Source organism: Streptomyces sp. NPDC058697 (assembly GCF_042715345.1).
Classification (GTDB): Bacteria; Actinomycetota; Actinomycetes; order Streptomycetales; family Streptomycetaceae; genus Streptomyces; species Streptomyces liliifuscus.
Genome location: NZ_JBHXSU010000029.1, coordinates 56,484 through 113,478, shown reverse-complemented (window position 1 = coordinate 113,478; position 56,995 = coordinate 56,484). Strand labels below are relative to the sequence as shown.

Below are 56,995 nucleotides of genomic sequence, written 5' to 3'. Positions count from 1 at the left end.
TCTTCAAAAACCCGCACTGGACATCAGTGGGCCTAGTGGCTACACTGACCCTTTGCGCTGCCTGTTAGCTGCCTCCTGCCCGTCACCAGGGGCATGCCCTCGCTTCAGCACTGTGGATTGAACCGATCCTGACCTGGCCTTTTGGCTGATTCAGGAAACGGCTGTCCCGGTGTCCGGCTTGGGACCGGTACGCGCGTAGTGAGTCCGAGCCCTCGGAAGGACCCCCTCTTGGCCGCCTCGCGCACTGCCTCCGCGAATACGAACAACGGCGCCAGCACCGCCCCGCTGCGCATCTCTTTTGCAAAGATCAAGGAGCCCCTCGAGGTTCCGAACCTTCTTGCGCTGCAAACCGAGAGCTTCGACTGGCTGCTCGGAAACGACGCGTGGAAGGCTCGTGTCGAGGCGGCTCTGGACAGCGGACAGGACGTCCCCACCAAGTCCGGTCTGGAGGAGATCTTCGAGGAGATCTCCCCGATCGAGGACTTCTCCGGGTCGATGTCCCTGACATTCCGCGACCACCGCTTCGAGCCTCCCAAGAACTCGATCGACGAGTGCAAGGAGCGCGACTTCACGTACGCCGCCCCGCTCTTCGTCACGGCCGAGTTCACCAACAACGAGACCGGCGAGATCAAGTCCCAGACGGTCTTCATGGGTGATTTCCCGCTCATGACCAACAAGGGCACCTTCGTCATCAACGGCACCGAGCGTGTCGTCGTGACGCAGCTGGTCCGTTCGCCGGGTGTCTACTTCGACTCCTCCATCGACAAGACGTCCGACAAGGACATCTTCTCGGTCAAGGTCATCCCCTCCCGGGGTGCCTGGCTGGAGATGGAGATCGACAAGCGCGACATGGTCGGTGTCCGCATCGACCGCAAGCGCAAGCAGTCCGTCACCGTTCTCCTGAAGGCTCTCGGCTGGACGACCGAGCAGATCCTCGAGGAGTTCGGCGAGTACGAGTCCATGCGCGCCACCCTGGAGAAGGACCACACCCAGGGCCAGGACGACGCACTGCTCGACATCTACCGCAAGCTGCGTCCGGGCGAGCCCCCGACCCGTGAGGCCGCGCAGACGCTGCTCGAGAACCTCTACTTCAACCCGAAGCGCTACGACCTCGCCAACGTCGGCCGTTACAAGGTCAACAAGAAGCTGGGCAGCGAGGCCCCGCTGGACGCCGGGATCCTGACCGTCGAAGACATCATCGAGACGATCAAGTACCTGGTGAAGCTGCACGCCGGTGAGACCGAGACCGTTGGTCCCAACGGTGCCTCGATCGTCGTCGAGACCGACGACATCGACCACTTCGGCAACCGTCGTCTGCGCAACGTCGGCGAGCTCATCCAGAACCAGGTCCGTACGGGTCTGGCGCGTATGGAGCGTGTCGTCCGCGAGCGGATGACGACCCAGGACGTCGAGGCGATCACGCCGCAGACCCTGATCAACATCCGGCCGGTCGTCGCCTCCATCAAGGAGTTCTTCGGCACCAGCCAGCTGTCGCAGTTCATGGACCAGAACAACCCGCTGTCGGGCCTGACGCACAAGCGTCGTCTCAACGCGCTCGGCCCGGGTGGTCTGTCCCGTGAGCGGGCCGGCTTCGAAGTCCGTGACGTGCACCCCTCGCACTACGGCCGCATGTGTCCGATCGAGACCCCCGAAGGCCCGAACATCGGCCTGATCGGCTCGCTCGCCTCCTACGGCCGGATCAACGCGTTCGGTTTCGTCGAGACGCCGTACCGCAAGGTCGTCGAGGGTCAGGTCAGCGACGACGTCGACTACCTCACCGCCGACGAGGAGGACCGGTTCGTCATCGCGCAGGCCAACGCCTCGCTCAATGACGACATGCGCTTCGACGAGGCCCGTGTCCTGGTCCGCCGCCGTGGCGGAGAGGTCGACTACGTCCCCGGTGACGACGTCGACTACATGGACGTCTCGCCGCGCCAGATGGTGTCCGTCGCGACCGCGATGATCCCCTTCCTGGAGCACGACGACGCCAACCGTGCCCTCATGGGCGCGAACATGATGCGCCAGGCCGTGCCGCTGATCACCGCCGAGGCCCCCCTCGTCGGTACGGGCATGGAGTACCGCTGCGCCGTCGACGCCGGTGACGTCATCAAGGCCGAGAAGGCGGGTGTCGTCCAGGAGGTCTCCGCGGACTACATCACCGTCGCCAACGACGACGGCACGTACACCACGTACCGCGTCGCGAAGTTCTCGCGCTCCAACCAGGGCACCTCGGTCAACCAGAAGGTGATCGTCGACGAGGGCGACCGGGTCGTCGAGAACCAGGTTCTCGCCGACGGTCCGGCCACCCAGGAAGGCGAGATGGCGCTGGGCAAGAACCTGCTCGTCGCCTTCATGCCGTGGGAGGGTCACAACTACGAGGACGCGATCATCCTGTCGCAGCGCCTCGTCCAGGACGACGTCCTCTCCTCGATCCACATCGAGGAGCACGAGGTCGACGCCCGTGACACCAAGCTCGGCCCCGAGGAGATCACCCGGGACATCCCGAACGTCTCCGAGGAGGTCCTGGCCGACCTCGACGAGCGCGGCATCATCCGCATCGGTGCCGAGGTCGTCGCCGGCGACATCCTGGTCGGCAAGGTCACGCCCAAGGGTGAGACCGAGCTGACCCCGGAGGAGCGCCTGCTCCGCGCGATCTTCGGTGAGAAGGCGCGCGAGGTGCGCGACACCTCGCTGAAGGTGCCGCACGGCGAGATCGGCAAGGTCATCGGCGTCCGCGTCTTCGACCGTGAAGAGGGCGACGAGCTGCCGCCGGGCGTGAACCAGCTGGTTCGTGTCTACGTGGCGCAGAAGCGCAAGATCACGGACGGTGACAAGCTCGCCGGCCGGCACGGAAACAAGGGCGTCATCTCCAAGATCCTTCCGATCGAGGACATGCCCTTCCTCGAGGACGGCACGCCCGTCGACATCATCCTCAACCCGCTGGGTGTCCCGTCCCGAATGAACCCGGGACAGGTCCTGGAGATCCACCTCGGCTGGCTCGCCAGCCGCGGCTGGGACGTCTCCGGTCTGGCGGACGACTGGGCGCAGCGCCTTCAGGCCATCGAGGCCGACAAGGTCGACCCGGGCACGAACGTCGCCACCCCCGTCTTCGACGGTGCGCGTGAGGACGAGCTGGCCGGTCTGCTGCAGCACACGATTCCGAACCGCGACGGCGAGCGCATGGTGCTCCCCACCGGTAAGGCGCCTCTGTTCGACGGCCGCTCCGGCGAGCCGTTCCCGGAGCCGATCTCGGTCGGCTACATGTACATCCTCAAGCTCCACCACCTGGTCGACGACAAGCTCCACGCGCGCTCGACCGGTCCGTACTCGATGATCACCCAGCAGCCGCTGGGTGGTAAGGCCCAGTTCGGTGGCCAGCGCTTCGGTGAGATGGAGGTGTGGGCGCTGGAGGCTTATGGCGCCGCTTACGCCCTCCAGGAACTGCTGACCATCAAGTCCGACGACGTGACCGGCCGCGTGAAGGTCTACGAGGCCATCGTCAAGGGCGAGAACATCCCCGAGCCCGGCATTCCCGAGTCCTTCAAGGTGCTCATCAAGGAAATGCAGTCGCTCTGCCTCAACGTGGAGGTGCTGTCCTCGGACGGCATGTCCATCGAGATGCGCGACACGGACGAGGACGTCTTCCGCGCCGCGGAGGAGCTCGGTATCGACCTGTCCCGGCGCGAGCCGAGCAGCGTCGAAGAGGTCTGACGGGTCTGGCCGGGGCTCCCTGAACAAGAGCCCCGGCTAACCCCGGACCCCAGTCAGACCAGTGAAGAATCGACCCCGAAAGAGGGATTGACGACAAGTGCTCGACGTCAACTTCTTCGACGAGCTGCGGATCGGCCTTGCTACCGCTGACGACATTCGTCAGTGGTCACACGGTGAGGTCAAGAAGCCGGAGACCATCAACTACCGCACCCTCAAGCCCGAAAAGGACGGACTCTTCTGCGAGAAGATCTTCGGTCCGACCCGGGACTGGGAGTGCTACTGCGGCAAGTACAAGCGTGTCCGCTTCAAGGGCATCATCTGCGAGCGCTGCGGCGTCGAGGTCACTCGCGCCAAGGTGCGTCGTGAGCGGATGGGCCACATCGAACTGGCCGCGCCTGTTACCCACATCTGGTACTTCAAGGGCGTTCCGTCGCGGCTGGGCTACCTGCTCGACCTCGCCCCGAAGGACCTCGAGAAGGTCATCTACTTCGCCGCGTACATGATCACGTACGTGGACGACGAGCGTCGTACCCGCGACCTGCCGTCGCTGGAGGCCCACGTCTCCGTCGAGCGTCAGCAGATCGAGAACCGCCGCGACGCCGACCTCGAGACCCGCGCCAAGAAGCTCGAGACCGACCTGGCCGAGCTTGAGGCCGAGGGCGCCAAGGCCGACGTACGCCGCAAGGTGCGCGAAGGTGCCGAGCGTGAGATGAAGCAGCTGCGCGACCGTTCGCAGCGCGAGATCGACCGTCTCGACGAGGTGTGGACCCGATTCAAGAACCTCAAGGTCCAGGACCTGGAGGGTGACGAGCTCCTCTACCGCGAGCTGCGTGACCGCTTCGGGACCTACTTCGACGGCTCCATGGGTGCGGCTGCCCTGCAGAAGCGCCTGGAGTCCTTCGACCTGGACGAGGAGGCCGAGCGCCTCCGCGAGATCATCCGTACCGGCAAGGGCCAGAAGAAGACCCGTGCGCTGAAGCGGCTGAAGGTCGTGTCTGCGTTCCTGCAGACCTCCAACAGCCCCAAGGGCATGGTCCTCGACTGCGTCCCGGTCATCCCGCCGGACCTTCGCCCGATGGTGCAGCTGGACGGTGGCCGCTTCGCGACCTCCGACCTGAACGACCTGTACCGCCGTGTGATCAACCGCAACAACCGCCTGAAGCGGCTTCTCGACCTCGGCGCGCCCGAGATCATCGTGAACAACGAGAAGCGCATGCTCCAGGAGGCCGTCGACGCGCTCTTCGACAACGGCCGTCGTGGTCGCCCGGTCACGGGCCCCGGCAACCGTCCGCTGAAGTCGCTGTCCGACATGCTCAAGGGCAAGCAGGGCCGCTTCCGTCAGAACCTGCTCGGCAAGCGTGTGGACTACTCCGCGCGTTCCGTGATCGTCGTCGGTCCGCAGCTGAAGCTGCACCAGTGCGGTCTGCCGAAGGCCATGGCGCTGGAGCTCTTCAAGCCGTTCGTGATGAAGCGCCTGGTCGACCTGAACCACGCGCAGAACATCAAGAGCGCCAAGCGGATGGTCGAGCGCGGCCGCACGGTCGTGTACGACGTCCTGGAAGAGGTCATCGCCGAGCACCCGGTTCTGCTGAACCGTGCGCCGACGCTGCACCGCCTCGGCATCCAGGCCTTCGAGCCGCAGCTGGTCGAGGGCAAGGCCATCCAGATCCACCCGCTCGTCTGCACCGCGTTCAACGCGGACTTCGACGGTGACCAGATGGCCGTGCACCTGCCGCTCTCCGCGGAGGCGCAGGCCGAGGCCCGCATCCTGATGCTGTCCTCGAACAACATCCTCAAGCCCGCCGACGGCCGTCCGGTGACGATGCCGACCCAGGACATGGTCCTCGGTCTGTTCTTCCTCACCACCGACGGCGAGCTGCGGGACGTCAAGGGCGAGGGCCGGTCCTTCGGCTCCGCGGCCGAGGCGATCATGGCGTTCGACGCCGGCGACCTCTCGCTGCAGTCGCGCGTGGACATCCGCTTCCCGGTGGGCACCATCCCGCCGCGCGGCTGGACCCCGCCGGCTCAGGAGGAGGGCGACCCGGAGTGGCAGCAGGGTGACACCTTCCGCCTGAACACCACGCTGGGCCGCGCGCTCTTCAACGAGCTGCTGCCCGAGGACTACCCGTTCGTCGACTACGAGGTCGGCAAGAAGCAGCTCTCCGAGATCGTCAACGACCTCGCCGAGCGCTACCCCAAGGTCATCGTGGCGGCGACGCTCGACAACCTGAAGGCGGCCGGCTTCTACTGGGCGACCCGTTCCGGCGTCACCGTGGCCATCTCCGACATCGTCGTTCCCGACGCGAAGCGCGCGATCGTCAAGGGCTACGAGGACCAGGACGAGAAGGTCCAGAAGCAGTACGAGCGTGGTCTGATCACCAAGGACGAGCGCACGCAGGAGCTCATCGCGATCTGGACCAAGGCGACCAACGAGGTCGCCGAGGCGATGAACGCGAACTTCCCGAAGACCAACCCGGTCTCGATGATGGTCAACTCGGGCGCTCGCGGAAACATGATGCAGATGCGTCAGATCGCCGGTATGCGTGGTCTGGTGTCGAACGCCAAGAACGAGACGATCCCGCGTCCCATCAAGGCGTCCTTCCGTGAAGGCCTGTCCGTGCTGGAGTACTTCATCTCCACGCACGGTGCCCGTAAGGGTCTGGCCGACACCGCCCTGCGTACCGCCGACTCGGGTTACCTCACCCGTCGTCTGGTGGACGTCTCGCAGGACGTCATCATCCGCGAGGAGGACTGCGGCACCGACCGCGGCCTGCGTCTGGCGATCGCCGAGCGGGGCGCCGACGGCGTCCTGCGCAAGACGGAGAACGTCGAGACCAGCGTGTACGCACGTGCGCTGGCCGAGGACATCACCGTCGACGGCAAGGTGCTGGCCCCGGCCAACACCGACCTGGGCGACGTCCTCATCGACGAGCTCGTCAAGTACGGCATCGAGGAGGTCAAGACCCGTTCGGTCCTGACCTGCGAGTCCGCCGTCGGTACCTGCGCCATGTGCTACGGCCGTTCGCTGGCCACCGGCAAGCTGGTCGACATCGGTGAGGCGGTCGGCATCATCGCCGCCCAGTCCATCGGTGAGCCCGGCACGCAGCTGACGATGCGTACCTTCCACACCGGTGGTGTGGCCGGTGACGACATCACCCAGGGTCTGCCCCGTGTCGTCGAGCTCTTCGAGGCTCGTACGCCGAAGGGTGTCGCCCCGATCTCCGAGGCCTCCGGCCGCGTGCGGATCGAGGAGACCGAGAAGACCAAGAAGCTCGTCGTCACTCCGGACGACGGCAGCGACGAGACGGCGTTCCCGATCTCGAAGCGTGCCCGTCTGCTGGTGGGCGAGGGCGACCACGTCGAGGTGGGCCAGAAGCTCACCGTGGGTGCCACCAACCCGCACGACGTGCTGCGCATCCTCGGTCAGCGGGCCGTCCAGGTCCACCTGGTCGGCGAAGTCCAGCGGGTCTACAACTCGCAGGGCGTGTCGATCCACGACAAGCACATCGAGATCATCATCCGGCAGATGCTCCGCCGTGTGACGATCATCGAGTCGGGCGACGCGGAGCTGCTGCCCGGCGAGCTCGTCGAGCGGTCGAAGTTCGAGACCGAGAACCGTCGTGTGGTCCAGGAAGGCGGCCACCCGGCCTCCGGCCGTCCGCAGCTGATGGGTATCACCAAGGCATCGCTGGCCACCGAGTCGTGGCTGTCGGCGGCGTCCTTCCAGGAGACGACCAGGGTTCTGACGGACGCGGCGATCAACGCCAAGTCCGACTCCCTGATCGGCCTCAAGGAGAACGTCATCATCGGTAAGCTCATCCCGGCCGGTACGGGCCTGTCCCGCTACCGCAACATCCGGGTCGAGCCGACCGAGGAGGCCAAGGCCGCGATGTACTCGGCCGTCGGCTACGACGACATCGACTACTCGCCGTTCGGCACGGGCTCCGGCCAGGCCGTTCCGCTGGAGGACTACGACTACGGTCCGTACAACCAGTAAGCGGGTTGCTTGAGTTGAAGGGCGGTCACCCTGAGGGGTGGCCGCCCTTCGGCTTTTCCCGTGACGGGAACCTATGCCGGAAATGCCGCGTTGGAGCATGATGGAAGCCCAGTCTTTCGGGGGGAGGTGCTCCCGTGTCGTACCCGTCGTGGCAGCCCGGGGAGGGGCCGAAGGATGCGCAGGCCCGGCCGGGGCCGGGTGGTGTGCCGTCCTGGCGCGGGCAGGGGGGTCAGCAGCCCGTCTGGTACGGGCAGGGCGGCCCTCCGCAGCCCGGGTACGGGGACAGTGGGCATTCCATGCTCGCCTCGCACGCGGACCGGGAGCGGGCCGTCGACGTGCTCAGAGCCGGCTTCGGCGAGGGGCGCATGGAGCAGGCCGAGTTCGAGAAGCGCGTGGCGCGGGCCTACGCGGCCCGTACGGTGGGCGAGCTGGCCCTTCTGGTGGCCGACCTGCCCCAGGGGCCCGTACCGCTGCCGGCGGCCGTAGCGGCCGTGCCACGGACGTTCCTGCCCCTTCCCGTGCCGAAGACGAACGAGAAGGCGATCGGCTCGGCGATCTGCGGCGGGCTGTGCCTGGTGACCTTCGGGCTCACCGGTCTTCCCGCGGTGATTCTCGGCCATTCCGCGCGCTCCGAGATCCGTCGCAGAGGCGAGGGCGGTGACGGTCTCGCGCTCACCGGACTGGTCATCGGATGGCTGGCCACGGCCAGCTGGACCCTTGTGGTGACGCTGCTGCTCATCGCCGCGCTGACGACCGGATGAAGATCACGGACGGCGTGGCGGGTTGGCATGGTCCGCTCAGAGATGTTAGTGCGGCCCATTTGTTTTGACCGCAGCCTATGAGGTAGGTACGCTCAGACCTTGTGCCTGGGGTGTGCCCTGGCTCCCGTGCGTGCCTTCAAACCGCAAGGGGAGTCGTAAGCGGCCACCGTAAATCTGCGCTCTTCTCGCTTCACGGCGAGAGTCTGCAGGATTCGACACACCCGACCGCGTGGGTCGGCGATGTTCCAGGTTAGCTTCACCATTCGGCACACAGAAACCGGAGAAGTAGTGCCTACGATCCAGCAGCTGGTCCGGAAGGGCCGGCAGGACAAGGTCGAGAAGAACAAGACGCCCGCACTCGAGGGTTCGCCCCAGCGTCGCGGCGTCTGCACGCGTGTGTTCACGACCACCCCGAAGAAGCCGAACTCGGCCCTGCGTAAGGTCGCGCGTGTGCGTCTGACCAGCGGGATCGAAGTCACCGCTTACATTCCGGGTGAGGGACACAACCTGCAGGAGCACTCCATCGTGCTCGTGCGTGGTGGCCGTGTGAAGGACCTGCCGGGTGTTCGCTACAAGATCATCCGAGGTTCCCTGGACACCCAGGGTGTCAAGAACCGCAAGCAGGCCCGCAGCCGCTACGGCGCCAAGAAGGAGAAGTAGAAATGCCTCGTAAGGGCCCCGCCCCGAAGCGCCCGGTCATCATCGACCCGGTCTACGGTTCTCCTCTTGTCACGTCGCTCATCAACAAGGTGCTGCTGAACGGCAAGCGCTCCACCGCCGAGCGCATCGTCTACGGCGCCATGGAGGGCCTGCGCGAGAAGACCGGCAACGACCCGGTCATCACGCTCAAGCGCGCTCTTGAGAACATCAAGCCGACCCTCGAGGTCAAGTCCCGCCGTGTCGGTGGCGCCACCTACCAGGTGCCGGTCGAGGTCAAGCCCGGCCGCGCGAGCACCCTGGCGCTGCGCTGGCTGGTCGGTTACTCCCGCGCCCGTCGCGAGAAGACCATGACCGAGCGTCTGCTCAACGAGCTTCTCGACGCCTCCAACGGCCTCGGTGCCGCTGTGAAGAAGCGCGAGGACACCCACAAGATGGCCGAGTCCAACAAGGCCTTCGCGCACTACCGCTGGTAGTCGCTACCCCCATCGAGACCGAGAGAAGACCGAAGCCTTATGGCTACCACTTCACTTGACCTGGCCAGGGTCCGCAACATCGGGATCATGGCCCACATCGACGCGGGCAAGACGACCACCACCGAGCGGATCCTCTTCTACACCGGCGTCAGCTACAAGATCGGTGAAGTCCACGACGGCGCTGCCACCATGGACTGGATGGAGCAGGAGCAGGAGCGTGGCATCACGATCACCTCTGCTGCTACCACCTGTCATTGGCCGCTTGAGGACAACGACTACACGATCAACATCATCGACACCCCGGGTCACGTCGACTTCACGGTCGAGGTGGAGCGTTCGCTCCGCGTCCTCGACGGTGCCGTCACCGTGTTCGACGGCGTCGCGGGTGTCGAGCCGCAGTCCGAGACGGTGTGGCGTCAGGCCGACCGTTACGGCGTGCCGCGCATCTGCTTCGTCAACAAGCTCGACCGGACCGGCGCGGAGTTCCACCGCTGCGTCGACATGATCAGCGGCCGCCTCGGCGCGCAGCCGATCGTCATGCAGCTCCCGATCGGTGCCGAGGCCGACTTCAAGGGCGTCGTCGACCTGGTCACGATGAAGGCTCTCGTGTGGTCCGCCGAGGCGGAGAAGGGCGAGATGTACGACGTCGTCGACATCCCGGCCACCCACACCGAGGCTGCCGAGGAGTACCGCGGCAAGCTCGTCGAGACGGTCGCCGAGAACGACGACGAGATCATGGAGCTGTACCTGGAGGGCAAGGAGCCTTCCGTGGAGCAGCTGTACGCCGCGATCCGCCGCATCACCATCGCGTCCGGCAAGTCCGAGGGCACCACGGTCACCCCGGTGTTCTGTGGCACCGCGTTCAAGAACAAGGGCGTCCAGCCCCTGCTCGACGCGGTCGTGCGCTACCTGCCGACCCCGCTTGACGTCGAGGCCATCGAGGGCCACGACGTGAAGGACCCCGAGGTCGTCATCCAGCGCAAGCCGTCCGTGGACGAGCCGCTGTCCGCCCTCGCGTTCAAGATCATGAGCGACCCGCACCTGGGCAAGCTCACCTTCGTCCGGGTCTACTCGGGCCGCCTGGTGTCCGGCACTGCCGTGCTGAACTCCGTCAAGGGCAAGAAGGAGCGCATCGGCAAGATCTACCGCATGCACGCGAACAAGCGTGAGGAGATCGAGGCGGTGGGCGCCGGCGACATCGTCGCCGTGATGGGCCTGAAGCAGACCACCACCGGTGAGACGCTCTCCGACGACAAGAACCCGGTCATCCTGGAGTCCATGGACTTCCCGGCGCCGGTCATTCAGGTCGCCATCGAGCCCAAGTCCAAGGGTGACCAGGAGAAGCTGGGTGTAGCCATCCAGCGTCTCGCGGAGGAGGACCCCTCCTTCCAGGTTCACTCGGACGAGGAGACCGGCCAGACCATCATCGGCGGTATGGGCGAGCTGCACCTCGAGGTGCTGGTCGACCGTATGCGCCGTGAGTTCAAGGTCGAGGCCAACGTCGGTAAGCCGCAGGTCGCGTACCGTGAGACGATCCGCAAGACCGTCGAGCGTCACGACTACACCCACAAGAAGCAGACCGGTGGTACCGGTCAGTTCGCCAAGGTGCAGATCGCGATCGAGCCCATCACCGAGACCGATGGTCCGGCGTACGAGTTCGTGAACAAGGTCACCGGTGGCCGTATCCCGCGGGAGTACATCCCGTCGGTGGACGCCGGTGCGCAGGAGGCCATGCAGTTCGGCATCCTGGCCGGCTACGAGATGACGGGCGTCCGCGTCATTCTTCTCGACGGTGGCTACCACGAGGTCGACTCCTCCGAGCTCGCCTTCAAGATCGCCGGCTCGCAGGCCTTCAAGGAGGCCGCCCGCAAGGCCAGCCCCGTGCTGCTCGAGCCGATGATGGCCGTCGAGGTCACCACGCCCGAGGAGTCGATGGGCGATGTCATCGGCGACCTCAACTCCCGCCGTGGCCAGATCCAGGCCATGGAGGAGCGCAGCGGCGCCCGCGTCGTGAAGGGCCTCGTGCCCCTCTCGGAGATGTTCGGCTACGTCGGCGACCTCCGCAGCAAGACCTCGGGTCGCGCAAGCTACTCGATGCAGTTCGACTCCTACGCCGAGGTTCCCCGGAACGTCGCCGAGGAGATCATCGCGAAGGCCAAGGGCGAGTAACGCACACCGTTTGCACGCTTTAGGCTTGACACCGACCGACGGGATTCATCCGGAAACGGGAATCCCGGCGGGCGGCATCCCAGCAAAGATCACCCTGGCGCCGATGAGTAAGGCGTACCAGAACCACTCCACAGGAGGACCCAGTGGCGAAGGCGAAGTTCGAGCGGACTAAGCCGCACGTCAACATCGGCACCATCGGTCACATCGACCACGGTAAGACGACCCTCACGGCCGCCATTACCAAGGTGCTGCATGACGCGTACCCGGACCTGAACGAGGCCTCGGCCTTCGACCAGATCGACAAGGCTCCTGAGGAGCGCCAGCGCGGTATCACGATCTCCATCGCGCACGTCGAGTACCAGACGGAGACGCGTCACTACGCGCACGTCGACTGCCCGGGTCACGCGGACTACATCAAGAACATGATCACCGGTGCTGCCCAGATGGACGGCGCCATCCTCGTGGTTGCCGCCACCGACGGCCCGATGCCGCAGACCAAGGAGCACGTGCTCCTGGCCCGCCAGGTCGGCGTTCCGTACATCGTTGTCGCGCTGAACAAGGCCGACATGGTGGACGACGAGGAGATCCTGGAGCTCGTCGAGCTCGAGGTCCGTGAGCTGCTCTCCGAGTACGAGTTCCCGGGCGACGACCTTCCGGTCGTCAAGGTCTCGGCGCTCAAGGCCCTTGAGGGCGACAAGGAGTGGGGCCAGTCCGTCCTCGACCTGATGAAGGCCGTCGACGAGTCGATCCCGCAGCCCGAGCGTGACGTCGACAAGCCGTTCCTCATGCCGATCGAGGACGTCTTCACGATCACCGGTCGTGGCACCGTCGTCACCGGTCGTATCGAGCGTGGTGTCCTCAAGGTCAACGAGACCGTCGACATCGTCGGCATCAAGACCGAGAAGACCACCACCACGGTCACGGGCATCGAGATGTTCCGCAAGCTGCTCGACGAGGGCCAGGCCGGTGAGAACGTCGGTCTGCTTCTTCGTGGCATCAAGCGCGAGGACGTCGAGCGCGGCCAGGTCATCATCAAGCCGGGCTCTGTCACCCCGCACACCGAGTTCGAGGCGCAGGCGTACATCCTGTCCAAGGACGAGGGTGGCCGTCACACGCCGTTCTTCAACAACTACCGTCCCCAGTTCTACTTCCGCACGACGGACGTGACTGGTGTGGTGACCCTCCCCGAGGGCACCGAGATGGTCATGCCGGGCGACAACACCGAGATGACCGTTGAGCTCATCCAGCCCGTCGCCATGGAGGAGGGCCTGAAGTTCGCCATCCGTGAGGGTGGCCGGACCGTGGGCGCCGGCCAGGTCACCAAGATCAACAAGTAAGCCTCGCTTACCTGTTGGGCTTGAACGCCTGGTAGCTCCAGCATCGCTGAGCTCCTTGAAGGGGCCCGTACGACTTCGGTCGTGCGGGCCCCTTTGCTGTAACGAAACTATTCGGCGCCGACGACCCATTCCCCTCGTGGGCCCCTCCCTCCACCATTTGTCATGCCGCTGAGCAAATTCGCGATGACATGTTCGAGGGGTGAGGTATGTCTGGGGGCGTCAGCCGTAGAGCCGTTCTGGGGGCGGGAGTGGGGGCGGGGATCGGCGCGGGGGCCGGGCCGGCCGCGCTGTCCGCGTTGTCGGGTGCTGCGTGGGGGGCGGATGGGGGGCCGGGGTCCACGGATCCCGGCGCGTACATCTCCTTCTCGCCGGAGGGCGGGGCCTTTCCGCTGGTGGGCGCCCCGGTCGTGGTCAGTGGTGACGACCACCCCGGAGTCGTACGGGTGGCAGGGGATCTGCGGGACGACATCGAGCGGGTCACGGGTGTGCGGCCGGGTTCGGCGGTGGCGCGGGAGGTCGTCCTGGTCGGGACGGTCGGGCGCAGTCCGCTGATCGACGGGCTGGTCGCGGCCGGGAAGCTCGACGTCAGAGGGATCCGGGGCAGGTGGGAGACCTCGCTGCAGACTGTGGTCGAGCGGCCGATGCCGGGGGTGGAGCGGGCCTTCGTCGTCGCCGGCAGTGATCCGCGCGGCACGATCTTCGGGGCGTACGACGTCTCGTACGGGATCGGGGTGTCGCCCTGGTACTGGTGGGACGACGTACGGCCGGTGCGGCGGAGCGAGGCGTACGTACTGCCGGGGCGGTACAGCCAGGGAACGCCGGCGGTGAAGTACCGCGGGATCTTCATCAATGACGAGAACCCGGCGCTGGGGACATGGGCGCCTGCGTTCTTCGGTCCCGGGAAGGCGCCCGGGCATCCCGGCGGCTTCAACGCGGACTTCTACGCCAAGGTTTTCGAGGTGCTGCTGCGGCTGAAGGCGAACTATCTGTGGCCGGCGGTGTGGGGGCGGGCCTTCGCCGAGGACGACCCTGAGAACCACGCGAGGGCGAAGGCGTACGGGATTGTCATGGGCACGTCTCATGAGGCGCCGATGATGCGGGGTATCGAGGAGTGGAACCGGCATGCGGTGCCGGCCGTGCGCGACAGTGCGGGGAACGTCGTGACGCCGGGCCGGGATCCCTACGGCGGCACCGGGGAGTGGTCGTTCCGGCGCAACTCCGAGGCGGTCAAGGCGTATTGGCGCGAGGGCGTGCGGCGCATGGTCGACCAGGACTTCGAGGGTGTCGTCACGCTCGGGATGCGGGGGAACGGCGACACGAGTCTGCCCGACGGTGACGGCATCGAGCTGATGCGGGAGATCATCGCGACGCAGAGATCGATCATCGAGGACGTCACCGGGCGCCCGGCCGCCGAGACCCCGCAGGTGTGGACGCTCTACAAGGAGGTCCAGCGGTACTGGGACCGGGGGCTCCGGGCGCCGGACGACGTGACCGTCGTGCTGACCGACGACAACTGGGGCAACATCCGCAAGCATCCGGATCCGGCGGAGGCGGGAGCGGGGGCGGGAGCGGGGTCGAGGTCGGGGGCGGTTCGTGGTGGCGGGTACGGGCTGTACTACCACTTCGACTATGTCGGGGTCGGTCGCAACTACAAGTGGGTGGACACCACTTCGCTGCCGAACCTGTGGGACCAGCTCCACCAGGCGGTCGCGTACGGGAACCGGGAGTTGTGGGTCACGAACGTCGGCGACCTGAAGGGGAACGAGCTGCCGACCGAGTTCTTCCTCAACTACGCCTGGGATCCGGCGCGTTGGCCGCTGGAGAGGCTGGGGGAGTGGGAGCGGGGGTATGCGCGGCAGAACTTCGGCGCGGCGGCTGCTGCTGAGATCGCGTCGGTGCTGGCGAGGTATGCGCAGCTCCAGTCGCGCCGCAAGCCGGAGTTGCTGAACCGCAGGATCACGCTGGTGGACGGGAAGGTCGTGTACGACGACCAGCAGACGCCCTTCTTCTTCGGTCACCGTGAGCTGGAGCGGGTGACGGAGGAGTGGCGGCGGCTGGGGAAGGACGCGGAGCGGATCGGCCGACGGCTGCCGGCCGCGGACCAGGACGCGTGGTTCGAGCTCGTCGGGTACGAGGTGGCGGCGACGGCCAACCTGTACGGGTTGCGGCAGGCGGAGTTCACCAACCTGCTGTACGCGCGGCAGGGGCGGGCCGCGACGAATGACCTGGCAGCTGAGGCGGAGGCCGGGCTGGCCCGGGACTTCGCTCTCGCCGAGCGCTTCAACTCCCGGGTGGCGGGCGGGAAATGGCGTGGCTTCCAGACGCAGCCGCACATCGGGTACGGGGATGTGGAGCGGTACGGGCCGAACGCGCCGTGGCAGCAGCCCGAGCGGGACAACGTGGCGTTGCCGGACGAGATCTTTCCGGCGGTGAAGCGGGTCGGGGTGCCGGTGGCCGCCGAGATGGGGGTGGCGGTGGATGGGGCGGAGGAGGGGGAGTGGTGGCCCGGTTCCCATGCCCTTGGTGAGGCCGTGCTGCCTGTGTTCAGCCCGTACCAGACCCGGCCCGACCAGTACATCGAGGTCTTCAACCGGGGGCGTACGGCCTTCGACTTTCGGATCACGCCGTCGGTGCCGTGGATCAGGGTCGACCGTCCGCGGGGTCGGGTCGAGAAGCAGGTGCGGGTGGTGCTGACGGTGGACTGGGCCCGGGCTCCGCGGGGGCGTACGGAGGCGTCGGTGAGGGTGGAGGGGGCGGGCGCGGTGGTGACGGTGGGGGTGGTGGCCGAGTCTCCGTCGGTGGGCGGGTTGCGGGGGTCGCGGGGGTCGTGGGGTGCGCGAGGGCTTCGGGGGTTCGTCGAGGCGGGTGGGTACGTGGCCGTCGATGCCGAGCACTTCGCGCGTGCGGTGGGGACGTGGCGGCGTATCGACGGGATCGGGCGTACGGGGGCCGGGGTGACGCCGTGGCCCGTGACGGCTCCTCGGCGGACGCCGGGGGGAACGTCTCCGCGGCTGGAGTACGAGGTGAGCCTGCTGTCCGCGGGTGAGGTCACGGTGTGGGCGTATCTGTCTCCGCGGAACCCGACCCTGCCGACGGGCGGGCTGAAGTACGGGATCTCGTTCGACGGGGACGCCCCGCAGATCGTCGACATCCACGCGGCCACGGGTGCCGATGACGGGCTGATGGACATCGAGTGGGCCCGCAACACATCGGACAACGTCAATCGCACGTCTACGCGCCACATGATCGAGTCCGCCGGGGTGCACCGGCTGAAGTTCTGGATGGTCGATCCGACGGTGGTGGTGCAGCGGCTGGTGATCGATACGGGTGGGTTGACGCCGACGTATCTGGGGCCGCTGGAGAGCTACCGCGTTCGTTGAACTGCATTTGCTGAGCCGTTCTCGTTGAGCCGTATTCATGGGAGGGACCGCGCATGAAGAGCTTCCGCATGTCTGTTGTCGGGCTGCTCGGTGTGACGTTGCTGGTCACGGGCTTCACAGGTATCCAGACGGCTTCGGCGCACGAGGCCCCGCAGGGCGGGAAGGCTTCGCTGCGGGCGCTTGCCGAACGTGCCGACCTGCGGATCGGTACGGCCGTGGACATGGCGGCGCTGGGCGAGGACATGACGTATCGGCGGACGACCGGGCGGGAGTTCGACTCCGTCACCGCCGAGAACGTCATGAAGTGGGAGGCCGTCGAGCCGACGCGGGGGGCGTACGACTGGTCGGGGGCGGATGCGTTGGTGCGGTTCGCGCGGGAGCGGGGGCAGGTGGTCCGCGGCCACACGCTGGTGTGGCACAGCCAGTTGCCGGGGTGGCTGACGACGGGGGTGGCGGACGGTTCGATCGGAGCGGGGGAGCTCCGGGGGATCCTCCGGGAGCACGTCACGACGGAGGTCAAGCGGTACAAGGGCAGGATCCAGCAGTGGGACGTGGTGAATGAGGTCTTCGAGGAGGACGGTTCGCTGCGGAACTCGATCTGGCTGCAGAAGCTCGGGCCGTCGTACATCGCCGACGCCTTCCGCTGGGCACACGCGGCTGACCCGAAGGCGAAGCTGTTCCTCAACGACTACAACGTGGAGGGCGTCAACGCGAAGTCGACCGCCTACTACGAACTGGCGAAGCGGCTTCGGGCGGAGGGTGTTCCGGTGCAGGGCTTCGGGATCCAGGGGCACCTGGCGATCCAGTACGGCTTCCCGGGGGAGGTGGCGGGGAACCTCGCGCGGTTCGAACGGCTGGGGATGCAGACCGCCTTCACCGAGGTGGACGTACGGATGATCCTGCCCGCGGATGCGGAGAAGCTCGCCACGCAGGCGACGTACTTCCGGGGGCTGCTGGACGCCTGCCTGGGGGCGCGGAGCTGCAAGTCCTTCACCGTGTGGGGGTTCACGGACAAGTACTCGTGGGTGCCCGGGGTCTTCGCGGGGCAGGGGGCGGCGACGCTGACGGGGGAGGACTTCGGACGGAAGCCGGCTTATGGGGCTGTGCGGGAGGGGTTGGCGGCGGGGCGTTGACGTTGACCAGGGGCCTTGTCCGTGGCTGGGCCGGTTTCTGATGCGGGGCTGGTCAGCCTGAGGCCAGCTGTTCCGCTATCTCTTGGATCCAACCGGCGGTCTTCGATGGGTCGTTGAGGGTCTCGACCCATGCTTCCGGCTCCAGCTTGTGCTTGGCGGGGCCGGATTTGAGGGCGATGAGCAGGGATCTGGCGGACTCCCGCATCTCGGCCGTCGTGCTGCCGCTCCCGGAGATGTCGGGACCCGCCGCCAGGGCGTAGATCTCGCGCGCCATGGCCTGGCGTTCGCCCTTCGACACCTTCTTCCAGAACTTCAGGGCATGCTTCAGTGACTCCTTGCGGGACGCGGCCTCCTCGGGGGTCTCACCCTTCGGCGCCCAGCGCTCGGGGTGGTGGACCTCTTCGTAGCGCTTCGTGGCGGCGCGGAGCGCCTTGTACATGGTGACGCCGAGGACGAGGCCGGCCCCGGCCCCGGCGAGGCCCCATCCGACCGGGTTGCTCGCCAGTCCGACTGTTCCCGCCGCGACCGCCGTCACGATGCCGGCGGCGGCCTTGGTGGACTCGCCCCCGCCGCTGACCGTCTCCTTGCCCATCTTGGTGAGCTGCTTCTTCTTCGCGTACCCCTGCACGGTGCTCAGCTTTTCCACGTCTTTTTCGGCGCGCTGGAGGGTCTCGGCGGCGTCACGGGCTTCGCCCATCGCCTCCCAGGCGGCGTCGATGGCCTCGGAGACGAGCTCCAGTCGTTCCGGGCCGTCGTGGGCCCAGTAGGCGTCCAGTGCGACGTAGGCCTCCGCGGCGGCCCAGCCGGCCTGCTCCCGCGACTCGTTCAGCCGGGCCAGCGACCCGGCCTGGACGACGTGGGGGTCTCCCAGCTTCTTGATCTGCCGGTATTTGCTGGCCGCTCCCCCGACGCGGAAGGCGGACCGCATGCCCTTGATCGCGCCGATGGAGGCGCTGGCGATACCGCTCGCCTCGGACGCCACCGCGGCGTCCGCCGCCTTCTGGACCTTGGTCACCTCTTTGGCGATGGCGGCGCTGTAGCTTCCCGAATTGGCGGCGCCGACAACCGCGTCGGCCCCCTTGGTCTTGGCCCTCTTCTTCGCCGTGTGGTGGTTGGCCCCGGTCTCGTGCTTCTTGGCGTCCTTCATGTTCTTGTACGCGTCCATGCCACTGACCACGGTGCCGGCGGCCTCCGTGAGGAGGTTCCCCGACGCCGCGGAGGTCCCCGAGGCGGCGGTGGAGTGCTTGAGGCCCTCATTGGCCGAGACAGCGGCCTGCTGGGTGAAGGCCGCGTTGGTGGGGGTCTGGAAGCCCTTGATGAAGGTGTCGATGGGTTCGAGATTCTTCTTGAACCTGTCGAGGAGCGCGGCGATCCGGTCGCGATAGTTCTTCTTCTTCGCTCCGGCGGACGCGCCGCCGTTCTCCGCCGCCCCGTCTCTCTCGGTGTCCCGGGCGGGGTCTCGGGCGGTGTCCCGGGCGCGCTGCACCGCCGCGGTCGTGGCCCGGTTGCCGGCGCGGGACTGCATCGCGAGGAGGGCGTGCTCCGTCGAGCGTGCGGACGTACTCCCGGTCCGGCTCCCGTCCCGACGCTGCTGGGCCGACGTCAGGACGGCTGCAGACTGCCGTGTCGAGGTGCGGTGGATCGGGGTGCTCATGGATGGGCCTCTCCTGTACCGGACCGGGCGAGGCGAAGATAGCCAGACCTGGCTAACAGAAGGGGTGCGGTGGGGAAATTCCTCACGGAGACTGTGGGGCGCGTGTGGTGGGTTGCTCGGGCCGAGTACCCCCGGCCGGCGGGGAGTTCGCGTTCACTGCGGAGTCCGAAGCCCCGCGGCCGGCAGCCAAGTTGGCCGCCTGCCTCGCCCCGGGGGCAGGCCGAAGGCCGTCGCGAGGCCCAGAGTTGAGGCCCAGAGTTGCGGACGCTCCGTCGGAGCCCCCAACAGCAGCTCGACCGGCAGGCCTGACCTCGGGATCCGAACTGATCTTGCATGCGAGGGACGCCGACGCCTAGTAAATTCGCTGCTGCGTACGGTTTCGTACGGGGCAGTTGTGACGGGGGTTGAGGCGTGGCGGGTTATCGGCCGACGGACTGGCATGTCCTCGATCTGGAGAAGGATCCGACGCCGGGGGATCCGGTCCGGGTGAAGTCGCTGGCCAAGAGCCTGCACGACTTCGCGGACGATGTGCAGGACGCGCTGCGTCTCGTCAAGGGGATGGCGGAGGAAGACGCCGTCCTGTCGATGGTGGGGAAGACCGCCGATGTGTTCCGGGACGAGTTCTCGGGTGTTCCGAAGAACTTGAAGAAGCTGAAGAAGTCGTACGACCTGGCCGGGGACGCGCTGGCCGCGTACTGGCCGCAGTTGGAGCGTGCGCAGGCTCTCGCCGACAAGGCCCTTGCTCAAGGGCGGGAGGCGCAGGCCGATCTCTCCTCCGCCAAGTCCCGCCTGTCCTCGGCTGATTCGTGGGTGACCCGGGCCAACAAGGAAGCGGACAAGTACAAAGAGGACAACGACGCCGGCAAGGACGTCCCGAAGCCGGACGAGTCGAAGGTCCGTGCCGCGACGAGGGACGCGCAGAGCGCCGAGTCCGCGCAGACGTCCGCCCAGTCGGATGTGACCTCGGCCTCCAACGCGCTGGACGCGGCCAAGAAGATGGCCGCGGATGCGCGGAAGATGCGCGAGGACGCCGCCGGGGAAGCCAAGCGGAAGCTGGACGAAGCCTCCGACGCGGGGATCCCCAACCGTAAGTGGTACGAGGAGGTCGGGGACTGGTTCGTCGACAACTGGGACACCATCGTCGCCGTGTGCAAGGTCGTCGTCGCCGTCCTCGGGATCATCGCCCTCATTATCGGTGGGCCCATCCTCGGCGCCATCGTGCTCATCGCCGCCCTCGTCGTCCTGGCCGACACCCTCAACAAATATATGAAGGGGCAGGCATCCCTGTGGGATGTGGCCTTCGCGGCGCTGGACTGTATACCCGGCATGAAGGGCCTCACCACCGTCGGCGGACTCGCCAAGGGGCTCAAGGGCCTCCGGACCATGAACGGGCTCAAGGTCGGGCTCAAGGGCATGGCCGAGGGCGTTCGCGGCATGAGCGGCGTCTTCAAGGGCGCAGCCCGCATGCCGGGTGGCCAGATCCCTTACCGGGCGCTGTCCCCGAAGGCCAGGCAGCTCACCCGGGCGCTGGAGAACGGGCACATACCCATCCGGCCCGGAGAGGTGAATGTTTCCCATCTCTCCGAACTCCAGAGCTTCCACGGGGTCGAGCACGCCATCATCCAGAATCCGGCGGGAGACCTGCGTCTCTTCCGGGGGACGGAGCGGACGAGTTCCATTCCACGGGACCTCAGGGGACAGGACTACGATTTCATCGCCCATACGCACCCGGAAGACCGAATTCCCGGACCGCCCAACCGAATAGAAGAGGCGCGGGGAATTCCCAACAGCATGTCGCGGGACCTGGAATACAAGGCGTCGGATCATATGGAAGTCGTCGTCAGCAGGGACGGAAATCTGAGATTTTTCGACGGTGCGGGAATCCGTGAGCTGCCGCAGGGGACATATCCTGAGGGTGGTCCGGTGAATCCATTGGGGTTCATCGTTCCCGTGCGAATGGGATGACCGATGTGCACATCTGGCATGAACCGCGCCGCGGAAAGGGAAAGTTGTAATGAGCAATGAACACGCTTCGTGTGTCTTCTGCGGGGAATTCGTCCTGCACATCCCCGGGTGGGCCACCAGTGTTCCTTCGTACCGCCTCATGCGGGCGACCTGGCAGGAGGACCACGCGTTCGTGGTCGGGTCGCTCCACTTCTCCTGCCTGCGTGCCTCGCCAGTCCGGTCGGAGTTCGCCGCCGAGTTCGCGCAGATCGCGACAGGACACGGAAGGGAGATCACGTATCAGGCGGCCGGCGAGACCCAGACCCTGATCCAGCCCGGTCTCGGCTACGTCGAGCAGATCTTCCGGGGCGACGAATGCGCCATCCATCGCAGTGACACCCGGGACAGCTGGCTCGTGCAGGAGTTCGCCGGGCCCTGGTACGTGCTGGACCGGCCCCAGTTGGAGGACATCGCGCAGGGGAAGCAGCCTCGTCTCGACCCCGGTGTGGAGCGGATCGTGCTCCCGCGTGAGCCGATGGCGGATCTCGCCGACGCCACGCTTCCCGAACTCCTGGACAGCCTCGGCGTCACGGACCGGTATCCGGGCCTCGCGGCGGGGGAGCCGGAGTACGAGTTCTGGAAGTACTTCGCCCCGAAGCGCGTACTGGAGTACGCGGTGATCGCGACCCCGCCCCTGCCGACGGAGGCGACCGCGTTCCTGCGTGGCTACGCCCCGGGCTATCAGCCGATCGACTTCGACGCACTCGAACGCGACGAGCCCCGGAGCTGAGAAGCCGGACGACGCGGGCCGGGGGGCAGGCCTACGGTTCCACTGGGGAGGGAATTCCGACCCGTTTTCGGGCGAATTCTGAAGTCGGCCATGGCGTCCGAGGAGGATGGAGCAGCGAAGGAGGCGTCGCCGCGCATCGCCAGGCCGATGTGGTTGCCGGACACCCATCGGCGGGGTTCGCGTTCACCGCGGCGGGTACCCCGGCGCAGTGGGTACGTACGTGACGATTGCGCGGCGCGGCGGGATGCCGTTGGACGACTCTTGAAGGGTGCTGCTTAGCTGGGGACGGACATGCGAGGTCGACGTGACCGAGAGAGGTGGCCAGTGGAGACTCCCCGTCTGGAGGAGGTGCGCCTGACCTCTTTCAAGAGCTTCACCGACCAGCGCCTGCCCCTACAGGACCTCACGGTGCTGATCGGGCGCAACGGCAGTGGCAAGTCCAACAGCTTGGATGCGTTGATGGTGCTGTCCCGGTTGGCGCTCGGTGAGCCGGTGCGGGATGCGTTGGACGGACCGCGTAGCGGGGGAGAGGAACCGATCCGCGGTGGGGCAGAGGGGTGCGCCCCCCTCGGGGAGAGTCATTTCGCACTCGGGTGCCGGGTGCGCTCTGGCGGTGCGGTTTTCGACCTCGACGTCGAGATCGCGGTCTCCTCGGAGGTACGGATCCTGCGGGAGGAGCTGACAGCTGTCGAAGGCGTGCCTTACGGCGGCCGTCGGCTCGCGGCAGGCCGCTCGCTCCTCGCCAGCGATCCCGTGGATCCGCGCCGCAGTGATCTCAACGTGCGCTATTTCAACGGACGGCGTGGTCTGGACCCGGGCGTTCCGTTCTCCGCCGACCGTCTGCTGACAAGCCAGGTTCCGGTGCGGCTGCCCGCCACCACAGAAGCGACAAAACTCGTGCACCGGGCCGCACAGGACGTGCTCGCGGTCTTGAGGGACGTCTTCCTGCTCGACCCGGTTCCGCACCTCATGCGGCAGTACGTCAATGCGCGCGATACGGAGCTCAGGCGCAGCGCCGACAACCTGAGCGCTGCGGTCGCGGGCCTGAAGCAGGCTGATCCCGTCGCCTTCGAGCGACTCACGGAACTGGTGGCGGGAATGCCGGAGTATCCGGTGCGGGGAGTCAGCAGCGTCGGCACGAAGCTGGGCGATGTGCAGCTGGTCCTGCGTGAGGCGGGATATCACGGCGCCGAGCACGACGTCCCGGCGCGGCTCCTGAGTGATGGCATGCTCCGCTTCCTGGCCTTCGGCACGGCGTTGCTCAGTGCTCCTGTCTCCGACGGTGATGACGAGCTTCCCAGGGCCCAGCGCCATCTGGTGATCGAGGAGATCGAGAACGGCTTGTATCCCACCCAGGCCGCGCGCGTGCTGCGCCTGATGAAGGAGGAGTCGCAGCGACGCCGTATCGACGTGCTGTTCACCACGCACAGCCCGGCCCTGCTCAACTCCCTCACCGCACAGGACCATTCGGGTGTCGTTGTCTGCAGCCGGGACCCGGAGTCGGGCGAGAGCCTTCTGACCCGGCTCACCGAGCTGCCCGGATACGTGGACCTGCTAGCGGCCGGCGATCTCGGGGACGCGGTGACCAAGGGGCGTCTGCCCGATGCCGTGCGTCCCCGGGACACCGATGTGACCAGCGTCGAGGATTTCCTGAGGAGTCTGTGAGCCCGTGAGCAAGCACCGCGAGTCCGGGCTTCAGCTCCCCATCGTCGATTTCCTCGACACCTCGGTCTTCGTCGAGATCCTGGATGTTCCCTACATGAACGATCACCGCGTGCATGTCCTCGCGGAGATGCAAGCCCGGCTGGAAGCCAGGGTGCGCTTCGTGCTGCCGACAGCGACGGTGGTCGAGACCGGCAATCACGTCTTCCAGATCAAGGACGGCACTGCCCGCCGTACATGTGCCGCGGCCTTCATGAGCATGCTGCGCAAGACCGCCCTGGGTGCGGCCCCATGGGTCATGCACGAGCGCACCTGGGACGGTGCCTTCCTGAGCGCGCTGTGCGACGGCGGCACCACCGGCATGGACCTGGCCGAGCATGCGGTGTGTCAGCAACTCGGCACGGGTGACCTGAGCATTGTCGCTGAACGGGATCTGTACGCCGCCCGTGCTCAGGCAGAGGTCCGCATCTGGACGCTGGAGGCGACGATGGGGACGTGGGCCGAGCTGTCGTGATCCTGGCCCGCCGGCCGGCCTTCCGGGGGGGGCTACGGGACGCCCGCCTCTTCCTCCGTCGAGGGGTTGTCCCCGGCCTGAGTGTCCGAGTCTGCCTCACCGAGCCCAAGCAGACCATCGATCAGGTGGTCCGCGATCCAGGGGCCGCACGGTGTGCTCTCGCCGTTGGTGACGATCGGTCGGTCGAGCAGCGGGGTGGCAGCGAGGGCGGCGAGCGCCGCCGGCCGTGTCCCGAGAGCCGGAGCGAGCCGGTCGTACAGCCGCCGCAGGCGGGCCGCACCGCGTCCGATCAGGTGACTGTCGACGTGCCAGTCCGGCTCGTCCGCACAGCGTTCCCTCAGGTCGCCAAGTAGCTCGCGGACTCTCTCGGGCTTCCACGCCTCGGGGTAGTCGGTCAGCGTACCGAGGATGTCGTCCAGCGCTTCGGGCCGTTCACCGGGGCCCGCGGTAGCAGGGTCCGGAGGGGCCGGGAGGGCGGGTGGGAGTCCCGCGGCGATGTCGGGGAGCGACGTCTCGAAGGGCGGCTGGTCGAGCACCCCGTAGAACAGGACGCGCGTCATGGCCGTCAGCCCGAGGGCCGCGATCTCGCTGAACGGCTTGATCGACCAGCCTGGATCGTCGCAGGCGCGCTGGGCATGGGTCTCGAACTGGTTCAGCGCGTACGTCGTCATGTTGGTGCGCGGCGCGCGGGGATGCTTCTGCGCTCCTTCCGCCGCCGCCCGTGTCGACCGCCATACGAGGTTGTAGATCTCGCCGAGCGGGCGGACTTCGGCGACGCGGTGGGCGGCCTCCTTGATCCGGGTGGACTGGTTCTCCGGAACCTCCGGCAGGTAGAGCTCGTCGAGACGGTGCGTGAAATAGCGCAGGGCCTCCTCCGCGACGAGTTCGACCGTGACATCGAGGAGATCGTCCTGACGTGCTGCCGTCAGGGCGGCGGGGGCGAGGGCGGCCGTGAGATGGACGTCCAGGTTCTCGGCGGCGGTGCCCATGCTGGCGCCGTACGGTGTGTAGAAGCGGGCGCGGAGCGGGTAGTAGCTGCCCTCGTGCGCGGGATCGCCGAGGTTGTCGAGGTCGCCTCCGGCCTCACGCAGCGCACTCTCGAAGGAGTCGGGCTGCCAGACGAAGGCGCTGGGCGGGCTGCTGGGGTGGATGCGGAGCAGTCCGGCCGCGAGAGTTCCGTTGAGGAGGGCTCTCGTGGTGGCGGAGTCAGGATGCAGTGGGGTGTTCCAGCCGGCGGACGCGGTGAACGGGGCGGCGGTCGGCGCGTAGCGCAGCAGGGCGAGCGTGGCGAGCATCTCGCGGACGCCGACGCGGGCCGGGATGTCCGCTTCCGGAAAGAGACGGAAGGGATACTCCTCCTCCAGGGCCTCCTGGCAGAGCTGTTCCCAGCGGGAGCGTGCCTCCTGGGCCGCGGACTGGTGCCGCGCCTTCTCCTTCGCGGCCGTGCGCTTCTGCTGCCGGGAAGGATCGGTCAACTGCCGCACGAACTCGGCGAGTGACGGCGTGCAGTCCGCGCACACCACCGTGTCGTCCCCCAGACAGACCTGTTGAAGGCTCGTCCGCGACACCAGACTCAGCGGGCCTTCGCACTCGGGGCAGGTACGGCCGTCCAGGACCGCGCGGGTTCCGGCCGCGGCGATCACGTAGTGCCGGTTTCCCCAGCCCAACGTCTCGATGTCCGAAGCCTTCTCGCACCAGACGGGCAGACCGGTCTCGGCATGGAAACCCGCAAGGGCCCAGTAACGCTCGCCGATCGCGGCGAGCTCGGGATGGGCGCCGTCCAGGAAAGCGATTAGGGGAAAAAGGTCTGTTGTCACGATGATCACTCTAAAACAAGGCTATAACATTCGAAGTCGCTTTTACCGTCCGGCAGTTCAGGCTGCTGCTGAGGTACCGAGGCCCGCATCGCGGCAGTCGCGGCAGTAATCCCCTGGACGAGGAGTGCGGATCGCGCGTTCGCAGCCTTCGCAGCTGTGGAGCGGCGGAGGGGCGGAGGGGCCGTCACCGGGCGGCGGCGCGACTGGCGGAGTAGGGGGCATCAGCGCGGTGAGGCGGTGGGCGAGGAGCGCCGCCGGGTTGCGGACGGGCTCGCGAGGGAGGTCCGTAGTCAGGGCGTGGCGTACGGCGTCGGGGCGGACGTCGCGTTCGAGCCAGGCGGCGACGGCGGGGGCGAGTCCGTGGACGGCGCGCTCGGAGAGGAGGAGGCGGGGGTCGTGGTGGTGGAGCGTGCTGAGGAGGGCCGTGGCGGTGCGGTGGCGGTCCAGGTCGGAGGTTTGGGGTGCGGGGAGCGGGGGCTTGGATGTGGGGTTGGGGGACGGCGGGGGGAGGCGTCGTGGGCTCGGGGCCGGGCTCGGGCTCGGGCTTCGATTCCGGTTCCGGTTCGGAGGGCGGCGGCGGTACGTCAACGGAGGCCGGCCGAGGCGGTGCCGTGGAGGTGGGCAGTGTGGGGCTGCTCTCGGGGCCCTGGGCCAGGGCGAGGGCCTGGGGCTGGTTGTACGACACCGTGTGCGTGACGACGCGGCCGTTGGGGAGGCGCTTGCGGACCTGGGCCAGATAGCCGTGGGCCTTCAGCTCCCGCAGGGCGGCGGCGATACGCGTCTCGCCCTCGGGGAACCGGTCGGCGAGCGTCTTGATGTCGACGCGGGCCTGCTCGGGCAGCGACTGGATGTGGAGGGCAAGGCCCATCGCGGTGAGGGATAGCTGCCGGTGCTGGGCGAGATGGTTGCCGACGATCGTGAAGCGGGTGGTGTGGGGGATGTTGATATGGGTGATGCCGCGGGGATTCAGCGGCTGCGCGCAGGAGCGCGCGCTAGGGTGCTGGGTATCCATCGGGAAGCTCTTCTCTTCCTCGGTGGTCAGGCCCTCGCATTGGGATGCCAGTCCCGGCGAGGGCCGTCGCATGTCTGCGGTTGTGTGATCGCGGCGAGCATATGCCAGTGAACGGGCCTGGAATCCAGCCGAGTTGGAGAATGCCACTCTTCCGGGTGACCAAGGTTCCTGTAGAGGTTCGGTGGGGTGGGGTTGGGTATTCGCCCCGGCGTCATGGAAAAGCTTTGATCACGCGTTGGGCCGGGCGGTGGGGCTCCGGAACGTGACGGGCCGCGTTCCGGTCGGGCGGATCGCGACTTCGGCCCAGACGGTCTTGCGCGGGGCGGGGCCGTGGACCACTCCCCAGCGGTCGGCGAGCGTGTCCACGAGGAGTAGGCCTCGGCCGGACTCGCCGTCCGGGACGGTTTCTTGGACGTACGGGAGTCGGTCACCGCGTGTGTCGGTGACCTCGATGCGGAGCGTGTCGACGACGACGTAGAGGGTGAGCCGGAAGTCCCGGCCTGGGATGCGGCCATGGGTGACGGCGTTGGCTGCCAGCTCGGCGACGAGGTGGTCCGCCGGGTGCAACGGTAGGCCCCAGGTCCGGAGTTGCTCGGTGGCGAGAAGGCGGGCGAGGCGGGCGCCCCGGGGCGTTGGGGACAGTAGCTGACTGAAGTTGCGGATGGGGCTGTCGAGTTGGGCTTCGGGCTCGGCGGTTTCTTGATTCATGTCACTCAGCGTGGCGGCTTCTGCCTACCGTGATGAGCGACGAATTCGATACGTAGGGTGACTGTCCAGAGCTTGTCCGGTCGTGTCCGGGCTTGTCGGGACGGACTTCGCGGGTAGGGCGGCGGGAAAACACGGCTACGACGGAGAGGCGCGCGATGGCGGTCGACGGCGAGGCGGTACGGCTCAAGGGCGAGGCGGACGAGCCGGGTTGGGAGGTGGATCCGGACGACGAGTGGGGGCTCGCGGTCATCGCCACCGTGGGGCGGCAGTTGAAGCTGCGGCGAGAGGCGGTGGGGATGCGGGCCGCCGACTTCGGAACGGCCGTCGGGTACGGCGAGGACCTGGTCTACAAGATCGAGGGCGGCAAGCGGATTCCCCGGCCCGAGTATCTGGACGACGCCGACAAGGTGTTGAGGGCGGCTGGGCTGCTCTCGGCCATGAAGGAGGACGTGGAGAAGGTCCGGTATCCGAAGAAGGTGCGGGAACTGGCGGAGCTGGAGGGCAAGGCCGTTGAGATGGGGGTGTACGTCGGACTCAGCATCCATGGCCTGTTGCAGACACCGGAGCATGCGCGGGCCTTGTTCGAGGTGTCCCAGTCCGGCTACTCGGAGGCTGAGGTGGAGCGCCTGGTGGCTGCTCGTATGGGCCGTAAGTCGATCTTCAAAAGGGACCCTGCTCCGGTGCTTAGCTTCGTCCAGGAAGAGGTGGCGCTGCGTCGGCAGGTTGGAGGCACAATGGTGTGGTGCCAGCAGCTCGAACACCTGCTGGAAGTGGCGCGGCTGCGAAACGTCACGCTTCAGGTGATGCCCACGGACTCCGGGGCGCACCCCGGGCTTAGCGGCAAGATCGATGTGCTGAAGTTCGCGGACGGCACAGCGGTAGGGCGCTCCGATGGAGCGTTCAACGGCCGTCCGACCTCCGAACCGAAGCAGCTGCGCATCCTTGAGCTGCGGTACAGCACCATCCGTGCTCAGGCTCTCTCGCCGCGGGAGTCGCTGGCCTTCATCGAGCAACTGCTGGGAGAAACATGAACTGCGAGACCGCTGCCGGTGACGCCTCCGAACTGGCGTGGTTCAAGAGCAGTTACAGCGATGGTCCCGAGGGCGACTCCTGCGTCGAGATCGCGATAGCGCCCCACACCGTCCACGTCCGCGACTCCAAGAGCCGCGGCGGCCCTCAACTCGTGCTCACGCCGGACGCGTGGACAGACTTCGTTACGTACGCCTCCGAGGGCTGATTTCTCAACCACCCACACCCCACGCGAGGCTGGAGCCTCACGTGGGATGTTCCGCTGCGACGTTGGCTCAGGCGGCGTCTTCGATGATGTCGAGTGGCGGGAGGTGCTTGACGATCTCGATGGTCGCCAGGCTCACCGTCACGATGCGCCTGAGCAGGTCGACGACGTAACGCGGGTCGTCGGACCAGTCGTTGGGGTCATTGACGATGCCGGACTTCGGATCGGTCTTCACCTGGTACCGGTCGATGATCCATTCGATCGCCGAACGCGCCCCGAGCTGGTACTCGTAGGCTTCCTCCGGAATGTTCTCCAGCGTGATGTGGTGGTTGTAGACGATCTGCGTCCGGTCCTGAACGCCCTTCGTCTTCGGGATCTTCATCTTCGTCACCCGATACAGCTCCGAGTCGGGCATGTCCGGGCGGGTGCCGGTCAGCGACAGGACGACGCCGCCGAAGGGCTTGGCCGTCTCGTACCCGATGTGCAGCTTGGACAGTTCCCGTCCGGCCGCCGAGAAGCCCTTGAAGTCCCGCACCCTCGGGATGCGGGGCAGGGACTTCTTGAGGTCGGCGGCGTAGGCCTCGCGGTAGGCGGGGGAGTGGAGCAGCCCGTAGGCGTAGAAGAAGATGTCGTCCTTCGTCAGGTCGGGGGCCGTGTCCGCGTAGGTCTTGCGGTATGCGGCGAGAGTGGCGTCGGTGATGTTGTCGACGCGTTCGTAGGCGGCGGAACCGTCTTCTTCGCCGAAGTCGAAGCCGCCTTCCACCGCGAGTTCGCGGTAGGTGTAGCGGGGGAAGAACTGGCCGCCGCTGCCCGCGCCTGTGACGTGCAGATCGGGGAGGCAGCCCAGCATGAGGACTGAGAAGGGGACGGCCGATCCGTTGCCGACGCTGTAGAAGCCGAGGTTCTCATGCTCTGGGGTGGGGAACAGCCGAGGGACCTGGTAGACGGTGTTGTTCAATTTCCGGTCGAAGTAGACAAGCTGGCGCATGAAGGGCCGATACGTGGAAGTGAAGACCCTGTCGGCCTGGAACGCGTACTTCTCGCCCCGGGCGATGCGGGATTTGTCCGCCCGATCCCAGCTGATCTTCCTGGGGTCGAGATCGATGAACGCGTCCACGTCGGATGTGGTGGGGGAGATGATCCCCGCCGCCTTGCAGTGGTCGTTGAACCCTTTGACCTGACTGTTGTAGAAGTCGATCGTCGACTCCATGTTCTCGATGACCAGCTGCTCGGAGAAGTTGTAGGCCCACGGGTCGCGTCCGGTCTTCAGGCCGCTGGAGTACAGCGCGAACACGCCGTCGGCCCGCGTAGCCTTGTCCTTCTCGGCGATCGGCTGGAAGATCGCGAATCGCTCGTCCCGCTGGTTGATCCAGTCTCCGTCCTCGTTCGGCGCGATCCGCTCCCACTCCACCGTCTCCAGGCCCTGCCCGCTGACGATGTTGAGCTTCTCCTCGCGGCTGAGGTAGTCCCCGATGTCCCGGTAGAACAGCCCACGCGGGGCGTCCGTGTTGCCACCCTTGACCAAGACGATGACGGCCACCGTGTTCCGGCTGCCTGAGCCGAAGATCTTGCCGCCTTCCTTCCGAGACAGCTCGCCGGCCGTACGCTGGTTGCCCCGCAGGTTGTAGCAGTACACCGCGTCGAATTCGTCCGTCAGGCACTTGCGCAGGCCGTCCGCGGTGTTGCCGTCGACGTACCCACCGTTGGAGACGAACGCCACGACACCCTCGTCCTTGATCCGGTCCGACGCCCAGCGGAAGGCGCGAATGTAGGAGTCATAGAGGGATGTCTTGAGCGTGGCTGTGGACCGGGCGACATACGTCTCCGCGAGGCGCTTGTCCAATGTCTCGTACTTCAGGTTCTGGTTGTTGTCGTTCCCGCTTTCCTGGCCGACGGAGTAGGGGGGATTGCCGACAACGACGCGGATGTCTTGCTGCTGCTGCTTTCGCGCCCGCTCACTGTTCCCCGACAGCACGTCCCCGAACAGCCGCCCCTCGTCGGACTCCGCGAGCTGGAACGTGTCGGTCAGCACGATGCCCTCGAACGGCACATACGTGTCACCGTCCCCGCCCCCGGTCTCCGCGTACAGATCATGGAACGCCGCCTCGATGTTGACCGCCGCGATGTAGTACGCCAGCAGCACGATCTCGTTGGCGTGCAGTTCCCGCGTGTACTTGCGCAGCAGGTCCTCCGGCTTGATCAGGCCGGACTGCAGCAGCCGCACCACGAACGTGCCCGTCCCCGTGAAGGGGTCCAGCACGTGCACGTCCTCGTCCGACAGCGAACGGCCGAAGTGACGCCCCAGCGCCTGGTCCGTGGAGCGCAGAATGAAGTCGACGACCTCAGTCGGCGTGTAGACGATGCCCAACGCGTCCGCTGTCTTAGGCAGCGCCGTCTTGAAGAACTTCTCGTACAGCTCGGTGACGACGCGCTGGCGGCCCTCGTGGTCGGTGATGCCCTCCGCGCGCACCCGCACCGACTCGTAGAAGCCCTGAAGGGTCTTCGCCTCGGCCGAGATGGTGTCGTCGTCCAGGACGGTGAGCATGCGCTGCATGGCCTTGGAGACGGGGTTGTGGTCGGCGAACGCGTAGTCCTGGAAGAGTGCGTCGAACACCGGCTTGGTGATCAGGTGCTGGGCGAGCATGTCGATGGCGTCGGACTCGGTGACGCCGGGATTTATGTTCGCCCGCAGTTCAGCGGTGAACTCCTCGAACGCTTCCGCCTTCTGAGGGTTGGTCAGGCCTGCCCTGATGCGGGCGACGTGCCGCTCCGCGATCAGCGCGATGTCCTTGGCCCACTGCTCCCAGTACGTGCGCTCGCCGACCTTGTCGACGATGCGGGCGTAGATGGCCGTGCGCCATGCCTCGTCGAACTCCAGGCGGTCCTGGACGTAGCGAGCGGTCTGCTCCTCTTTGTCCGCCTTCGCCTGTGCACTCTGCTCGGTGCTGCTGCCGTCCTGGTCACCGACCGACTCGTCCCCGGCGCCGATCGTTCCGATCCCGATGGTGTTCGGGGCCTTCTTGTTGACATCGATCTGGTTGACGGACGCGTTGAAACGGTCGTCGTGGGCGCGCAGCGCCTGAAGGACCTGCCAGACGGTCTTGAAGCGGCGGTTGTCGGCCAGGGCCTCTTCGGCGGACATGCCGGCGGGTACGGCGACGGGCAGGATGATGTACCCGTAGCGCTTGCCGGGGGCCAGGCGCATCACGCGGCCGACGGACTGCACGACGTCTACGACGGAGTTGCGCGGCTGGAGGAAGAGGACCGCGTCGAGGTTCGGGACGTCGACGCCCTCGGACAGACAGCGGGCGTTGGACAGGATGCGGGCGTTGTTCGGGCCCGGGTCCTGCTTGAGCCAGTCCAGCAGGTCGTTGCGGCGCAGCGTGTTGAACGTGCCGTCGACGTGCTGGACGTCGCAGTTCAGCACGTCGTCGTCGGCGTCCTCGTACGAGGTGACGATGTCGTTGAAGTGCTGCGCGATGGCCTGGGAGTCCTTGATGGAGCGGGAGAAGGCTACTGCTCGGCGCATCGGCTCCTCACCGGGCAGGAAACCGGTGCCGTCCCCGAAGGTCCCCGTGCGCTTCGCCAGGCCGTTCCAGCAGCCGATGATCTTGGCGGCGTCGTCGAGGTTCAGCTCGGGGCCGCCGGCTGCCAGGCCCTGCTGGTAGGACTTGGCGACCACGTCCTGGTCCACGGTGAGGATGAGGACCCGGTAGTCGGTGAGCAGCCCCTGTTCCACCGCCTTGCCGAAACCGAGCCGGTGGAACTCGGGACCGTACAGGCTCTCGTCGTCCATGGAGGCCAGCACGGCTGAGGCGTTCTTCGCGTCCGCCTTGGTGTCCTCGTTGTAGAGCCTCGGGGTCGCCGTCATGTAGAGGCGGCGGGTGGCGCGGACGACGTCGTTGTCGTGGACCCGGACGAAGTTCGACTCGTCGTGACCCGCGAGCGTGACGCCCGTGGTGCGGTGGGCCTCGTCGCACAGGATCAGGTCGAAGGCGTCGAGCCCCATCTCCTGCGCCTTGGCGATCGTGCCGATCGACTGGTACGTGGAGAAGACCACCGTCAGACCGGCGGGCGACTCGGTCCCGTCGCCCTTGATCTGGGAGACCAGACGGGCGGGATCCGTGGTGGCGGGCAGTGCCAGGTCATGTGTGGCCATGTCGAGGTCGTCGGCGTCGACCCGTCCGCGGGAGACCCTGGCGTCGGAGCAGACCGCGAATGCGCGCAAGGGGGTCTCGGTCTCGTACCTCCACTCCCGCAGGGTCTGCGACAGAAGCGCGATGGACGGGACGAGGAAGAGGACCCGGGTGTGCTCGCCCTGCCCGCTCGCGGCCCGCTCGGCCGCCAGCCGTTCCACGATCTTCAGGCCCGTGAACGTCTTGCCGGTGCCGCAGGCCATGATCAGCTTGCCGCGGTCGTGCTCCTCGAAGCCATGGAACACCGCATCGATGGCCTCGCGCTGGTGGGAGCGGGGAGACTTCTTGCCCTGCAGGGACAGCTCGACCCGACTCGCGTCGCCGCTCGCCGGCAGCCGCCACTCCACCGGACTCGCCGCGATGTCCGACAGGCCGAGGCGCTGGACGGGGATCTGCTGGTCCTCCAGAGCCGCCTCTGCGTTCGGCCCCCACCTGTCCGTAGTCGAGATGATCAGGCGGTGGGTGAAACCGCCCTTTCCGGAGGCGGTGAAGAAGGAGTCGAGGTCGGGCTTCTGGACCGTGTGATCCGGTTCGTAGAACTTGCACTGGATCGCCCAGAGAGCGCCGGTCTCCCGCTCCTGCGCCACCAGATCGATACCGAGATCCTGCTTGGCAGCGGCAGCCCCCGGCCACTCGCCGTACATCCACACGCGGCTGAACTGCTCGCTCCACAGCGGGTCCGTACTGAGAAAGCGCACCATGAGCCGCTCGAAGGCGGTCCCGAGCTCGCGATTCGTCGTCGACTTCTCGCGAATGACACGAAGGACGTCGTGCACGGTGGTGGTCACGGAGGCTCGCTCTCTGCTCAGCGCGATACGACTCGAAAGGCGCCTGGAAGGCGTCCCAGAACAGTAGTCCGGCCCACTGACACAAGGGGGCGCAAGCCGTCCCGCCGCTACTGATGCTCGTGTTCGTGACCCGTGGCGCCCCGCTCGTGTGACGTCCAGGCCGGGAATCGTCCCGTCGGCGGGGATCTGCTCGGGAGACGTGCCGACGCCGTCGTCCTCCATGTACACCGGGTCCACACCGCCCAGGTCGTTGCGCTCCAGCGTGACGATGAGACGCTCGGCATCGGCGTCGAGAGCGTTCCAGAGCAGCTCCTCGGCGGGTGTGCCTTGATCAAGAACGCAGACCAGTCTGTCGCGGGGCGTGTGAGGTATGAAACCGGCAGCGAATCGCCGGGTCGGGACGACGCCGTGTTTGACCTGCGTCACCCTGGGGGTATTCTCTCCGGCTCGATTGGCCAGCCGTATGCCCCGTATGGCAGACTGTCGGGGTTGCTCGGTTGAGTGCCGATGCTGCGCGCCTCCCGCCGGGAGGACCGGAAGCGAGTCCCACAGTACTCGTCGCTCCAACTGCCGTAAGGCAGCGCTGGAGCGGACGTACGGGAATCTTCCGGGAAGTGTCAGCGGGGTGCAGACCAGGCACCCGGTGGGTGTTCAGCCCCCGGTCCTGCGGTTGTCCTTTGGGCTCGGCCGCGTCCCTCGGCAGGGAAAATCCACTCGTGGATATCTCTGTCAGCAGGAGCGCGACACGCCCGACCGCGTGGGTCGGAGGTAAGGGACGCGAACCCCCGGGTTCCAGAGCGTTAAACGAGACTAAGGACTACTGAGTAGCCATGGCGGGACAGAAGATCCGCATCCGGCTCAAGGCCTACGACCACGAGGTCATCGACAGCTCGGCGAAGAAGATCGTCGAGACGGTGACGCGAACTGGTGCGTCTGTCGCGGGCCCGGTGCCGCTGCCCACTGAGAAGAACGTGTACTGCGTCATCAAGTCGCCGCACAAGTACAAGGACTCGCGCGAGCACTTCGAGATGCGCACGCACAAGCGCCTGATCGACATTCTCGACCCGACGCCCAAGACCGTTGACTCCCTGATGCGACTCGACCTCCCGGCCGGTGTCGACATCGAGATCAAGCTCTAGGGGCCGGTGATCTGAGAATGGCTAAGCAGATCAAGGGCATCCTGGGCGAGAAGCTCGGCATGACGCAGGTGTGGGACGAGAACAACCGTGTTGTTCCCGTGACGGTCGTCAAGGCCTCCCCCAACGTCGTCACCCAGGTCCGTACGAATGACTCCGACGGCTACGAAGCGGTCCAGATCGCCTTCGGCGAGATCGACCCGCGCAAGGTGAACAAGCCCCTCAAGGGTCACTTCGCCAAGGCCGACGTCACCCCCCGCCGCCACCTCGTCGAGATCCGCACCGCGGACGCCTCCGAGTACACGCTGGGTCAGGAGATCTCCGCGGAGGTCTTCGAGGCCGGCGTGAAGGTGGACGTGACCGGCAAGAGCAAGGGCAAGGGCTTCGCCGGTGTCATGAAGCGTCACAACTTCAAGGGCCTCGGCGCCGGTCACGGCACCCAGCGCAAGCACCGCTCTCCCGGCTCCATCGGTGGCTGCGCCACCCCGGGCCGTGTGTTCAAGGGCCTCCGCATGGCGGGTCGCATGGGCAACGAGCGGGTCACCACCCAGAACCTGACCGTCCACGCCGTTGACGCGGAGAAGGGTCTGCTGCTCATCAAGGGCGCGGTTCCCGGTCCGAACGGCGGCCTCGTCCTGGTCCGCACTGCGGCCAAGGGGGCCTGAGGTAACGATGAGCACTGTTGACATCCTTTCGCCGGCAGGCGACAAGACCGGGACGGTCGAGCTCCCCGCGGAGATCTTCGACGTCGAGAAGATCAGCATTCCGCTGATCCACCAGGTCGTCGTCGCCCAGCTGGCCGCTGCCCGCCAGGGCACGCACAAGACCAAGACCCGTGGCGAGGTTCGCGGTGGCGGCAAGAAGCCGTACCGCCAGAAGGGCACCGGCCGCGCCCGTCAGGGCTCGACCCGTGCGCCGCAGTTCGCCGGCGGTGGCGTGGTCCACGGCCCGCAGCCGCGTGACTACTCGCAGCGGACCCCGAAGAAGATGAAGGCCGCGGCCCTGCGCCACGCCCTCACCGACCGGGCCCGCAACGCTCGTATCCACGTCGTCACCGGCGTGGTCGACGGCGAGATCTCCACGAAGGCCGCGAAGTCCCTGCTGGGCAAGATCAGCGAGCGCAAGAACGTGCTCCTGGTCATCTCCCGCGAGGACGAGCAGGGCCTGCTCTCCGCCCGCAACCTGCCCCAGGTGCACATCCTGGAGCCGGGCCAGCTGAACACGTACGACGTTCTCGTCTCGGACGACGTGGTCTTCACCCAGGCCGCCTTCGAGTCCTTCGTGTCCGGCGCGCCCTCCGCAGAGCGGAACGCTGACACCGAAGGGAGCGAAGCCTGATGGCTACGCGTCACCCGAGCATTGCGCCCAAGGCGGCCAAGGCCGCCAAGGCCGCGCGCGTCGCCAAGGCGAAGCGCCACGCCACCGAGGGCAAGAACACCGTCGAGACCCCGCTGAGCAAGTCCTTCACGGATCCCCGTGACGTGCTCCTCAAGCCGGTCGTCTCGGAGAAGAGCTACGCGCTTCTCGACGAGGGCAAGTACACCTTCGTCGTGGACCCGCGGGCCAACAAGACCCAGATCAAGCAGGCCGTCCAGGCGGTCTTCTCGGTCAAGGTCACCGGGGTCAACACGATCAACCGTCAGGGCAAGCGCAAGCGCACCCGCACCGGCTTCGGCAAGCGTGCGGACAGCAAGCGCGCGATCGTGACCCTCGCTGAGGGCGACCGTATCGACATCTTCGGCCAGGCCTCCTAACGGAGTGCCCTGGTCCGAATATCGGACGAGGACTGAGAAATGGGAATCCGCAAGTACAAGCCGACTACGCCGGGCCGTCGTGGCTCCAGCGTCGCCGACTTCGTCGAGGTCACGCGGTCCACGCCGGAGAAGTCGCTGGTTCGCCCGCTGCACAGCAAGGGCGGCCGTAACAATTCCGGTCGTGTGACCGTTCGCCACCAGGGTGGTGGACACAAGCGCGCCTACCGTGTCATCGACTTCCGTCGCCATGACAAGGACGGCGTGCCGGCGAAGGTCGCGCACATCGAGTACGACCCCAACCGCACCGCGCGCATCGCGCTGCTTCACTACGCGGACGGCGAGAAGCGCTACATCCTCGCCCCCCGCAACCTGTCGCAGGGCGACCGCGTCGAGAACGGTCCCGGGGCCGACATCAAGCCGGGCAACAACCTGGCCCTCCGCAACATCCCGGTCGGTACCACGATCCACGCGATCGAGCTCCGTCCCGGTGGCGGTGCCAAGTTCGCCCGCTCCGCCGGTGCCTCCGTGCAGCTGCTCGCGAAGGAGGGCCAGATGGCCCACCTGCGCATGCCGTCCGGAGAGATCCGCCTGGTCGACGTGCGCTGCCGCGCCACCGTCGGCGAGGTCGGCAACGCCGAGCAGTCGAACATCAACTGGGGCAAGGCCGGCCGCAAGCGCTGGCTGGGCGTCCGCCCGACCGTTCGCGGTGTGGCGATGAACCCGGTTGACCACCCGCACGGTGGTGGTGAGGGCAAGACCTCCGGTGGTCGCCACCCGGTCTCGCCGTGGGGTCAGAAGGAGGGTCGTACTCGTTCGCCGAAGAAGGCTTCGAACAAGTACATCGTCCGCCGCCGCAAGACGAACAAGAAGCGCTAGGAGCGGGTTTAGATGCCGCGCAGTCTCAAGAAGGGGCCCTTCGTCGACGACCACCTGATCAAGAAGGTGGACGCCCAGAACGAAGCCGGTTCCAAGAACGTCATCAAGACCTGGTCCCGTCGCTCGATGATCATCCCGGCCATGCTCGGCCACACGATCGCGGTGCACAACGGCAAGACCCACATTCCGGTGTTTGTCACCGAGTCGATGGTCGGCCACAAGCTCGGCGAGTTCTCGCCGACGCGCACCTTCCGGGGTCACGTCAAGGACGACCGGAAGTCGAAGCGCCGCTAACGCGGGGTGGAATCGACCATGACAGACACTGGAAGGACAACCATGGAAGCCAGGGCCCAGGCGCGGTACATCCGCGTTACGCCCATGAAGGCCCGCCGCGTGGTGGACCTTATCCGTGGCATGGATGCCACGGAGGCTCAGGCGGTCCTGCGTTTCGCCCCGCAGGCCGCGAGCGTGCCGGTCGGCAAGGTGCTTGACAGCGCCATTGCCAACGCCGCACACAACTACGACCACACCGACGCCGGCAGCCTTGTCATCTCCGAGGCCTACGTCGACGAGGGCCCGACCCTGAAGCGGTTCCGTCCGCGTGCCCAGGGCCGTGCCTACCGGATCCGCAAGCGGACCAGCCACATCACCGTGGTCGTCAGCAGCAAGGAAGGTTCCCGGTAATGGGCCAGAAGGTAAACCCGCACGGGTTCCGACTCGGCATCACCACCGACTTCAAGTCCCGGTGGTACGCCGACAAGCTGTACAAGGACTACGTCAAGGAAGACGTCGCCATCCGTCGGATGATGACGTCCGGCATGGAGCGCGCCGGCATCTCGAAGGTTGAGATCGAGCGCACCCGTGACCGCGTCCGTGTGGACATCCACACCGCGCGCCCGGGCATCGTCATCGGCCGTCGTGGCGCCGAGGCCGACCGCATCCGCGGCGACCTCGAGAAGCTGACCGGCAAGCAGGTCCAGCTGAACATCCTTGAGGTCAAGAGCCCGGAGACGGACGCTCAGCTGGTGGCCCAGGCCGTCGCCGAGCAGCTGTCCTCCCGCGTCTCCTTCCGTCGTGCCATGCGCAAGAGCATGCAGGGCACGATGAAGGCCGGCGCCAAGGGCATCAAGATCCAGTGTGGTGGCCGTCTCGGCGGCGCCGAGATGTCCCGCTCGGAGTTCTACCGCGAGGGCCGTGTGCCCCTGCACACGCTCCGCGCGAACGTCGACTACGGCTTCTTCGAGGCCAAGACGACCTTCGGCCGTATCGGTGTGAAGGTCTGGATCTACAAGGGCGACGTCAAGAACATCGCCGAGGTCCGCGCCGAGAACGCCGCGGCCCGCGCGGGCAACCGCCCGGCCCGTGGTGGCGGCCCGGGCGGCGACCGCCCGGCCCGCGGCGGTGGCCGCGGTGGCGAGCGTGGCGGCCGCGGCCGCAAGCCGCAGCAGTCCGCCCCGGCTGCCGAGGCCCCCAAGGCCGAGGCTCCGGCGGCTGCCGCTCCGGCTGAGGCCGCGCCCTCTTCTACTGGCGGAACGGAGGCCTGACCGAAATGCTGATCCCCCGTAGGGTCAAGCACCGCAAGCAGCACCACCCCAAGCGCCGCGGTCAGGCCAAGGGTGGTACGGAGGTCTCGTTCGGCGAGTACGGCATTCAGGCCCTCACGCCGGCGTACGTGACGAACCGCCAGATCGAGGCGGCTCGTATCGCGATGACCCGTCACATCAAGCGTGGCGGCAAGGTCTGGATCAACATCTACCCGGACCGCCCGCTGACCAAGAAGCCCGCCGAGACCCGCATGGGTTCCGGTAAGGGTTCCCCCGAGTGGTGGGTCGCGAACGTGCACCCGGGCCGGGTCATGTTCGAGCTGTCCTACCCCAACGAGAAGATCGCCCGTGAGGCCCTGACTCGCGCAGCCCACAAGCTGCCGATGAAGTGCCGGATCGTCAAGCGCGAGGCAGGTGAAGCGTGATGTCGGCCGGTACCAAGGCGTCCGAGCTGCGCGAACTGGGTGACGAGGAGCTTCTCGCGAAGCTCCGCGAAGCCAAGGAAGAGCTGTTCAACCTCCGCTTCCAGGCGGCCACGGGTCAGCTCGAGAACCACGGTCGGCTGAAGGCCGTCCGCAAGGACATCGCGCGGATCTACACCCTGATGCGTGAGCGCGAGCTGGGCATCGAGACGGTGGAGAGCGCCTGATGAGCGAGAGCAATGTGACTGAAGAGACCAAGACGAGCCGCGGTTTCCGCAAGACCCGTGAGGGTCTCGTCGTCAGCGACAAGATGGACAAGACCGTCGTCGTCGCCGTCGAGGACCGCGTCAAGCACGCGCTGTACGGCAAGGTCATCCGCCGTACGAACAAGCTCAAGGCGCACGACGAGCAGAACGCCGCGGGCGTCGGCGACCGGGTTGTCATCATGGAGACCCGGCCGCTGTCCGCGACGAAGCGCTGGCGCATCGTCGAGATCCTCGAGAAGGCCAAGTAATTCTCCTGCGGGGCACCCCCCGCAGGACAGTTCCGCCAGGCTCGGCAGGGGTCCGAATCCCGTACAGGACAAGGCCCCTGCCGGGAACCGGCAGACAAACAGGAGATAGACGTGATCCAGCAGGAGTCGCGACTGCGTGTCGCCGACAACACTGGTGCGAAGGAGATCCTTTGCATCCGTGTGCTCGGTGGCTCCGGTCGCCGCTACGCGGGCATCGGTGACGTGATCGTCGCCACCGTCAAGGACGCGATCCCCGGCGGCAACGTGAAGAAGGGTGACGTCATCAAGGCGGTCATCGTTCGCACCGTCAAGGAGCGCCGCCGTCCCGACGGCTCGTACATCCGCTTCGACGAGAACGCCGCCGTCATTCTGAAGAACGACGGCGACCCTCGCGGCACCCGCATCTTCGGCCCGGTGGGCCGGGAGCTGCGCGAGAAGAAGTTCATGAAGATCATCTCGCTCGCGCCGGAGGTGCTGTAAGCATGAAGATCAAGAAGGGCGACCTGGTACAGGTCATCACCGGTAAGGACAAGGGCAAGCAGGGCAAGGTCATCGCGGCCTACCCCCGCGAGGACCGCGTCCTGGTCGAGGGTGTCAACCGGGTCAAGAAGCACACCAAGGCCGGCCCGACCGCTCGCGGTTCGCAGGCCGGTGGCATCGTCACGACCGAGGCGCCCGTCCACGTCTCCAACGTCCAGCTGGTCGTTGAGAAGGACGGCAACAAGGTCGTCACGCGTGTCGGTTACCGCTTCGACGACGAGGGCAACAAGGTTCGCGTTGCCAAGCGGACGGGTGAGGACATCTGATGGCTACCACCACGACTCCGCGTCTCAAGACGAAGTACCGCGAGGAGATCGCGGGCAAGCTGCAGGAAGAGTTCTCCTACGAGAACGTCATGCAGACCCCGGGTCTCGTCAAGATCGTGGTCAACATGGGTGTGGGCGACGCCGCCCGCGACTCCAAGCTGATCGACGGCGCGATTCGCGACCTCACCACGATCACCGGTCAGAAGCCGGCCGTCACCAAGGCCCGTAAGTCCATCGCGCAGTTCAAGCTGCGTGAGGGCCAGCCGATCGGTGCCCACGTCACGCTCCGTGGCGACCGCATGTGGGAGTTCCTGGACCGCACCCTGTCGCTCGCGCTGCCGCGCATCCGCGACTTCCGTGGTCTGTCCCCCAAGCAGTTCGACGGCCGTGGCAACTACACCTTCGGTCTCACGGAGCAGGTCATGTTCCACGAGATCGACCAGGACAAGATCGACCGCGTCCGGGGTATGGACATCACCGTGGTCACCACGGCGACCAACGACGCCGAAGGCCGTGCCCTTCTCCGTCACCTCGGCTTCCCCTTCAAGGAGGCGTAAGCGAGATGGCGAAGAAGGCTCTGATTGCCAAGGCTGCTCGTAAGCCCAAGTTCGGCGTACGTGGCTACACGCGCTGCCAGCGCTGCGGCCGTCCGCACTCCGTGTACCGCAAGTTCGGCCTCTGCCGTGTGTGCCTTCGTGAGATGGCTCACCGTGGCGAGCTGCCGGGCGTGACCAAGAGCTCCTGGTAATCCCGTACTTCGGGATTCCGGAAGCTCTCGGTAAGTAAAGGGCGATGTCGGGCGCCCATCCCTCCATGGCTTAGGCTAGGAGGGTTGGGCGCCTGGACGCCCGTACGACTTACTACGCCGTAGGTCCCCGCACCGCACCCGTCCCGCCACTGAGTGGGGAGAGGGATGGCGCACTGGAAACCCCGGCGAGAGAGGCCGAAGGCCAATTCATGACCATGACTGATCCCATCGCAGACATGCTTACTCGTCTGCGTAACGCGAACTCGGCGTACCACGACGATGTCGCGATGCCGCACAGCAAGATCAAGTCTCACATCGCGGAGATCCTCCAGCAGGAGGGCTTCATCACCGGCTGGAAGGTCGAGGACGCCGAGGTCGGCAAGAAGCTCGTCCTCGAGCTGAAGTTCGGCCCGAACCGTGAGCGCTCCATCGCGGGCATCAAGCGGATCTCGAAGCCGGGTCTGCGTGTGTACGCGAAGTCCACCTCCCTGCCCAAGGTGCTCGGTGGCCTCGGCGTGGCGATCATCTCCACGTCGCACGGTCTCCTCACCGACAAGCAGGCCGGCAAGAAGGGCGTAGGCGGAGAAGTTCTCGCCTACGTCTGGTAGCGGAAAGGAATCGGAAGAAGCTATGTCGCGTATTGGCAAGCTCCCCATCACGGTTCCCGCCGGCGTGGACGTCACCATCGACGGCCGTACGGTTTCGGTGAAGGGCCCCAAGGGCTCCCTCTCCCACACCGTCGCGGCGCCGATCGAGATCGCTAAGGGCGAGGACGGCATTCTCAATGTCACCCGCCCGAACGACGAGCGTCAGAACAAGGCCCTGCACGGCCTGTCCCGCACGCTGGTGGCGAACATGATCACCGGCGTGACCACGGGTTACGTGAAGAAGCTCGAAATCAGCGGTGTGGGTTACCGCGTCCTGGCGAAGGGTTCCAACCTGGAATTCTCGCTCGGCTACAGCCACTCGATCACGGTCGAGGCGCCCGAGGGCATCTCGTTCAAGGTCGAGAACCCGACGCACTTCTCGGTCGAGGGAATCGACAAGCAGAAGGTCGGCGAGGTTGCGGCCAACATCCGCAAGCTGCGCAAGCCCGACCCGTACAAGGCCAAGGGTGTCAAGTACGAGGGCGAAGTCATCCGCCGCAAGGTCGGAAAGGCGGGTAAGTAAGCCATGGCATACGGTACGAAGATCGCTAAGGGCGACGCTTACAAGCGTGCTGCCATCAAGCGGCGCCACATCCGGATCCGTAAGAAGGTCAACGGAACGGCTGAGCGTCCTCGCCTGGTCGTGACGCGCTCGAACCGCCACATCGTGGCCCAGGTCATCGACGACATCAAGGGTCACACCCTGGCGTCGGCGTCGACCCTGGACGCGTCGATCCGTGGCGAGGGCGAGAAGTCGGCGCAGGCCGGCAAGGTCGGCGCACTTGTCGCCGAGCGCGCCAAGGCCGCCGGTGTCGAGGCTGTCGTATTCGACCGTGGTGGCAACCAGTACGCCGGGCGCATCGCCGCCCTGGCGGACGCCGCCCGCGAGGCCGGACTCAAGTTCTGAGTCCTGGTTCCGTAGCTAGCGGAAACAGAGAGAGGTAATTCCAATGGCTGGACCCCAGCGCCGCGGAAGCGGTGCCGGTGGCGGCGAGCGGCGGGACCGGAAGGGCCGTGACGGCGGCGCTGCTGCCGAGAAGACCGCGTACGTTGAGCGCGTTGTCGCGATCAACCGCGTCGCCAAGGTTGTGAAGGGTGGTCGTCGCTTCAGCTTCACTGCGCTCGTCGTAGTGGGCGATGGCGATGGCACCGTCGGTGTCGGCTACGGCAAGGCCAAGGAGGTGCCGGCCGCCATCGCCAAGGGTGTTGAGGAGGCCAAGAAGCACTTCTTCAAGGTCCCCCGTATCCAGGGCACGATCCCGCACCCGATCACGGGCGAGAAGGCCGCGGGCGTCGTCCTGCTCAAGCCTGCGTCCCCCGGTACCGGCGTCATCGCCGGTGGCCCGGTGCGTGCTGTCCTCGAGTGCGCCGGCGTCCACGACATCCTGTCGAAGTCGCTCGGCTCGTCCAACGCGATCAACATCGTGCACGCGACCGTGGCGGCCCTCAAGGGCCTGCAGCGTCCCGAGGAGATCGCGGCCCGCCGCGGTCTGCCCCTCGAGGACGTCGCCCCCGCGGCTCTGCTTCGTGCGCGTGCGGGAGCGGGTGCGTAATGGCTCGCCTCAAGGTCACGCAGACGAAGTCGTACATCGGCAGCAAGCAGAACCACCGTGACACTCTGCGGTCCCTTGGTCTCAAGGGGATCAACACCGTGGTCGTCAAGGAGGACCGCCCCGAGTTCCGCGGAATGGTTCACACCGTCCGCCACCTCGTGACGGTTGAGGAGGTCGACTGATCATGGCGGAGAACAACCCGCTCAAGATCCACAACCTCCGTCCCGCCCCGGGCGCCAAGACCGCCAAGACCCGTGTGGGTCGTGGTGAGGCGTCGAAGGGTAAGACGGCTGGACGTGGTACCAAGGGCACGAAGGCCCGCTACCAGGTTCCGGAGCGCTTCGAGGGTGGCCAGATGCCCCTCCACATGCGTCTCCCGAAGCTCAAGGGCTTCCGGAACCCGTTCAAGACCGAGTACCAGGTCGTGAACCTCGACAAGCTGGCGTCGCTGTACCCGGAGGGTGGCGAGGTCACCGTCGAGGGGCTCGTCGCCAACGGTGCGGTTCGCAAGAACAGCCTCGTCAAGGTCCTCGGCCAGGGCGAGATCACCGTGGCGCTGCAGGTGACGGTCGATGCCGTCTCCGGCTCCGCCAAGGAGAAGATCACCGCCGCCGGCGGTACCGTCACCGAGCTCGTCTGAAATCACCAGGCGTCTCGATGACTTGAGCGATCCCGACCGGGGGTGCCCCACAAAAGGGGCATCCCCGGTTGGTCGTTCCTAGGGGAGCCGTGTCGCCGGTAAGGTGGCCTGCACTGCTAATTTTCGCCCGGTGTGACCTTTGGGAACTCAGGGCGGTTCTTAACTGTTAGTCAGCTGTCCGTTACTTATTCGTCGAACCTCAAGACCGTCACCTCTACGCACTTGCGCGGGGGTCGCAGGAGGCACCGTGCTCACCGCGTTCGCCCGGGCGTTCAAGACGCCCGACCTGCGCAAGAAGCTGCTCTTCACGCTCGGCATCATCGTGGTTTATCGGGTTGGTACGCACATCCCGATCCCCGGTGTCGACTACAAGAACGTCCAGATCTGTATCGACGACGCGAGCCAGAACACGGGCCTGTTCGGTCTGGTCAACATGTTCAGCGGTGGCGCCCTGCTGCAGATCACGATCTTCGCGCTGGGCATCATGCCGTACATCACGGCGAGCATCATTCTGCAGCTGTTGACCGTGGTGATCCCGCGTCTGGAGGCCCTCAAGAAGGAGGGTCAGGCCGGTACGGCGAAGATCACGCAGTACACCCGTTACCTGACGGTGGCGCTTGCCATCCTGCAGGGCACCGGCCTCGTGGCCACCGCCCGCAGTGGTGCACTGTTCACCAGCTGCCCGGTCGCGAACCAGATCGTGCCCGACCAGTCGATCTTCGTCACGATCACGATGGTCATCACGATGACCGCCGGTACGGCCGTCGTCATGTGGCTCGGTGAGCTCATCACCGACCGCGGCATCGGCAACGGCATGTCGATCCTGATGTTCATCTCGATCGCTGCCACGTTCCCGTCGGCGCTGTGGGCCATCAAGGTGCAGGGCAACCTGGCAGGCGGCTGGATCGAGTTCGGCACCGTGATCGCGGTCGGTCTCGTCATGGTCGGTCTGGTCGTCTTCGTGGAGCAGGCTCAGCGCCGCATTCCCGTCCAGTACGCGAAGCGCATGATCGGCCGCCGGTCCTACGGCGGCACGTCCACGTACATCCCGCTGAAGGTCAACCAGGCCGGCATCATCCCTGTGATCTTTGCCTCGTCGCTGCTCTACATCCCGGCGCTGATCGCTCAGTTCGCAGGTGGGACGTCCGGCTGGAAGACCTGGATCGAACAGAACCTCACCAAGGGTGACCACCCGATTTACATCAGCACGTACTTCTTGCTGATCGTTTTCTTCGCCTTCTTCTACGTGGCAATCTCGTTCAACCCCGAGGAAGTCGCGGACAACATGAAGAAGTATGGTGGCTTCATCCCGGGCATCCGGGCTGGCCGGCCGACCGCTGAGTACCTGGGATACGTACTCAACCGGATCACCTGGCCAGGTTCGCTGTACTTGGGGCTGATCGCTCTCGTACCGACGATGGCGTTGGTTGGTTTCGGGGCAAACCAGAACTTCCCGTTCGGTGGTACCAGCATCCTGATCATCGTGGGTGTGGGTCTGGAGACGGTGAAGCAGATCGAGAGCCAGCTCCAGCAGCGCAATTACGAAGGGTTCCTCCGCTGATGCGTATCGTCCTCGTCGGGCCGCCCGGTGCGGGCAAGGGAACGCAGGCCGCGTTCCTTGCCCAGAACCTGTCGATCCCGCACATCTCCACGGGCGACCTCTTCCGTGCGAACATCAGCCAGCAGACGGAACTCGGCAAGCTGGCGAAGTCGTACATGGACGAGGGCAACCTCGTGCCCGACGAGGTCACGATCGCCATGGCCAGGGACCGCATGGAGCAGCCGGACGCCGCCAACGGCTTCCTGCTCGACGGCTTCCCGCGGAACGTCTCGCAGGCCGAGGCGCTCGATCAGGCGCTCAAGGGCGACGGTGTGGAGCTGGACGCGGTGCTCGACCTGGAGGTCCCCGAGGACGAGGTGGTCAAGCGCATCGCCGGCCGCCGCATCTGCCGCAAGGACTCGAGTCACGTCTTCCACGTGACGTACAGCGCGCCGAAGAAGGAAGGCGTCTGTGACGCCTGTGGCGGCGAGCTGTACCAGCGCGACGACGACACCGAGGAGACCGTCCGCAAGCGCCTGGAGGTCTACCACACGCAGACCGAGCCGATCATCGACTACTACCGGGCCCAGGGCCTGGTCGTGACGATCTCGGCGCTCGGCAAGGTGGACGACGTCACCAAGCGCGCGATGGACGCCCTCAAGCGTCAGTCCGAGGACAAGAGCGACAGCGAGGACGGCGACGGCAAGTAGTCGTCCTGGCTGGTTCGGCCGCGGTGCCCCTGTCGGGTGCCGCGGCCGTACTGTTGTGTACGTAACCGAGTAGGCAGAGAAGACGGAGAGCGCGGGCCCTCATGGTGCAGATCAAGACCCCCGAGCAGATCGCCAAGATGCGTGAGGCGGGCCTGGTCGTCGCCGCCGTCCACAGGGCGACACGGGAAGCGGCGGTACCCGGGGCCACGACGAAGGACCTCGACGAGGTCGCCCGCAAGGTGCTGGCCGAGCACGGCGCCAAGTCGAACTTCCTGGGGTACGGCGGGTTCCCCGCGACGATCTGCACCTCGGCGAACGAGGTCGTCGTGCACGGCATCCCGAGCGACGACGTCGTGCTGAAGGACGGCGACATCATCTCGATCGACGCCGGCGCCATCGTCGACGGCTGGCACGGGGACGCCGCCTTCACCGCCTTCGTCGGATCCGGTCACGCTCCGGAGCTCATCGAGCTGTCCCGGGTGACCGAGGAGTCGATGTGGGCCGGGATCGCGGCCATGAAGCTGGGGAACCGGCTCGTCGACGTCTCCCGCGCCATCGAGACGTACATCCGGCGGCAGCCGAAGCCCGGCGGTGGCAAGTACGGGATCGTCGAGGACTACGGCGGCCATGGCATCGGCACCGAGATGCACATGGATCCGCATCTGCTGAACTACGTGGAGCGGCGGCGGGGGAAGGGGCCGAAGCTCGTTCCCGGGTTCTGCCTCGCCATCGAGCCCATGGTTTCGCTGGGTACGCCGAAGACCGAGGTGCTGTCCGACGACTGGACGGTCATCACCACGGACGGTACGTGGTCGTCGCACTGGGAGCACTCTGTCGCTCTGACGGAGGGTGGTCCGCTTGTGCTGACGGCTCCCGACGGGGGTAAGGCGAAGCTGGCCGAGTATGGGATCACTGCGGCTCCTGATCCTCTGGGCTGAGTTCGCTCTGTAGGGGTGGGCTGGTGTGTGTCGCGGCTGCGGCCCTGTGGGGGCTGGTCGCGCAGTTCCCCACGCCCCTGAGCGCCCCTGCGGGGCGCGCCTGCTGCTTAGGGATCTTCCAAGCGGGGCAGGCTATCTCGATTCGTCTTTCCGAGGGCCCTGGCGTAGACTGACTCGTCGGCTCTCGTGCATCTGCATGTCTGCGTGCAGTAAGTGCGGGGTCGATCAAGGTAGTCGATTCGAAGGGCTAAGCGTGGCCAAGAAGCAAGGTGCCATCGAGATCGAAGGCACTGTCGTCGAGTCTCTCCCGAACGCCATGTTCAAGGTGGAGCTCCAGAACGGCCACCAGGTCCTGGCACACATCAGCGGCAAGATGCGTATGCACTACATCCGTATCCTCCCTGACGACCGGGTCGTGGTGGAGCTGTCTCCGTACGACCTGACGCGTGGCCGGATCGTCTACCGGTACAAGTAGATCTTGCCTTTGTCCCGCATTCCGCGGGGTGGTGGCACTGACCCGGAGAACCTCATCACATGAAGGTCAAGCCGAGCGTCAAGAAGATCTGCGACAAGTGCAGGGTGATCCGCCGTCACGGCCGGGTCATGGTCATCTGCGAAAACCCGCGGCACAAGCAGCGCCAGGGCTGACGCACGACCGAACCTTCTGCACCCGCAGAGCTTCGCGCGACGCAAGTAGTACATGTTCATACGCAGAGCCCGGATCCGCTGTTCATGGCGCATCCGATACCCCCGGTCGGAGGCCGGGGACCCAGTTCGTACCTCATACGGCGACTGGGAACCGGTTCTGCGGAAGACCTCCGAACGACAACTGGAGCCATTGAATGGCACGCGTTTCCGGTGTTGACATCCCGCGCGAAAAGCGCGTGGAGGTTGCCCTCACCTACGTGTTCGGCATCGGCCGGACCCTCTCGCAGAAGACGCTGGCCGACACCGGCGTCAACCCCAACACCCGCGTTCGTGACCTCTCCGAGGAGGAGCTGGTCAGGATCCGCGAGTACGTGGACAACAACTTCAAGACCGAGGGTGACCTCCGCCGTGAGGTTCAGGCCGATATCCGCCGCAAGGTCGAGATCGGCTGCTACCAGGGTCTGCGCCACCGTCGTGGCCTGCCCGTCCACGGTCAGCGCACCAGCACGAACGCTCGTACCCGCAAGGGCCCGCGTCGCGCCATCGCCGGCAAGAAGAAGCCGGGCAAGAAGTAGTCCCAGCGGACAACGCTTCATCAGCGGTCTTCGCTGTAGGACCGACCACCTCCCCGTAGGAGTTATAGATGCCCCCCAAGGGTCGTCAGGGCGCTGCCAAGAAGGTGCGCCGCAAGGAAAAGAAGAACGTCGCTCACGGTCACGCGCACATCAAGAGCACGTTCAACAACACGATCGTCTCGATCACGGACCCCTCGGGCAACGTGATCTCCTGGGCCTCCGCCGGCCACGTCGGCTTCAAGGGCTCGCGCAAGTCCACCCCCTTCGCCGCGCAGATGGCCGCCGAGTCGGCCGCCCGCCGCGCGCAGGAGCACGGCATGCGCAAGGTCGACGTCTTCGTCAAGGGCCCGGGTTCGGGTCGCGAGACGGCCATCCGTTCGCTGCAGGCGACCGGTCTTGAGGTCGGCTCGATCCAGGACGTGACGCCCACGCCGCACAACGGCTGCCGTCCGCCCAAGCGCCGTCGCGTCTGACGCACGGTTGTTTTGAGGTTTCGGGCGGTATGGCCTTTCGGGGCCGTGCCGCCCGTACCCTTGTAGTACTCAAGGGCATCAAATAGTGGGTGCCCATGACTGAAGGATTCACCACATGCTGATCGCTCAGCGTCCCTCGTTGACCGAAGAGGTCGTCGACGAGTTCCGCTCCCGGTTCGTGATCGAGCCGCTGGAGCCGGGCTTCGGTTACACCCTCGGCAACTCGCTCCGCCGGACTCTTCTCTCCTCGATCCCCGGTGCGGCTGTCACCAGCATCCGCATCGACGGTGTCCTGCACGAGTTCACCACCGTGCCGGGCGTCAAGGAAGACGTCACCGACCTGATCCTCAACATCAAGCAGCTCGTCGTGAGCAGTGAGCACGACGAGCCGGTCGTGATGTACCTGCGCAAGCAGGGCCCGGGTCTGGTCACCGCCGCCGACATCGCGCCCCCGGCCGGTGTCGAGGTCCACAACCCCGACCTCGTCCTCGCCACGCTCAACGGCAAGGGCAAGCTGGAGATGGAGCTCACGGTCGAGCGTGGCCGTGGTTACGTTTCGGCTGTTCAGAACAAGCAGGTCGGGCAGGAGATCGGTCGTATTCCGGTCGACTCCATCTACTCGCCCGTTCTGAAGGTCACGTACAAGGTCGAGGCGACGCGTGTCGAGCAGCGCACCGACTTCGACAAGCTGATCGTCGACGTCGAGACCAAGCAGGCCATGCGTCCCCGGGATGCGATGGCTTCTGCCGGTAAGACGCTTGTCGAGCTGTTCGGGCTTGCCCGTGAGCTCAACATCGACGCCGAGGGCATCGACATGGGGCCGTCCCCGACGGATGCCGCGCTCGCCGCCGATCTCGCCCTGCCGATCGAGGAGCTGGAGCTCACCGTTCGGTCGTACAACTGCCTCAAGCGTGAGGGCATCCACTCCGTGGGTGAGCTGGTCGCGCGCTCCGAGGCCGACCTCCTGGACATCCGCAACTTCGGTGCGAAGTCCATCGACGAGGTCAAGGCGAAGCTGGCCGGCATGGGCCTGGCCCTGAAGGACAGCCCGCCCGGATTCGACCCCACGGCCGCGGCCGACGCCTTTGGCGCGGACGACGACGTGGATGCCGGGTTCGTGGAGACCGAGCAGTACTGAGAGCTCGGGCTCGATGGTCCATACTCGGGTGCGGGTGCGCTGTGGCTTGTCGCGCAGTTCCCCGCGCCCCTTCCGGACTCGCCCCTTCGGGGCCGTGTCCGGATCTTCGACGGGTGACCGCCCGCTCGGACACTGACCTCGGTACCTGATACGGCCGGGGCAGACACCTAGGAGAAACACCATGCCGAAGCCCACCAAGGGTGCCCGTCTGGGCGGCAGTGCCGCGCACGAGAAGCTGCTCCTCGCGAACCTCGCGAAGTCGCTCTTCGAGCACGGCAAGATCACGACCACCGAGGCGAAGGCCCGTCGGCTGCGGCCGTACGCCGAGCGTCTGGTCACCAAGGCGAAGAAGGGCGACCTTCACAACCGCCGTCAGGTGCTCTCGGTCATCACGGACAAGAGCGTCGTGCACACGCTCTTCACCGAGATCGGCCCGCGCTACGAGAACCGTCCGGGTGGCTACACCCGTATCACCAAGATCGGTAACCGCCGTGGCGACAACGCGCCCATGGCTGTCATCGAGCTGGTGGAAGCCCTGACCGTGGCCCAGCAGGCCACGGGTGAGGCCGAGGCGGCGACGAAGCGCTCTGCCAAGGACACTGAGGCCGCCGCTGTTGAGGCCAAGGCCGAGGAGACTCAGGTCGAGGACGCCAAGGTTGATGTGACCAAGGCTGACGAGGAGTCCAAGGACGCGTAAGCGTTCTGCCGGGGGCTGTGCGTTGGCGGCTGCGGCACCTTCGTGGCTTGTCGCGCAGTTCCCCGCGCCCCTTTGGGGCGTGCTTGAGCGGGTCCGTTCCTTTCGAGGGGCGGGCCCGCTTCTGTGTTCTTGAGAGGATCTCCAGGTGAGCGATGAAGTAGAGCCCGGGTACGTCCGCGTCCGTCTCGACCTTTCCTACGACGGGAGCGAGTTCTCCGGGTGGGCCAAGCAGGCCGGGGGGCGTCGGACCGTTCAGGGGGAGATCGAGGACGCGCTGCGGACCGTCACGCGGTCGCAGGACACGACGTACGAGCTGACCGTGGCCGGGCGGACGGACGCCGGTGTGCACGCGCGCGGGCAGGTGGCTCATGTCGATCTGCCGGTGGAGCTGTGGGACGAGCATCGGGAGAAGCTGCTCAAGCGGCTGGCCGGGCGGCTGTCCAAGGATGTGCGGGTGTGGTCCTTGGCGGAGGCCCCTGACGGCTTCAACGCCCGGTTCTCGGCCGTCTGGCGGCGGTATGCCTATCGCGTCACCGACAACCCCGGCGGCGTCGATCCGCTGCTGCGCAGCCATGTCCTCTGGCACGACTGGCCGCTCGACGTCGATGTCATGAACGAGGCCGCGGAGCGGTTGCTCGGCGAGCACGACTTCGCCGCCTACTGCAAGAAGCGGGAGGGCGCCACGACCATCCGTACGCTTCAGCAGCTGAGCCTGGAGCGGGGGAGTGACGGGATCATCACCGCCACCGTGCGGGCCGATGCCTTCTGTCACAACATGGTGCGCTCGCTCATCGGGGCGCTGCTGTTCGTGGGGGACGGCCACCGGGGAGCCGACTGGCCCGGGAAGGTGCTCGCCGCGGGGGTGCGGGACTCCGCCGTGCATGTGGTGCGGCCGCACGGGCTGACGCTCGAAGAGGTCGGGTATCCCGCCGACGAGCTGTTGGCGGCGCGGAACAAAGAGGCGCGAAACCGGCGGACCCTGCCGGGAGCGGGGTGCTGCTGACGGGAGCCGTGCCCCCCGGAACAAAGGGGCAAGTGGCTACGTATGCCCGCTGTGGCGTGTGATGAAACCCCTGCGTAACACGTACGTTCGGACGTAACCTCTGAAACTCGGTTATGATTCCGCTGCTCGGCTGAAGGTTCGATTAGGGGTTGGCCGAGTTCGGGTGGGGGTAACGGGCCGCAACGGCCCCGGGGGTTTTGCATGAGTGCAGTGGGGACTGCTCGTGTTCCGCAGAACAGGAAACGAAAAAGGACGCCGCAGAGTCATGGGCTCCTGCCGACGCCGCCTGACGACGTCGAGAAGTACTCGTACTCCCGTCGGTACCTGTGGGTGCTGACGGTCGGTTCGCTGATCAGCTTCGCGTGTCTGGCGATGAGCCAGTTCCTGTTCACGGCGTCGAGTCCGTGGTTCTGGCTGACGCTGCCGCTGCTGGCGTTCATCATCGCGGACTACCTGATCTCGTTGTACCTCGACGGGCTCAGCAAGGACTTCGACATCAAGGGCCACAAGCGCCTCGTACGCCAGTGGCGGCCGGCCGTGTACCCGAGCGTGGACATCTTCCTGCCGGTGTGCGGTGAGCCCCTGGAGGTGCTCCACAACACCTGGGTCCATGTGAACCGGCTGGCCGACAGCTACCAGGGTGTCGTGAAGACGTACGTCCTGGACGACGCGGCCGAGGAAGAGGTCGGGGCGATGGCCCGCGACTTCGGGTTCAACTACGTGGTGCGCGAGAACCGCGGCTGGTTCAAGAAGGCCGGCAACCTCAACCACGCCTTCGAGAAGACCAACGGCGACCACATCCTGATCCTGGACGCCGACTTCGCGCCGCGCGCCGACCTGCTCGACGAACTGCTGCCGCACATGGACGACGACGAGAAGTGCGCCATCGTGCAGTCGCCGCAGTTCTTCCGCATCGTCGACGCGCAGAACTGGATCGAGCGCGGCGCGGGCGCCGTGCAGGAGCAGTTCTACCGGTCCGTACAGACCTCACGTGAGGACCTGGACGGCTCCATCTGTGTCGGCTCGTGCGCGATCTACCGGCGCTCGGCCCTTGAGCAGACCAACGGCATCACGCTGATCGAGCACTCCGAGGACATGTACACCGGCTTCGACCTCAGGGCGCTCGGCTGGAAGCTGCGCTATGTGCCCGTCGCGCTGTCCGCCGGTGTGTGCCCGGACACGGCCGGCGCCTTCCACAACCAGCAGTACCGCTGGTGCATGGGTTCCCTGGAGCTCCTGACCAGCAAGCGGTTCTGGGAGATGGACCTCAAGTTCAAGACCCGGCTCTGCTATGTGTCGGGGTTCCTCTACTACCTTCAGACCGCGCTCGCCACGTTCATCGCGCCGGTCATCCCGCTCGCCCTGATGATCCTGCGGCCCGACCTGCTGCGTGCCGAGGCCGCCCTGTGGGTGCTGCCGAGCGTCGCGTACGTGACGCTGGTCCTGCCGCTGTGGCACCGGGCGCCGTACCGGCTGGAGGCCTGGGCCGTCCGGATCATGTACGGGTGGTCGCATGTCTTCGCGGTCTGGGACGTGATGCGGGGCCGTCCGATGGGCTGGAAGCCCACGGGCTCGGCGGGCGCCAAGAAGAACGGCATGCGCCGCTACTGGAACTGCATGATCTTCTGGACCGGCGGTACCGCCGTCCTGTGGATCATCGTCGCCGCCTGGCGCATGCTCACCCTCTATCCGCCGGACTTCGCGCTGATGCTGTCCGCCGGCCTCTTCTACGCGATGGTCGTCGGCCGTGTCCTCGTACAGCCGCGTGCCCAGGAAGTGCAGGAAGCGACCGCATGAGTTTTTCCGTACGCCGAGTGCGGGCATCACGTCCCGTGCGGGCGCTCGCCGCCACGCTCATCGCCGGTGCGCTGCTGGCCGGGTGCAGCACGTTCTCCGAGGAGGGCCGCGACCAGTACGAGCGCGGACAGGGCGAGCAGCCGGGTGCCGACGGCACCGGTGAGGCCAGTGAGTCCGCGAAGCCGGAGCCGCCGTACGACGTGCGGCCGCTGCTGGACCCGAAGAAGAAGTACCTGGGCGTGGCCGCCGACGGCGCTCCCGCCAAGATGAACGCCGTCAAGGACTTCGCGAAGCGCGCCGGCAAGAAGCCCAACCTGATCGAGTTCTACTCCGCCTGGGGCGACCAGTACGAGCAGGAGCTCGTGACGAACTCCTGGGACTACGGCTCTGTCGCGTTCATCGCCTGGGAGCCCTTCGAGACCAGCATGAAGGACATCGCCTCCGGCAAGGAGGACGCGTACATCCGTGAGTACGCGAAGTCCGTCAAGGAGCTGAACCTGCCCGTCGCGATCAGCTTCGCGCACGAGATGAACGGCTTCTGGTACCCGTGGGGCACCAAGAAGACCAGCGCCGCCGACTTCACCGCCGCGTACAAGCACATCCACGACATCTTCGACGACGAGGGCGCCACCCAGGTCATCTGGGTGTGGAGCCCGAACGTCACCCACCCGATGCCGAAGGTGAAGCTGAAGCCGTACTGGCCGGGCGACGACTACGTCGACTGGGTCGGTGTCATCGGCTACTACGCGGCCACCGGCCCCAACACGTACCAGACGCTGTACGGGCCGACGATGACGCAGATCCGCGGCTTCACGAACAAGCCGTTCATCATCGCGGAGACCGCCGCGCAGGCCGGTGAGCGCAAGCCCGCCGACATCAAGTCCCTCTTCCAGGGGACCGTGCAGCGCGACGACGTCATCGGGTTCGTCTGGTTCAACTTCGACAAGGAGACGGACTGGCGCATCAACAGCGGTCCGCTGTCGGAGAAGACCTTCAAGCAGCAGGCGGCGAACTCGAGCTTCGGATTCGATGTGACGAAGCCATGAGCGACCGACGCACGCCCACCTGGGCGGACGACTCCGAGTTGCACGACGAGTACGGGTACGGGCAGCAGCAGGGCCAGGGCCAGGGCCATGCCCAGGGTCAGCAGCAGGGTCAGCAGCAGTACGCCGACAACGGGTACCCGCAGCAGAACGAGCAGAATCACCAGTACCAGCAGCAACAGCAGTACGGCCACGGAAACCAGCAGCAGTACGCCCCGAACCCCACCGACGAGGACCAGCGGCGGTACGCGCAGCAGGAGAGCCTGCGGCAGTACGCGCAGCAGGCCCAGACCCGGCCCCGGGTGCAGCCGACCTACCCTCCGTACCAGGAGCAGGCCTACCAGGGCGGCTATGTCACGGAGACCGGCAGCTGGCGCTTCGACGTCCACGACCGGACGTCCTCGTACCCGGACCAGCAGACCTACGACACCTACGCGCCCTACGACCCGTACGCCTCGTACACCGCGGTCGAGCCGGAGGCGGCTCCCGCGTCCGTGGAGCCCGAGGCGGAGTCGGAGAAGCCCGGATACACGCTGCCGCCCGTCCAGGAGTCGGCGTGGGCGGTGGACGGCGGGCGCAGCAAGCTGCTGGGCCGCTGGGTGATGCTCTGCGTCCTGCTGATCCAGACCGGTCTCTCGCTGCGGCTGCGCGGCACCGCGTTCCAGGACGAGGCGCTCTACATCGCGGCCGGCCACTACGAGGTCGGGAACATCCTGCACGGCACGCCCGTGCCGGGTGACTTCGAGGGCTACTTCTCGGGCTACCCGAAGCTGTACCCGGTGCTCGCGGCCATGGCCGACAGCGTGGCCGGGCTCGCCGGAGTGCGCATCGTCAGCCTCTTCTTCATGCTCGGCGCGACCGCGCTGCTGTACGCGACGACCCGCCGGATGTTCAACGTCCGGGCGGCGCTCGGCGCGGCGGCCCTCTTCTCGGTCATCCAGTCGACGGTGTTCCTCGGCAACTTCGCCACCTTCGACGCGGCGGCGATCTTCCTGCTCGCGCTTTCGTTCTGGATCGTCGTACGGACCGGCCGGTCGCACATCCTGATGGTCGTGCTCGCGGCACCTCCGGCCTTCCTGGCCTTCGGCACCAAGTACGCGGCGGGTCTGTACCTGCCGACCCTGGTGGTCCTGGCGGTGCTGACCGCCTACCGGCACCGCGGGCTGCTCGCGTTCGCGCGCGGTGTGGTGTTCGGCGGGGCGATGCTCGCCATGCTGGTCGCCGCCTACCTCTACACCGGGTCGCTCGGCGGTATCAGCCAGACCACCACCGACCGTGCCAAGGGTGCCGACACGGCGGCGACGATCCTGCAGCACAGCGCCGAGTGGGGCGGGCTGATGTTCCTCGCCGCGCTCGGGGGCTCCATCGCCTATGTGATCCGCCCGAGCATGGGCGAGATGCCGTGGGTCGTCGACAAGAAGGGTCCGGGCAGGTTCCGGCGGATCTCGCTCGGTGTGGTGCTGACCGGCACCGCGCTGCTCGCCCCGGCCTACCAGATCCACCTGCAGACCGAGATCTCGCTCTTCAAGCACGTGGGCTTCGGTCTGCTCTTCGCCGGACCGATGGCGGGCCTCGGCATGTCCCGGCTCGTCGGCCCGCACTTCCGGCACCCGCAGCTCGGGATCATGCTCTACGTCCTGACGCTGGTGTTCGGCATGGTGCAGTCCCAGCAGGCGTACAGCTTCCCGGACTCCAAGGAGATGACGGCGATCCTGCGCAACATGGTCGACCGCAAGGGCAGCTACCTCGCCGAGGAGCACGAGGTCCCCGCGTACTACCTGCGGGACAAGACCGACTACGACCAGTGGCAGAGCACGTTCGGCATGGACTACAAGGACAGGAAGGGCAAGCAG

At 66.5% G+C, this 56,995-nt stretch carries 53 protein-coding genes and 1 pseudogene (1 of these 54 running past the window's edge); 50 read left to right on the top strand and 4 right to left on the bottom strand.

Annotation, left to right across the window (positions count from 1 at the left end; translation table 11 throughout):
* Positions 1 to 228: 228 nt before the first annotated feature.
* From rpoB to ACFWXQ_RS40530, 9 genes are all read left to right on the top strand, one after another.
* Entirely contained in the window at positions 229 to 3,711 is a 3,483-nt protein-coding gene (gene rpoB / locus ACFWXQ_RS40570; protein ID WP_383935622.1) for a DNA-directed RNA polymerase subunit beta, read from the top strand.
* A 97-nt stretch (positions 3,712 to 3,808) separates the two neighbouring features.
* Positions 3,809 to 7,708, top strand: coding sequence for a DNA-directed RNA polymerase subunit beta' (locus tag ACFWXQ_RS40565; protein ID WP_307523776.1), 3,900 nt, complete (start codon positions 3,809 to 3,811; stop codon positions 7,706 to 7,708).
* Positions 7,709 to 8,004: 296 nt separating this feature from the next.
* Positions 8,005 to 8,469, top strand: a complete 465-nt coding sequence (locus ACFWXQ_RS40560; RefSeq protein WP_383935658.1) for a DUF1707 and DUF4190 domain-containing protein — start codon at positions 8,005 to 8,007, stop codon at positions 8,467 to 8,469.
* Between the two features lie 288 nt (positions 8,470 to 8,757).
* Complete coding sequence (gene rpsL, locus ACFWXQ_RS40555; protein ID WP_003948652.1) at positions 8,758 to 9,129, top strand: 30S ribosomal protein S12; 372 nt, start codon at positions 8,758 to 8,760, stop codon at positions 9,127 to 9,129.
* A 2-nt stretch (positions 9,130 to 9,131) separates the two neighbouring features.
* Positions 9,132 to 9,602: a 30S ribosomal protein S7 gene (gene rpsG / locus ACFWXQ_RS40550; protein WP_030345396.1), complete on the top strand. Its 471-nt coding sequence runs from the start codon at positions 9,132 to 9,134 to the stop codon at positions 9,600 to 9,602.
* A 39-nt stretch (positions 9,603 to 9,641) separates the two neighbouring features.
* Positions 9,642 to 11,771: an elongation factor G gene (gene fusA / locus ACFWXQ_RS40545; RefSeq protein ID WP_383935619.1), complete on the top strand. Its 2,130-nt coding sequence runs from the start codon at positions 9,642 to 9,644 to the stop codon at positions 11,769 to 11,771.
* A 143-nt stretch (positions 11,772 to 11,914) separates the two neighbouring features.
* Entirely contained in the window at positions 11,915 to 13,108 is a 1,194-nt protein-coding gene (gene tuf, locus ACFWXQ_RS40540) for an elongation factor Tu (RefSeq protein ID WP_055610510.1), read from the top strand.
* A gap of 206 nt (positions 13,109 to 13,314) precedes the next feature.
* The gene (locus ACFWXQ_RS40535; RefSeq protein ID WP_383935616.1) at positions 13,315 to 16,488 is read left to right on the top strand and encodes a glycosyl hydrolase 115 family protein; all 3,174 of its coding nucleotides are present in this window, start codon (positions 13,315 to 13,317) and stop codon (positions 16,486 to 16,488) included.
* 53 nt (positions 16,489 to 16,541) lie between these two features.
* Entirely contained in the window at positions 16,542 to 17,621 is a 1,080-nt protein-coding gene (locus ACFWXQ_RS40530; RefSeq protein WP_383935615.1) for an endo-1,4-beta-xylanase, read from the top strand.
* A 52-nt stretch (positions 17,622 to 17,673) separates the two neighbouring features.
* Here the strand turns inward: ACFWXQ_RS40530 and ACFWXQ_RS40525 are convergent, their stop codons facing one another.
* Entirely contained in the window at positions 17,674 to 19,275 is a 1,602-nt protein-coding gene (locus ACFWXQ_RS40525; protein ID WP_383935613.1) for a hypothetical protein, read from the bottom strand.
* A 411-nt stretch (positions 19,276 to 19,686) separates the two neighbouring features.
* Between ACFWXQ_RS40525 and ACFWXQ_RS40520 the strand changes: the two are divergent.
* From ACFWXQ_RS40520 to ACFWXQ_RS40505, 4 genes and pseudogenes are all read left to right on the top strand, one after another.
* Positions 19,687 to 20,715: pseudogene (locus ACFWXQ_RS40520) on the top strand (putative T7SS-secreted protein); the annotation flags it as partial.
* A 574-nt stretch (positions 20,716 to 21,289) separates the two neighbouring features.
* Positions 21,290 to 22,009: a hypothetical protein gene (locus ACFWXQ_RS40515; RefSeq protein WP_383935611.1), complete on the top strand. Its 720-nt coding sequence runs from the start codon at positions 21,290 to 21,292 to the stop codon at positions 22,007 to 22,009.
* 324 nt (positions 22,010 to 22,333) lie between these two features.
* Positions 22,334 to 23,674 carry an AAA family ATPase gene (locus ACFWXQ_RS40510; protein WP_383935609.1) on the top strand — a complete coding sequence of 447 codons (1,341 nt, stop codon included), beginning with the start codon at positions 22,334 to 22,336 and terminating at the stop codon, positions 23,672 to 23,674.
* A gap of 4 nt (positions 23,675 to 23,678) precedes the next feature.
* A complete protein-coding gene (locus ACFWXQ_RS40505; protein ID WP_383935607.1) occupies positions 23,679 to 24,185 on the top strand; it encodes a hypothetical protein in 507 nt (168 codons plus the stop codon).
* Between the two features lie 32 nt (positions 24,186 to 24,217).
* On the opposite strand, the gene ACFWXQ_RS40500 is transcribed toward ACFWXQ_RS40505, so the two are convergent.
* Positions 24,218 to 26,002 (bottom strand): hypothetical protein, encoded by a 1,785-nt coding sequence (locus ACFWXQ_RS40500; protein ID WP_383935605.1) that lies wholly within the window; start codon positions 26,000 to 26,002, stop codon positions 24,218 to 24,220.
* A gap of 688 nt (positions 26,003 to 26,690) precedes the next feature.
* Between ACFWXQ_RS40500 and ACFWXQ_RS40495 the strand changes: the two genes are divergently transcribed.
* Positions 26,691 to 26,885, top strand: coding sequence for a hypothetical protein (locus tag ACFWXQ_RS40495; RefSeq protein ID WP_383935603.1), 195 nt, complete (start codon positions 26,691 to 26,693; stop codon positions 26,883 to 26,885).
* A 357-nt stretch (positions 26,886 to 27,242) separates the two neighbouring features.
* On the opposite strand, the gene ACFWXQ_RS40490 is transcribed toward ACFWXQ_RS40495, so the two are convergent.
* Positions 27,243 to 27,722 carry an ATP-binding protein gene (locus ACFWXQ_RS40490; protein ID WP_383935601.1) on the bottom strand — a complete coding sequence of 160 codons (480 nt, stop codon included), beginning with the start codon at positions 27,720 to 27,722 and terminating at the stop codon, positions 27,243 to 27,245.
* Between the two features lie 155 nt (positions 27,723 to 27,877).
* On the opposite strand from ACFWXQ_RS40490, the gene ACFWXQ_RS40485 reads away from it, so the two are divergent.
* Together ACFWXQ_RS40485 and ACFWXQ_RS40480 are read left to right on the top strand one after the other, a co-directional pair.
* Positions 27,878 to 28,753, top strand: coding sequence for a helix-turn-helix domain-containing protein (locus tag ACFWXQ_RS40485; RefSeq protein ID WP_383935599.1), 876 nt, complete (start codon positions 27,878 to 27,880; stop codon positions 28,751 to 28,753).
* Positions 28,750 to 28,959, top strand: a complete 210-nt coding sequence (locus tag ACFWXQ_RS40480; RefSeq protein WP_383935598.1) for a DUF397 domain-containing protein — start codon at positions 28,750 to 28,752, stop codon at positions 28,957 to 28,959. Before ACFWXQ_RS40485 ends, ACFWXQ_RS40480 begins: the two co-directional genes overlap by 4 nt.
* Positions 28,960 to 29,026: 67 nt before the next feature.
* Here ACFWXQ_RS40480 and ACFWXQ_RS40475 read toward each other — a convergent pair whose 3' ends face one another.
* Positions 29,027 to 33,940 carry a DEAD/DEAH box helicase gene (locus ACFWXQ_RS40475; RefSeq protein ID WP_383935596.1) on the bottom strand — a complete coding sequence of 1,638 codons (4,914 nt, stop codon included), beginning with the start codon at positions 33,938 to 33,940 and terminating at the stop codon, positions 29,027 to 29,029.
* Positions 33,941 to 34,770: 830 nt separating this feature from the next.
* Here ACFWXQ_RS40475 and rpsJ point away from each other — a divergent pair.
* The 34 genes from rpsJ to ACFWXQ_RS40305 all read left to right on the top strand — a co-directional run.
* On the top strand, positions 34,771 to 35,079 hold the full coding sequence (gene rpsJ, locus ACFWXQ_RS40470; RefSeq protein WP_003948644.1) for a 30S ribosomal protein S10: 309 nt from the start codon (positions 34,771 to 34,773) through the stop codon (positions 35,077 to 35,079).
* Positions 35,080 to 35,096: 17 nt separating this feature from the next.
* A complete protein-coding gene (rplC, locus tag ACFWXQ_RS40465) occupies positions 35,097 to 35,741 on the top strand; it encodes a 50S ribosomal protein L3 (protein WP_055614929.1) in 645 nt (214 codons plus the stop codon).
* A 7-nt stretch (positions 35,742 to 35,748) separates the two neighbouring features.
* Positions 35,749 to 36,414 (top strand): 50S ribosomal protein L4, encoded by a 666-nt coding sequence (gene rplD / locus ACFWXQ_RS40460; RefSeq protein ID WP_383935593.1) that lies wholly within the window; start codon positions 35,749 to 35,751, stop codon positions 36,412 to 36,414.
* On the top strand, positions 36,414 to 36,830 hold the full coding sequence (gene rplW, locus ACFWXQ_RS40455) for a 50S ribosomal protein L23 (protein WP_055614927.1): 417 nt from the start codon (positions 36,414 to 36,416) through the stop codon (positions 36,828 to 36,830). The genes rplD and rplW overlap by 1 nt, the downstream gene beginning before the upstream one ends.
* Positions 36,831 to 36,869: 39 nt before the next feature.
* On the top strand, positions 36,870 to 37,706 hold the full coding sequence (gene rplB / locus ACFWXQ_RS40450) for a 50S ribosomal protein L2 (protein WP_055614926.1): 837 nt from the start codon (positions 36,870 to 36,872) through the stop codon (positions 37,704 to 37,706).
* 12 nt (positions 37,707 to 37,718) lie between these two features.
* Entirely contained in the window at positions 37,719 to 38,000 is a 282-nt protein-coding gene (gene rpsS, locus ACFWXQ_RS40445; RefSeq protein ID WP_010986346.1) for a 30S ribosomal protein S19, read from the top strand.
* A gap of 42 nt (positions 38,001 to 38,042) precedes the next feature.
* Positions 38,043 to 38,390 (top strand): 50S ribosomal protein L22, encoded by a 348-nt coding sequence (rplV, locus tag ACFWXQ_RS40440; RefSeq protein WP_055524703.1) that lies wholly within the window; start codon positions 38,043 to 38,045, stop codon positions 38,388 to 38,390.
* Positions 38,390 to 39,250 carry a 30S ribosomal protein S3 gene (gene rpsC / locus ACFWXQ_RS40435; RefSeq protein ID WP_383935591.1) on the top strand — a complete coding sequence of 287 codons (861 nt, stop codon included), beginning with the start codon at positions 38,390 to 38,392 and terminating at the stop codon, positions 39,248 to 39,250. The genes rplV and rpsC overlap by 1 nt, the downstream gene beginning before the upstream one ends.
* A gap of 5 nt (positions 39,251 to 39,255) precedes the next feature.
* Positions 39,256 to 39,675, top strand: coding sequence for a 50S ribosomal protein L16 (gene rplP / locus ACFWXQ_RS40430; protein ID WP_055614924.1), 420 nt, complete (start codon positions 39,256 to 39,258; stop codon positions 39,673 to 39,675).
* Positions 39,675 to 39,899, top strand: a complete 225-nt coding sequence (gene rpmC / locus ACFWXQ_RS40425) for a 50S ribosomal protein L29 (RefSeq protein ID WP_003998824.1) — start codon at positions 39,675 to 39,677, stop codon at positions 39,897 to 39,899. Before rplP ends, rpmC begins: the two co-directional genes overlap by 1 nt.
* Positions 39,899 to 40,186 (top strand): 30S ribosomal protein S17, encoded by a 288-nt coding sequence (gene rpsQ, locus ACFWXQ_RS40420; RefSeq protein WP_307539704.1) that lies wholly within the window; start codon positions 39,899 to 39,901, stop codon positions 40,184 to 40,186. The genes rpmC and rpsQ overlap by 1 nt, the downstream gene beginning before the upstream one ends.
* A 111-nt stretch (positions 40,187 to 40,297) precedes the next feature.
* On the top strand, positions 40,298 to 40,666 hold the full coding sequence (gene rplN / locus ACFWXQ_RS40415) for a 50S ribosomal protein L14 (protein WP_003992364.1): 369 nt from the start codon (positions 40,298 to 40,300) through the stop codon (positions 40,664 to 40,666).
* 2 nt (positions 40,667 to 40,668) lie between these two features.
* Positions 40,669 to 40,992, top strand: a complete 324-nt coding sequence (rplX, locus tag ACFWXQ_RS40410) for a 50S ribosomal protein L24 (RefSeq protein ID WP_055614922.1) — start codon at positions 40,669 to 40,671, stop codon at positions 40,990 to 40,992.
* On the top strand, positions 40,992 to 41,549 hold the full coding sequence (gene rplE, locus ACFWXQ_RS40405) for a 50S ribosomal protein L5 (protein WP_010986351.1): 558 nt from the start codon (positions 40,992 to 40,994) through the stop codon (positions 41,547 to 41,549). The genes rplX and rplE overlap by 1 nt, the downstream gene beginning before the upstream one ends.
* A 5-nt stretch (positions 41,550 to 41,554) precedes the next feature.
* Positions 41,555 to 41,740, top strand: coding sequence for a type Z 30S ribosomal protein S14 (locus ACFWXQ_RS40400; protein ID WP_003948630.1), 186 nt, complete (start codon positions 41,555 to 41,557; stop codon positions 41,738 to 41,740).
* A 209-nt stretch (positions 41,741 to 41,949) separates the two neighbouring features.
* Positions 41,950 to 42,348, top strand: coding sequence for a 30S ribosomal protein S8 (rpsH, locus tag ACFWXQ_RS40395; RefSeq protein WP_055614920.1), 399 nt, complete (start codon positions 41,950 to 41,952; stop codon positions 42,346 to 42,348).
* A gap of 22 nt (positions 42,349 to 42,370) precedes the next feature.
* A complete protein-coding gene (rplF, locus tag ACFWXQ_RS40390; RefSeq protein WP_383935590.1) occupies positions 42,371 to 42,910 on the top strand; it encodes a 50S ribosomal protein L6 in 540 nt (179 codons plus the stop codon).
* 3 nt (positions 42,911 to 42,913) lie between these two features.
* Positions 42,914 to 43,294, top strand: a complete 381-nt coding sequence (gene rplR, locus ACFWXQ_RS40385; protein ID WP_055614918.1) for a 50S ribosomal protein L18 — start codon at positions 42,914 to 42,916, stop codon at positions 43,292 to 43,294.
* A gap of 43 nt (positions 43,295 to 43,337) precedes the next feature.
* Positions 43,338 to 43,940, top strand: coding sequence for a 30S ribosomal protein S5 (rpsE, locus tag ACFWXQ_RS40380; RefSeq protein ID WP_055513610.1), 603 nt, complete (start codon positions 43,338 to 43,340; stop codon positions 43,938 to 43,940).
* On the top strand, positions 43,940 to 44,122 hold the full coding sequence (gene rpmD / locus ACFWXQ_RS40375) for a 50S ribosomal protein L30 (RefSeq protein ID WP_006376032.1): 183 nt from the start codon (positions 43,940 to 43,942) through the stop codon (positions 44,120 to 44,122). The genes rpsE and rpmD overlap by 1 nt, the downstream gene beginning before the upstream one ends.
* 2 nt (positions 44,123 to 44,124) lie before the next feature.
* Positions 44,125 to 44,580 carry a 50S ribosomal protein L15 gene (gene rplO / locus ACFWXQ_RS40370; RefSeq protein ID WP_266831346.1) on the top strand — a complete coding sequence of 152 codons (456 nt, stop codon included), beginning with the start codon at positions 44,125 to 44,127 and terminating at the stop codon, positions 44,578 to 44,580.
* Positions 44,581 to 44,827: 247 nt separating this feature from the next.
* A complete protein-coding gene (gene secY, locus ACFWXQ_RS40365) occupies positions 44,828 to 46,141 on the top strand; it encodes a preprotein translocase subunit SecY (RefSeq protein ID WP_143642845.1) in 1,314 nt (437 codons plus the stop codon).
* Complete coding sequence (locus ACFWXQ_RS40360; RefSeq protein ID WP_383935587.1) at positions 46,141 to 46,830, top strand: adenylate kinase; 690 nt, start codon at positions 46,141 to 46,143, stop codon at positions 46,828 to 46,830. Before secY ends, ACFWXQ_RS40360 begins: the two co-directional genes overlap by 1 nt.
* Positions 46,831 to 46,931: 101 nt before the next feature.
* On the top strand, positions 46,932 to 47,768 hold the full coding sequence (gene map / locus ACFWXQ_RS40355) for a type I methionyl aminopeptidase (protein ID WP_200397754.1): 837 nt from the start codon (positions 46,932 to 46,934) through the stop codon (positions 47,766 to 47,768).
* 253 nt (positions 47,769 to 48,021) lie between these two features.
* The gene (gene infA / locus ACFWXQ_RS40350; RefSeq protein ID WP_003948620.1) at positions 48,022 to 48,243 is read left to right on the top strand and encodes a translation initiation factor IF-1; all 222 of its coding nucleotides are present in this window, start codon (positions 48,022 to 48,024) and stop codon (positions 48,241 to 48,243) included.
* Positions 48,244 to 48,302: 59 nt separating this feature from the next.
* Positions 48,303 to 48,416, top strand: coding sequence for a 50S ribosomal protein L36 (gene rpmJ, locus ACFWXQ_RS40345; RefSeq protein ID WP_003998809.1), 114 nt, complete (start codon positions 48,303 to 48,305; stop codon positions 48,414 to 48,416).
* Between the two features lie 194 nt (positions 48,417 to 48,610).
* The gene (rpsM, locus tag ACFWXQ_RS40340) at positions 48,611 to 48,991 is read left to right on the top strand and encodes a 30S ribosomal protein S13 (protein ID WP_107022207.1); all 381 of its coding nucleotides are present in this window, start codon (positions 48,611 to 48,613) and stop codon (positions 48,989 to 48,991) included.
* 68 nt (positions 48,992 to 49,059) lie between these two features.
* The gene (gene rpsK / locus ACFWXQ_RS40335) at positions 49,060 to 49,464 is read left to right on the top strand and encodes a 30S ribosomal protein S11 (RefSeq protein ID WP_003956432.1); all 405 of its coding nucleotides are present in this window, start codon (positions 49,060 to 49,062) and stop codon (positions 49,462 to 49,464) included.
* A 115-nt stretch (positions 49,465 to 49,579) separates the two neighbouring features.
* Positions 49,580 to 50,602, top strand: a complete 1,023-nt coding sequence (locus tag ACFWXQ_RS40330; RefSeq protein WP_019055532.1) for a DNA-directed RNA polymerase subunit alpha — start codon at positions 49,580 to 49,582, stop codon at positions 50,600 to 50,602.
* Between the two features lie 181 nt (positions 50,603 to 50,783).
* A complete protein-coding gene (gene rplQ / locus ACFWXQ_RS40325; RefSeq protein WP_383935584.1) occupies positions 50,784 to 51,299 on the top strand; it encodes a 50S ribosomal protein L17 in 516 nt (171 codons plus the stop codon).
* Between the two features lie 145 nt (positions 51,300 to 51,444).
* Positions 51,445 to 52,302 carry a tRNA pseudouridine(38-40) synthase TruA gene (gene truA, locus ACFWXQ_RS40320; protein WP_383935582.1) on the top strand — a complete coding sequence of 286 codons (858 nt, stop codon included), beginning with the start codon at positions 51,445 to 51,447 and terminating at the stop codon, positions 52,300 to 52,302.
* A gap of 201 nt (positions 52,303 to 52,503) precedes the next feature.
* Positions 52,504 to 54,099 (top strand): glycosyltransferase family 2 protein, encoded by a 1,596-nt coding sequence (locus ACFWXQ_RS40315; RefSeq protein WP_383935580.1) that lies wholly within the window; start codon positions 52,504 to 52,506, stop codon positions 54,097 to 54,099.
* Positions 54,096 to 55,145: a glycoside hydrolase family 26 protein gene (locus ACFWXQ_RS40310; protein ID WP_383935578.1), complete on the top strand. Its 1,050-nt coding sequence runs from the start codon at positions 54,096 to 54,098 to the stop codon at positions 55,143 to 55,145. Before ACFWXQ_RS40315 ends, ACFWXQ_RS40310 begins: the two co-directional genes overlap by 4 nt.
* Positions 55,142 to 56,995: the 5' portion of a hypothetical protein gene (locus ACFWXQ_RS40305; RefSeq protein WP_383935576.1), read on the top strand. The gene runs 201 nt beyond the window's last position; 1,854 of the gene's 2,055 nt are visible here — the first part of the coding sequence; the start codon lies at positions 55,142 to 55,144; the stop codon falls past the right edge of the window. Before ACFWXQ_RS40310 ends, ACFWXQ_RS40305 begins: the two co-directional genes overlap by 4 nt.

Bases quoted from the DNA above. Each gene is read 5' to 3' on its own strand.
- ACFWXQ_RS40310 (WP_383935578.1), top strand. From the start codon at position 54,096: ATGAGTTTTTCCGTACGCCGAGTGCGGGCATCACGTCCCGTGCGGGCG.
- rplF (WP_383935590.1), top strand. From the start codon at position 42,371: ATGTCGCGTATTGGCAAGCTCCCCATCACGGTTCCCGCCGGCGTGGAC.
- rpsJ (WP_003948644.1), top strand. From the start codon at position 34,771: ATGGCGGGACAGAAGATCCGCATCCGGCTCAAGGCCTACGACCACGAG.
- ACFWXQ_RS40360 (WP_383935587.1), top strand. From the start codon at position 46,141: ATGCGTATCGTCCTCGTCGGGCCGCCCGGTGCGGGCAAGGGAACGCAG.
- rplB (WP_055614926.1), top strand. From the start codon at position 36,870: ATGGGAATCCGCAAGTACAAGCCGACTACGCCGGGCCGTCGTGGCTCC.
- rpsK (WP_003956432.1), top strand. From the start codon at position 49,060: ATGCCCCCCAAGGGTCGTCAGGGCGCTGCCAAGAAGGTGCGCCGCAAG.
- ACFWXQ_RS40330 (WP_019055532.1), top strand. From the start codon at position 49,580: ATGCTGATCGCTCAGCGTCCCTCGTTGACCGAAGAGGTCGTCGACGAG.
- rpsH (WP_055614920.1), top strand. From the start codon at position 41,950: ATGACCATGACTGATCCCATCGCAGACATGCTTACTCGTCTGCGTAAC.
- rplE (WP_010986351.1), top strand. From the start codon at position 40,992: ATGGCTACCACCACGACTCCGCGTCTCAAGACGAAGTACCGCGAGGAG.
- rpmD (WP_006376032.1), top strand. From the start codon at position 43,940: ATGGCTCGCCTCAAGGTCACGCAGACGAAGTCGTACATCGGCAGCAAG.
- ACFWXQ_RS40535 (WP_383935616.1), top strand. From the start codon at position 13,315: ATGTCTGGGGGCGTCAGCCGTAGAGCCGTTCTGGGGGCGGGAGTGGGG.
- rpsG (WP_030345396.1), top strand. From the start codon at position 9,132: ATGCCTCGTAAGGGCCCCGCCCCGAAGCGCCCGGTCATCATCGACCCG.
- ACFWXQ_RS40315 (WP_383935580.1), top strand. From the start codon at position 52,504: ATGAGTGCAGTGGGGACTGCTCGTGTTCCGCAGAACAGGAAACGAAAA.
- ACFWXQ_RS40515 (WP_383935611.1), top strand. From the start codon at position 21,290: ATGAGCAATGAACACGCTTCGTGTGTCTTCTGCGGGGAATTCGTCCTG.
- rpsM (WP_107022207.1), top strand. From the start codon at position 48,611: ATGGCACGCGTTTCCGGTGTTGACATCCCGCGCGAAAAGCGCGTGGAG.
- rpsS (WP_010986346.1), top strand. From the start codon at position 37,719: ATGCCGCGCAGTCTCAAGAAGGGGCCCTTCGTCGACGACCACCTGATC.
- fusA (WP_383935619.1), top strand. From the start codon at position 9,642: ATGGCTACCACTTCACTTGACCTGGCCAGGGTCCGCAACATCGGGATC.
- rplC (WP_055614929.1), top strand. From the start codon at position 35,097: ATGGCTAAGCAGATCAAGGGCATCCTGGGCGAGAAGCTCGGCATGACG.
- rplD (WP_383935593.1), top strand. From the start codon at position 35,749: ATGAGCACTGTTGACATCCTTTCGCCGGCAGGCGACAAGACCGGGACG.
- rpmJ (WP_003998809.1), top strand. From the start codon at position 48,303: ATGAAGGTCAAGCCGAGCGTCAAGAAGATCTGCGACAAGTGCAGGGTG.
- rplW (WP_055614927.1), top strand. From the start codon at position 36,414: ATGGCTACGCGTCACCCGAGCATTGCGCCCAAGGCGGCCAAGGCCGCC.
- ACFWXQ_RS40525 (WP_383935613.1), bottom strand. From the start codon at position 19,275: ATGAGCACCCCGATCCACCGCACCTCGACACGGCAGTCTGCAGCCGTC.
- rpsC (WP_383935591.1), top strand. From the start codon at position 38,390: ATGGGCCAGAAGGTAAACCCGCACGGGTTCCGACTCGGCATCACCACC.
- ACFWXQ_RS40400 (WP_003948630.1), top strand. From the start codon at position 41,555: ATGGCGAAGAAGGCTCTGATTGCCAAGGCTGCTCGTAAGCCCAAGTTC.
- rplQ (WP_383935584.1), top strand. From the start codon at position 50,784: ATGCCGAAGCCCACCAAGGGTGCCCGTCTGGGCGGCAGTGCCGCGCAC.
- rplO (WP_266831346.1), top strand. From the start codon at position 44,125: ATGGCGGAGAACAACCCGCTCAAGATCCACAACCTCCGTCCCGCCCCG.
- ACFWXQ_RS40490 (WP_383935601.1), bottom strand. From the start codon at position 27,722: ATGAATCAAGAAACCGCCGAGCCCGAAGCCCAACTCGACAGCCCCATC.
- ACFWXQ_RS40530 (WP_383935615.1), top strand. From the start codon at position 16,542: ATGAAGAGCTTCCGCATGTCTGTTGTCGGGCTGCTCGGTGTGACGTTG.
- ACFWXQ_RS40560 (WP_383935658.1), top strand. From the start codon at position 8,005: ATGCTCGCCTCGCACGCGGACCGGGAGCGGGCCGTCGACGTGCTCAGA.
- rpsQ (WP_307539704.1), top strand. From the start codon at position 39,899: ATGAGCGAGAGCAATGTGACTGAAGAGACCAAGACGAGCCGCGGTTTC.
- rpmC (WP_003998824.1), top strand. From the start codon at position 39,675: ATGTCGGCCGGTACCAAGGCGTCCGAGCTGCGCGAACTGGGTGACGAG.
- map (WP_200397754.1), top strand. From the start codon at position 46,932: ATGGTGCAGATCAAGACCCCCGAGCAGATCGCCAAGATGCGTGAGGCG.
- ACFWXQ_RS40480 (WP_383935598.1), top strand. From the start codon at position 28,750: ATGAACTGCGAGACCGCTGCCGGTGACGCCTCCGAACTGGCGTGGTTC.
- rplX (WP_055614922.1), top strand. From the start codon at position 40,669: ATGAAGATCAAGAAGGGCGACCTGGTACAGGTCATCACCGGTAAGGAC.
- rpsE (WP_055513610.1), top strand. From the start codon at position 43,338: ATGGCTGGACCCCAGCGCCGCGGAAGCGGTGCCGGTGGCGGCGAGCGG.
- rplR (WP_055614918.1), top strand. From the start codon at position 42,914: ATGGCATACGGTACGAAGATCGCTAAGGGCGACGCTTACAAGCGTGCT.
- ACFWXQ_RS40485 (WP_383935599.1), top strand. From the start codon at position 27,878: ATGGCGGTCGACGGCGAGGCGGTACGGCTCAAGGGCGAGGCGGACGAG.
- rplV (WP_055524703.1), top strand. From the start codon at position 38,043: ATGGAAGCCAGGGCCCAGGCGCGGTACATCCGCGTTACGCCCATGAAG.
- rplP (WP_055614924.1), top strand. From the start codon at position 39,256: ATGCTGATCCCCCGTAGGGTCAAGCACCGCAAGCAGCACCACCCCAAG.